Origin of the sequence: Mycolicibacterium elephantis DSM 44368, from assembly GCF_004014805.1 — a bacterium.
Taxonomy (GTDB): Bacteria; Actinomycetota; Actinomycetes; order Mycobacteriales; family Mycobacteriaceae; genus Mycobacterium; species Mycobacterium elephantis.
Map to the genome: position 1 here is coordinate 1 of NZ_ATDN01000015.1, position 57671 is coordinate 57671.

Sequence of the window (57671 nt, forward strand, 5' to 3'; positions counted from 1 at the left end):
GTCAGGGACCGACACGCCGCCATCACTTACACCACTCCCCGGGACGTTCCCTCGGTCGCCTCCGCCTCTACTTACCGGCGCTCGAGGAGCGGGTCGGCAAAATTGCGGATTCAGATGAGCGCGCCGCTGCACGCGAGTGGCTTGACTGGTGTAGTCGACAAATCGAAATGCGGGATCCACTAGCACGTCCGATCACAATGCCGCCAATCGAGGCACCGGGGTTCACCGAATTGCAAGCCTTCCGTAAGCGTTTGGGCTTTGCCCATTGGTGAAGTCGCTCTCAACCTTGAGGCTCGATCGACTCTCGCCAGCGCTACCGCACGAGGTCTTGATCGATGGGATGAAACAGTGCGGCGACCGCCGACGCTCATCGACGCAGATCAAACACATCTGACGCGGCCGAGCCATGAGCAGGTCACTACTTCGACTTGGCGTCCCCGGACGGCGAAGCGTCCAGTTGTTGGACGAGTTCCCGCAGTCGCACCATGAGCTCGTCCTGCGACAGAGCGTGAGCGGACGGACTGGGCTGCGTCTGCTTTTTCTTACCCTTGGCTGGATCGGATTGCTCGACCGCCGGCTCTAGCAGAGCTGCACCCGTGACGCGGTAGGTGCTGCGGACGCGGTCTACCGAGAAGGTCTTGCCCGGAGCTGGTGGGATCAACTTTCGCTCCACCGCCAATAGGCCAGCTTCCTGCAATTCCCGTGTACCTCGTGCCCGAGTGGCGGATGACACGCCGTATCGGCCTGGGAACCTTTCCGTTGACCACCACACTGGGCCGCCTGGGTATTTCTGTTCGGCGAGAACCGCGATAAGCATGGCGAGTCCTGGCGCCGAAAGCTGTTGCATCGTGCCCGACGTCCACATCTGAGCGGGAATCTGGAAGTAGAAGTCGCCGTTGGTGCCACGCGGCACGGAATACGGTTGATCGCTTCCGTCCTCGCGCAGCAGAGTAACTCGCGGACATTCGCCGCGGCGTGGCTCGACGGTGATGAGCCGGAATTCGGCAAGAGTCTTCAGCGCGTCGCTGACTCGGCGTGCGCCATTCTTCGACGGATCTGGAAGCGCAAGCAGTTGTGCCCATTTGCGCGCGGAGACCTCAGTGGCAAACGGCTTGGCCGAGCTGCGCCAGATGAGCGCCAGGTAGAGCTTCAGCAGAACCTCGCCGCCGCGCCCACCTATCGCAATCAGCTTGCCCATCGGAGCGCTTTTTCTTTCGTTCATGTCGCGGGCGAACACTGCGCGCACAGGCACGCTACGCCGCCTGCCCGACGACTGGTCGATTTCCACGGCCAGTTCGCAAGCCCGTTCAAAGTCCCTGGTCAATGCCATTTCCACCTTCGCCGATAGCGGCTATCCTGACTATGTGTACGAGCAATAAGTTAGTCATAACTAGTTCGATGCTCAGAGGTCAGAGCGCCTGATCTACAAGCGTACCTCCAAACTATCTACAGACGCCACAGGAAGCTGGTGTCCCGCACTAACACACAGCTCAGCATAGCTATAGCCACCACGATCGTGTAGCGTCTCAATGTGTCCAAGGTCGCTGGGAAGGTATCTGAGGGATTTTGGTACAGCTGGCCAGAAAAGCATTCGCCACGTTGGCCAGGTTGGCGTCCAACTCGCGGGGACAGACATCCCCGGGGGGCCGGACCTGCAAAAAGAATCAGGGAAGCCGCTGTAACGACTTCCCTGACCAGTTCGTCACCGTCCCTGGGACAGCCACGACCTGCACCTCAAGGCTACTGCGGACGGCGGCACTTCACCAAGGAAGGAGTACCGCGGATGTCCGCAGTACCCAACGCCACGGAGTGGCTTCAAGTTGTCCTGGTCGGTGACCACCAGACCGCGGAGCGGACGGAGATGCTGGAGGAGATGGCGGCGCGACATGACGCCGCGATAGCCGCCGTCTTCTCCTACGCGCCCGGAGAGGCTGCTGGCTGCCAGGAGCTTGCCGACATCGATCAACTTGTGTCGGCAATTGGCCATGCGATCAGGAGAAGGCTGCCCATCTGGATGCCGTACCCAATCGAGGACCTCGGACGCGAGCAACACTTCCGCCGTCTCGCCCTGGTGCTCCAGCGTCACGGCCTGAACATGCTTGCCGGCCCCGAGCTGATGCCGTGCCCCATTGACGGGGGCATGTCGGAGATCGACTTCGCCCTGCGGAGCGAGGTTCGAGCTGTCGACACCCTCGACCGCGCAGCGCTCGCTGCTGCGGCGGCTAGACCGCTCTTGCGTGAGATCGAAGCGACCCTGACTGCTACGGCGCTATCCGACCGCCAGGACGATCGCGTCGCGGTACCGATCGGACCAGAACGGCAGCCGGTCGAGCGCGGCGAGGAAGGATCGGCGGCGGTCGACAAGGCTGATTTGGACACCGAGGTCAGTCCCCCGCCCACTCTTCCGCCGCCGCACGCGCCGTGGGTACTGCGGGAGCCATTGCTGCGGCGCTTCGCCACATGGTTGACCCGCAATTGCGGCCTAACCCAGGCCGCTGCAGCGCGGTGCCTCAGCGCTACGGGGCACCGAACGCCGCACGGTCGCTTGTGGCAACAGGCGACCGTCTCCGCATTGGTCAAGGGCCGATACGCCCGTTCATGCGGAGGCGCGCGGCGGCGGGCTAGACGGATCCACTGACCGACCGGGGTGGCGCGTCGGCCCGATGGGCACGATGTCCGTCGAGCCTGCGCGCCCTCGAACTGGATGCCATTCAAGTCACTCGACAGCCGGCGCTTTGCCGTGGCCGGCTACGAGAGCTCAGCTTGGGCAATAGCACTGATCACGTGATGGTCGTGCATATTCGCTGCCCAAGGGGCCGCGGTGCTCCGAATCGGACTTGAAAACCCGTACATGAATAGGCAGCCGCATAACCGACCGGTCAAACGCTCCGGGGGCGGGGGTAACCCCCCTGGGGTGCTGGGTCGGCGGCGTGCGGTAGCCCCGCACAGGCGGGGGTGCGCTCACTCAACTCGGCCTAGTGGCTGAAGCGGGGTCTGCTCTCACGACCGCATCCCGGTTCCGGTGCCGCACCCCGTGTCTGATACCGACTCGCTAAAGAACGCGCTAGGGACCTGGAGAAGTACGACACGCGAATCAACCACCTAGCCCAAACCCCATCGCGAAGCGCGGGCACGTAGCCGTCCTCTACGGTTCAGCGGTCCTTGCGTCGGGGCCGAACTGTCCACGCGCTGGGTTTCCGCGACCGGAAAGTCTCACCGGCGAGGATCCGGGAAGAGTCCGGGATTGCAGGACCGTTAGAGGCCGGCTTGTACTCCTTTTTGGGCGGAGCCTGAATGTTCCTCCCGGACGGCTTTGACCCCAAGCCGTCCTTCCCAGCCGCCCGCGACTTCTGAGTCTCAGACTTCGGGGTTTTCTCGCCTCTGCTCATGCCGTTCAACGTAACTGTCATCGCCGCCAGCTCGGAGGGTTCGCTTATGAGCTAGAGCCTTGTACGGCAGATCGGCGGAGTTGAACGGTTCGGTGGGGCGCTGTGCACTGTGCCGTACTGGCGTCTCGCGGCCACGCTGAGGATCGAATGCCCATCTGGGGTACACCCGTGCTGGACAGCCTCCACAACTGTCTACAGCGTCAAACTAGAGTCCGTAAACCATTATTTGACATACTGTCCAATGGGGTCTAAAAGTCCATATAGACAGACGGTCAGGCGAGGAAGCGGGAGGCATGGGACATCGCGTCGGGTATCAGCGAGTCAGCACGGTCGATCAGAACACCGCTCGCCAGCTCGACGGCGTGCAACTGGACAAGGTGTTCACCGATAAGGCCAGTGGCATGGACACCAAGCGCCCAGAACTGGCACGGGCGCTGGAGTACGTCCGCGAAGGAGACACGCTCGTCGTCCACAGCATGGACCGCCTCGCTCGCAACCTTGAAGACCTCCGCCGGATTGTCCGTGAACTGACCGGCAAGGGTGTCCGTGTTGAGTTCGTCAAGGAGTCTCTCGCCTTCACGGGCGAGGACTCGGCCATGAACACCCTGCTTCTGTCGATGCTTGGTGCCGTCGCAGAGTTCGAACGGTCGATGATTCTTGAGCGTCAACGCGAGGGGATCGCCCTCGCCAAGGCTGCAGGGAAGTACACGGGCCGTAAAGCGGCCCTGACACGTGCCCAGGCCGCCAAACTGCGTGAGCGATTGGCGGGCGGCGAGTCGGTCACGGCTCTGGCTCGGGATTACGGCATCAGCAGGCAAACCGTCTACAACTACGCCGGGTGAGCTACAGGATTCCCAACTGCCTCATCAGTTCGTCTTCTTCCTCTCGCCGTCGACGTTCGTCGTCTTCGTAGATCGCCGGTCCCTCATCCGGCGGTGCGTCTCCTCGTGGCCGGGACCGTTCTTCCTCTATCCGCGCGGCGAGGCGGGCCTTCCTCACCACCGCTCCCCGGCTGACCGCAAGCGGGTCGGCTATGTCGTCGATCTCAGACGGCAGGTTGTAGACCCTGCCGTCACGTTCCAACAATCCGGTATCAACTAGGACTGTCAGCGCCTCACGCGTTGCATCGAGACTCATCCCACCCGCCTTTGCGATCGCACTCGCACGGCGGACACCAACGCTCACCAAATCGAACACTTGAGAGTGACGGCCCGTTAAGCCGTCACCCAACCAAACAAGATGAAGGGGGTCTACTGATGACTCCCTGGGGGGAGTCATCTCCTTACTTAGAACTGTGGTCATTTCCCCCACCACTGGGGCGTACTCCTGGCTCCCGTCGTCTGCAGCCCCAACGACACACAACCGGCCAGACTTCACCAGTCTCTCCAGGGCGGCGGATACCGTCTTCGGCTCCAAACCTGTCAAGAGTGCCAGCGTTCGCACGCTGGCCGCTGTGGTCATGGTATGGCCATCCCTGCACCGCTGCACAACGGCGAGAAACACCTTCCGGTCCGTGGTGCCGGACCGACCCCTCCAAGTCCCGAACCGGGCTGACTGCCACGCCGTCAGCAGAGCTTCCCGGACGTACTTGGATCTCCTGATCAGTGAGCCAGGCGCAGCAGAATCGCCGTACTTCTCCAATGCGCTCTTGACCGCACTCTGGATCCAGCTCTCATCGTCGCCGAGGTAGGCAGCCATGAGCATGTCGGCACCCTTAGCTCCCTTCAACCGGATCACAATTGGAGCAACCTCAGTGAATACATCGTTCCGGCTGCCACCGGGAGCGTCGCCGAAACGCTCCACAAGCCTCGTAACCAAATCATCGTCGTTCCGGCCTTCGTCACGGTCGTCCGCGTCTCCGGTCACTACTTCGGAGGCCAGGCCGACGATCTCGCCTTTGTCAACAGCGGCCAGAAGGCCCAGGGGCGCCGGGGCCGGCTCACGATCGTCGGTCAGTTCGTACTTGCGATCCACGCCGTCAGCGCCGGTGACGACGCTGCCGGGGAGCAGTACCGAATGCGGTATGTCAATGCCCGGGCCAAGCCCTCGCCCGCTCAGGCGAACGTCGCTTGGAATCGTGAACAACAGATGCGTGCCGAACCCAGCGGGATGCGGTGTCGATGTGCGAACGGTCCTGGTTTCGGGCAGGTCCGGGAAGCGTCTACGCAAAGCCTCCACGGACCCGCCGTTCTTCGGATCAACGTCCACGATTAGCAACCGGCCAGAACCGTTGATTACTTTGGCGTTTCGCAACAGCATTGAGACATTCCGACGAGTGGCTTCGACCGTCCAACCGCCGCACCCTTTGCGGGTGCTTTTAGTCTTCCCGTAGCCGGGAACAACGACACAACCTCGGTCCAAGTAGAACCGCAAGTACTTCATCGCGGGCACAGGGCGTCCACCCAACTAGTATCCGCACTGACGTGCGCCGGAGGGCCCAGCCAGGGGTACGAGCGGCCGCAAGATGGCGTGCACAGCGAACTGGAACTATTCACCGCTGAGCTTCGGCGACCGGGACATCTGACGCTAGGCCGAAAGTTTGTGACCTCTGCCCATCGGGGCTGACCAACACCACGCCGTCGCCGCTCAGCTCCATACCCGCTACGCCGTTCTTCCCCATGGCTTCGAAAACTTCCTGCCATTGAGCCGCCGCTCCGCTGGCGTTCAGCTGCTGCGTAAGTGTGCCGAGGTCTCCGAGGTCTACATTGATTCCCTGACGGCCGAACTCGGCTCTCACGTTCATCGTTCGGAGCCAGACATTCCTCGCGGTCACGTCCTGGCGCTCCCACCAGTCGCCGAATCTCTCGCCGGTCGGCCTCCACGTCCAGCCAGCAGGCGTTACTTCATCGGCGGATAGTTTCTCCTGGCGAGCTACGAGGCCTTCGATCCGGGCCATTAGAGCGTCGTATTGCGGTGTTCCGGCGCGAAAGGCCGGGGTACCGATAAAGCTGGTTACCTCCACCAGTTCGGCGTTGATCTCTTCCAGCTCTGCTGAGTTGTCAGACCCGGAATCCCACACCCGCTCAAGGCGTTCCGAGTCACCGAGCAACGCGAGTATCGCGCCCTCTACGAGCAGATCGAGTTCGTCTGCGCGGGTGGTTCTATTGCCGCATTTGACGGCTTGAGTCATCGACTTGCATCTGTACCGGGGGAACTGGCTATGGCTGCCGCCGTTGAACTTGTAGGCGGGCTTCCCGCAGATCCCGCAGTGGAGCACACGCAAGAGCAGCGACGACGAGCGCTCGGTCGGCTCACCGCGCGTGGACCTGCTGTCCAGTTCCACCCGTAGCCGCTCGAATACCTCGCGGGTCAAGATCGGCTCAGCACGGACGATCGGGGAGCCGTCATCACCGCGGATCGACTTGCCGTGGGCGTCGGTTACACGTCCGAGCATCGCCTCACTAAGTAGTGACCGTTTCAGCGGAGTCACGCTCCACGCCCTTCCCTTCGTCGGCTTGCCTTGCCGTTTCAAGGTGTGATCCTTCGGGGTGGGAACGCCCCGACGGGTCAAGTCGTGGGCGATCCGCTGTAGCGGCTCTCCGTCGACCACGCGACCTGCAACCTCGTGAATCACCTGGACCTGTTCGGCATCCTGGACCAAACGCCAAGTCCCATCGATCTTTTCGGGTCGGTATCCCCATGGTGGTTGTGATCCCCGATACCTGCCCGCCCTGATGCTGTGGCGGGCAGTCGAGGCATTGCGCTCCGAGATGGCCTCCAGCTCCATCTGCGCGACCGTGCCCATCAGCGCGATGACGACACCAGCGAACGGTGTAGTGGTGTCGAAGTGCTGCTCTGTAGCCGACACGAGCGTCTTCCCGTGGTCGTCACACCAATACACAAGCTCTTGCAGGTGGCGCAGCGACCGGGTGAACCTGTCAACTCGGTACGAGATCAGCACGTCGAACTTATCGGTGTGTTCATGCAGCCAGCTCGACAGTTGGGGCCTCTTCTTACGGTCGAACGGATCGACCGCACCGGACACGTCTAGATCTTCGGCAACGCCGATCTCGTCGTAGCCGCGTTGCGCGATCAGCTCCCGACAGACCGCAAGCTGGCGTTCGGGGGAGGTAGTAGTGTCGGTGACTCGCGAGAGTCGAGTAACGATGAGTGCCCGTTTGACCAGCTCAACCATGGCTTAAATATAAACCACCGAGGCCTATGTCGTCGGCAAGCTGCCGAGCCGGAGGAGGGCAGTCATGGTCACGGACATCACCACTGCGAGGTACTGAGGCGAAACGCCCCGATCCTGTTGGTCCGGGGGCGTCTCGGCGCGATGTCTCTCCCGCGGATCGGTGAGCTGGTTCGTCAGCTCCGCTGAGTACGAAGCTTTGAATCGGCTCCACGAGCGACATCCATTGCTCGGTCGGGTCCAGTGTTTGCGCCACTCTGAAGCTTCTGGATCACTCCTCCATTGATATACGCCCGTCGCGACATATCGTGTAGTCCACGAAACGCGTTCGACTGTCGAGCGGAGTTCGTCGAAGGGGGAGCACTTGAAGTTTGAGTCGGCGCGCGATCTCAAAGAAGAGGCGCTCGAACGGTTCATCAACCGCCCAACCATCCTCGGTACGAAGGTTGACGCCCGAATTCGCGCCTCGCAGGCCCGGCTGTCGGCCTTGGCTGACGACCTCCTACCCGAGCAGTTAGGAATCCCATTCATCCGTCCGGAGCCCACAGTTGGTCTCGGAGTAGCAGTGTTCCCAGACGGCGACTGCAAACTAGCGGTCCGATACCCCTGGCTCGATAGATCGCGTGCCCCGTTCCATGACGAGTTGACCGAGTTGGCCATGAAAGAGATCCAGTTCGATTGGACGGGTCCTATCCGGGCGTCGACTGCGCCAGGTGTGCGCCGTTTTCAAGAGCGTCGGAGGCCGATATCAATTGGATGCTCGGTAGCGCATGATCGTGGAACTGCCGGAACGATAACCGCTTTCGTTCAACGGGGTGGTGGGGCGCCTGAGTTGCTCAGCTGCAATCACGTACTGGCAGACTGCGGTCGGGCTCAACCCAATGCCGCTATCTTGCAGCCTGGGCCGCTTGACCATGGTGTCGCCAGAGATGTGATTGGGCGTTTGGCTTACGTCGTTCCGATTGAAGGTGGGACGTCGGAGAATGTCGTCGATTGTGCGCTTGCCACGTTGGACACTGGCGTCGACGTTGACCTTCGCTCGATCGACAATCAGGGCGAACTGTCCGGCACGGTTGAGCCGGACTGGTTCGATGAAACTGCGGTCGGTCAGAAGGTGGCGAAGGTTGGGAGAAGCACTGGGCTGACCATGGGTACTGTCACAGTTCTCTCATTCATTGGAGACATCGACTACTCGGTAGGACTGCGGTCCTTTACGGACATGCTTGAGATCGAGGGCGACGGCGGACTGTTCGCGAGTGACGGCGATAGTGGGTCGCTGGTCTACACGGTTGCTGACCGACGTGCAATCGGGATGATCATCGCGGTCGCCGATGATGGAAAAACTTACATGACCCGCCTGGACACAGTCCTGTCACGCCTGGGGGCGCAACTTGCAATCTAGTCGGCACGAACCTGCAGCGTAGGGCTATCCTGGCGAGATGGCCACGTACGAGGACGCACGGCGAACGCAGCGAGATGCGCTACGAAAGCTGCGGTCCAGGTACCCCGAGGTTTCCGGATTGGGGATCGCCCGTATCGCAGACGGCTGGGGCTACAAAGTCAACTTGCGCCGTCGGCCGCGGCGCAAATTGCCAGCTCAAGTGGATGGGGTCCCCGTTATTTCCGAGGTCGTTGGGAATGTAGTTGCCGTAGGAGCAGCCCACCACTAGGCACCTCTCGAGGCCTTCTAGTGCCAAACGGACTGGCTCCGCTGACGCCGGCGCACCTTATTCGCTCAAGTAGCGCCTAGCGTCTTCGTACCGCTTCTTGGCCTCATTTGCTTGCTTCTGCAAGAAGCCAGCCGCGGCGCCGGTTGCAATGTCGCCGACTATGACCACTCCGGACAGGATCGCCTCAGCCGTGTCCGGGTTCGTGGAAAGGCGCCATATCGCGATAATCAGCGACGTTGTCACTGCAATCGCTAGGGCAAGAACCAGCACTTGGAACGCGACGTAGAGCGCGTACTGCGTTACTTGAACAATCTTGACTTGACTGTCGCGGGCGGGTTTTGCCGAGGCTGCTCGCAAGCCACCGGCAGCGTCGCTGGGATATGCGTGCTGCAGGAGTTCGTAAAACGATTCCGCCACTTGAGTCCTGTCTGTCCGCCACTGAGTCCTGTCTGTTCCGCTCAGTCAGTCCAGTATGGGACCGGCACGTCGGGTGACGTGTTCGCCCCGCCGATGATGCCTCGATTGCGGCGGACGAGCCCCGCATGGACCGGTGTAGCTGGTGCCGCGCCAACCGGCTGTAAGTGCGCGACGGTCGCCGGTGCCCCGGCCCGCGGAGCGCGAATCGAAGGGCTTAACTTTCGACCACCGAGACCGCGGTCGTCGACAAGCCCGAGGAGCCGGAAGAGGACGGCCACGGCCACGGCCATCACGGCCACGCGCACTAGTTCGTAGTTCGGCAAAACACCCCCGGTCGTCGCGGCCGGGGGTGTTTTGTTTCGGCCGCTCGCGAGATTGCACTGAGGGTTGTGGTCTGGTCTCTTTCCACAACCCTCAGTGATCCTCAGTGCTATCCCCTGATGGGATCTTGGCCGAAACACGCCCGGTCACCAGCCCGGGGGTGTTTTGATTCGGCATGGACCGCTTTTTTCAGTGGATGTGGGTTCGATACGGACCAAGGTATTCGTGGGCGATCTGTGCTCTCGCATACTGTTCCGGGCTGGTCGCGTACCTCGGCTACACGTGGATCGTTGTCGCGTTCGAAAGATCCGATCGCTACGTCACGGCGACGGTCGCCATGGCTGCCGCCATGCTGGTGCGGATTTACCTGATGGTCCTGCCTGGCTCGAAGAACGTGCGCCTGATTGAAAGCTGGGCAGCGGGCCACGGGCCCGATTCGATGCAGGCGCTGAGCGCCACCTATGACTATGCGCGCACGACGCGGATCCGAATGCTTGTGACCGATGTGATCTGGGGCGCACTCATCGCAATCATCGTTGGCACGATCGCTGGGGCGCCCGGGTGGCGGCTGGTCCAGTATGTGACCGTCGGTGCGACGTACGGAATGGCTATCGGGGTGATGGCCATGCACAGTTTCGTGGAAGGCGCATTGCGGCCGGCGAGAACAGCTATGGCCGGTGACACGGGAATTGGCGACTCCCTACCACGCTCTCGGCCGACCTTCGCCGCGTGGTCCGCGTTGAGCATTCTCGCTGTGGGGTTCTCATTCGGCACCGGGGGCGCCTTCGTGGCGCCCGTGCTCGGTCCGGCTCGCGAGTATCCCATTGTCGCCGTTGTCATCGGGGTTGTGTTCACCCTCATCTGTGGGCCGCTCGCACTCATGAGCGTCTCACCGTTCATGCGGCCGATCCGTGACCTCGCCGAGGGTACCGAACGCGTAGCCGCCGGGTATTACAGCCAACGGCTACCAGTGGTGCAGGATGATGACCTGGGCGCGCTTGCCGCCTCCTTCAACCGTATGCAGGCGGGATTGGCTGAGCGGCAAAGACTTCAGGCGGCGTTTGGAACATACGTCGACCCGGTGCTTGCGGGTCGGCTGCTCGAGCAGGGCGACTATGTGTTCAGCGCTGAGCGCCGCGAGGTAACGGTGATGTTCGTAGACGTCCGCGACTTCACCCCGTTCGCCGAAGCGAACACCGCCGAGGACACCGTTGCCCGACTCAACGCTCTGTTCGAAATCATGGTGCCCGCCGTCGTCAACGCTGGTGGGCACATCAACAGGTTCCTCGGCGACGGGGCGATGGTCGTCTTCGGCGCTCCCAACGATCTTGCGGAGCATGCCGACGCCGCAGTGAACGCCGCCGTGCGGATCCACCGCCTGGTCGCAGCGCAATTCGGCGCGGGGCTTCGGATCGGCATCGGCATCAACACCGGCGTGGTGATCGCCGGCACCATCGGCGCCGGGCCCCATCTCGAGTTCAGCCTCATAGGCGACACGACGAACGTGGCCGCCCGCGTCGAGCAACTCACCAAGGTCACGGGCGACACCATCCTCCTGACCGACCAAACCGTCGACGCCATGGTTTCTCGACCACCCGGACTCGTCTACCGGGGAGCGCATGTCCTGAAGGGAAAGTCTGCCCCGACCGCGGTTTTCAGCGTTAACCCAGCGCTGCCGCATTCACGCCTGGCGTCCACGACTACCCAGACCGCGGTCGTCGACAAGCCCGAGGAGCCGGAAGAGGACGGCCACGGCCACTCGCGGCCGGGGGTGTTTTGTTACTGGCATGGACCGGGTCTGGCAGTGGGTATGGGATCGGTTTGCGGCGAGATACTCCTGGGCGAGCTACGCCACCGTGGTCGTATTGAGCCTGCCGGTTTACCTGCTCTGGTCGTTCCTCATTGTCGCCGTCGAAGACTCTGCTGCCTTCGTCGAGTCGGCTGCCGTCACCGCCGTCGCCGTGCCGGTGCTCGGGTACGTGAACACGCTGCCCGGAATGGGGCCGAGCCGGGTGGTGGAACGGTGGGCGGCCGGCGCCGAGGTTGATCGGGCGAACGCGCTCGTCGCCACCTACTCGTGGGCCCGCACGGCCGTGCCGAGAATGGTGGTCGGCAACTCCGTCGGCGTCGGCCTGCTGTCGGTCACCGTCGCTGCGGTCGCGGGTGCGACCGCGGACCGGCTGATCGGGTATGCCGTCCTGGGCGTCTTTGCGGGGACGGCCTTCGCGTTGTCCTCCGCGCACGGCTTGGTGGAAGCGGCGATCCGACCGGCCAGAGTGGCGATAGCCGGTGATACGGCGATTGGCGATGCGCTCCCTCGCTCGCGCCCGAGCTTCGCCGCCTGGTCGAACGTCATGGTGCTCGCGGGTGTGTACGCGTTCGCGGTCTACGGCGCGATGGTGGCGGCGGTGATCGCCCGGGCGCCTATGCAGCCAGCCCTTTTCGTCGTCATCGGATGTGTGCTGACACTGATTTTCGGCGTGCCCTACACCCTCGGCACCAATTTCTCGCCGGCCGTGCGACCCATCCGCGATCTCGCCGAAGGAACCGAACGGGTTGCGGCCGGCGACTACAGCCAACGCCTGCCGGTCGTCCACGACGATGACCTCGGCACGCTGACGGCGTCGTTCAACCGCATGCAAGCGGGATTGGCTGAGCGGCAACGACTTCAGACCGCATTCGGAACCTACGTCGACCCCGCTCTGGCGGCGCGGCTGCTGGAGCAGGGTGACGACGTCTTCACCGGGGAACGTCGCGAGGTGACGGTGATGTTCATCGACGTCCGCGATTTCACTTCGTTCGCCGAAGCGAATCCCGCCGAAGACGTCGTCGCTCGTCTCAACACGCTCTTCGAGATCGTCGTGCCCGCCGTGGTGGAGGCCGGTGGGCACGTGAACAAGTTCCTCGGTGACGGTGCTCTCGCCGTCTTCGGCGCGCCCAATGACCTGACCGATCACGCCGATGCCGCATTGACCGCCGCGGAGCTCATTCATCGCCGGCTCGCCGAGCGATTCGGGGAAGAGCTGCGCATCGGGATCGGGATCAACACCGGTCCGGTGATCGCCGGCACCAGCGGTGCGGCGGGCAAGCTGGAGTTCACGCTGATCGGCGACACCGTCAATGTCGCGGCCCGCGTCGAACAACTCACCAAGACCACCGGCGACACGATCCTTCTCACCGACCAGACCGTCGACGCCTTGGCTCAGCGACCGCCCGGACTCGTTGACCGGGGAATGCACGCCCTGAAGGGAAAGTCAGCCGAGCTGAGGGTCTTCACCACTCCGGCGGGCGCTTCTCGATGAAGGCTTGCACGCCTTCCAGGGCGCTCGGGTCCATCATGTTGCAGGCCATGGTCGCGCCGGCGTCCTCGTAGGCGGCCTCCATGCCCTGCTCGAGCTGGCGGTAGAACACGGCCTTGCCCAACGCAATCGCGGCGCGCGGCTTCGCGACGATGCGCGCCACCACGGCTTCGATCTCCTCGTCGAGCGCGTCCGCCGGAACGACACCGTTGACGAGGCCCATAGCGTGTGCCTCCTCGGCGGAGATGAAATCGCCGGTGACGAGCATCTCGAAGGCCGCCTTGCGCGGCACATTCCGCGACAGTGCCACGGCCGGCGTCGAACAGAACAACCCGACGTCGACGCCGTTGACCCCGAAACGCGCATCGCTGCCGGCGATCGCCAGGTCGCACATCGCGACAAGCTGGCATCCTGCCGCGGTCGCGATGCCCTGCACGCGCGCGATCACCGGCACGGGTAAGCGCTGGATCGCCATCATCACGGCGGTGCACTGTGCGAACAGCCGCTGGTAATACTCGAGCGATGGTTCGGCCCGCATCTCCTTGAGGTCGTGGCCCGCGCAGAAGGCCTTGCCTGACGCCCCGATCACCACAACGCGCACAGAATCGTCGGTCGCGATCTTCTCGAACGCCTCACCGAGCGCCGCGAGCATTCCCTCCGAGAGCGCGTTGAAGGACTGCGGGCGGTTCAGTGTGAGGGTGACGACCCCGCGCTCGTCGCGGTCGCGCAACAGCATGGGTTCCATCCGATCACCTCACTCGGTGTGAATTCTGCACCACCGGGCAGCCCCAGGGCATACCTTGAGACGATGTCCTCGAGGCGGTGGTCTCAGGCGGCGGCCGGGCTGTTGGTCTCAGCGGCCGCGATCGCGTGTGCGCCGCCGGCGGCGGCCGCACCGCTGGATCCCATCCCGGGAAACGGGTTCTTTCTGGTCGGCCCCGACATCGCACCGGGCCTCTACCACTCGGACGGGACCGCGTCCGCGTTCGGCGTCTGGATCAACGACATACCGACACAGGATTCGATGTGCGTGTGGTTCACCTACAGCACGCCCGATGCGAACAAGGACAACGTCGTCGCGACCAACATCTCCATGGGCCCGATGTATGCGAACATCAACTCGACGGTCAAGGCGTTCGAGTCGCGCAACTGTCAACCCTGGACCCGGGTCAACTGAGCGAAGCCTCGGCGAGGATGAGATCGGCTGCCCGCCAAGCCATTGCCATCACCGGACCGTTGAGGTTGCCCGACACCATCGTCGGCATGACCGAGGCATCCATCACCCGTAGATTGCGGACACCCCGTACGCGTAGGGACGAATCCACGACGTCATCGTCGTTCGGGCCCATGGCACACGTGCCGACGGCGTGGTAGCCGCAGTAGCCCTCGTCGAGGCCGGCGTCGATGATCGCTTGGTCCGTAACGACTTCCGGACCCGGGCGGGTCTCACCGATCAGCAAGTGCGCGATCGGCGGCTGGCTGAACAGCCGGCGCATGCTGTGAAACAGCGCGACGCTCTTCTCGCGATCGTGCGCGGTGGTCAGGAAGCCGGCGTCGATGTCCAGCGGAGCGTCCGGATCAGACGACGTGATGGTGACCGAGCCTTCACTGTCGGGACGCAGCACGTAGCCGATGGCCTGAACCCCCGGAGCGCGCTCGACGGCTGCCGCTTCACCCTGCTCGTACGGCGCCAACGAGAACGGCGCCATGAGGAGCTGGGCATCCGGTTGGTCGAGTTCAGGTTTCGTCTTGAAGAACCCGATGACGTCGAACGCCGCACCGGCGAGCGGACCCCGCCTGGTCGCCAAATACCGTGCGGTCGTGGCGGCCTGGCGCAGCGGAGTGCTCAGCAGCCGGTTGTAGCCGATGTCGCAGTTGAGCCTGAATTGGACGACGAGGCAGCGGTGTTCGCGCATGCGGCGGCCGACGTTGGGGCTGTCCGCGATGGTGTCGATCCCCAGGCTGCGCAGCAACGACCGATCTCCGATACCGGACAGCTGTAGCAGTTTCGGGGTGGAAATGCTGCCCGCAGAAAGGATCACCTCACGCCGGGCGGTGTAGTCGGCCGGGGCACCGCGTATGGTCGCTTCGACGCCGACCGCCTTGTCGTTCTCGACGAGCACCCGCTTGACGTTGGTGTCGGTGGCGACGGTGAGGTTCGCGCGGTGGGAAACCGGATGAAGGAACGCGTGCGCAGCGCTGACCCGCTTGCCGTTCTTGATGGTTCGGGGCGCTGGACCGATCCGTTCGCCGTTGCCGGCGTTGACGTCGTCGGTGGCCGACCAGCCCAGGCTGTCGCCGGCGGCGATGACGTCATCGCAGATGCGCGGGCGGTCGGTGTCGACCGAGATCGCCAGTGCGTGGTTCTCGATCGCGCGGAAGGCGGGGAGCATATGGCGCCAGTCCCAGCCCGGGTTTCCCAGCGCCGCCATGGCGTCGTAGTCGGCGGCGCTGCCGCGGTTGTAGACCATTCCGTTGACCGAGCTGGACCCGCCGAGGGTCTTGCCGCGCACCCATTGTTCGACCACCTCGGACGGCCCGACGGGGCGCACCGGGAAGTGCCAGGTGAGCTTGGGGTTGCCCAGGATCTTTCCGACGCCCTTGGGAATGCGGATCATCGGGCTCCGGTCTTTGCCGCCGGCCTCGATGAGCAAGACGCTGGTGCTGGGATTTTCCGACAGCCGGTTGGCCAGGACGCAGCCCGCCGATCCGGCGCCGACGATGACGTAATCGAAAACGCTCGAGTTTCTCGAAGGCATCTCCGCCAGGGTTGGCTCAGCGATGCGCGATTGTCAAGACCCGATGCGGCGACGGCGGTTGAGACGAAGCACCCCCGGTCCGATCGGAAGCCGGGGGTGTTTTCGTCGTGATCGGGCTCGAATCTAGTTGCCGCCCTTGAGCAATCCCTGAACCGCGAACTTCACCAGCCCGTTGGCCGCAGTCAGCGTGGACTGCGCGGCGGGCACCGTGGCCTGCGCGGCATCGTTCAGTGACGCGACGCCGGACTGCAGGCCCTTGTTGTTGAGGTCGGTGACGTTCTGCAGGCCCTCGTTGTTGATCGCCGTGATGCCCTGCAGACCCTTGTTGTTCTGGTTGACGACGTTCTGCACCGCGCCGTTCGCGCCGTCGACCACCGAGCTGAGGAGGCCCCCGAGGCCACCGTCGGCGAACGCCATCCCAGCCGGCCCGCCGACCAGCATCCCCCCAGTCATCAGCCCCACCGCAAGCGCTTTGACCGCCATGTTCTTAGCCATGTTCCTCCCTGCCCTCCTGTGTGATGGCTGACTCTGGAGCGAGTCAGCCATTTGCCAATGATAACGCTTAGCAATCCAGAATCAATAGACTTCATAGGCGTTGGTCCATTATTGACCCAGGCAGAAGAATCTTTTAGTCGTGTCCATCGCCTAAGGAGCAAATTGAATATGCAAGTTAGATATTTACTGTGGTGTAAGTCGGTGTGGCGTGTGCGGGCCGGGCGAAGCAGGTCGCGTGGACTTCGCTGGACAGTGATCGACCGAGGGGGATTTGGCGGCTTTCGGGACGGCGGTATAGCCTGTTGCCCGTGACCAGCGGTGTGCGTGCCAGCTATTGGCGCTTTATCAAGGCTCCGGGTGGAGCCGATAGAGCGCAGCACTAAGCACGCGTCCGCCCGGAGCCCAGGCAGTGACCACCAGGTCGCTGCCTTTCGTCATTAAGAGGGCGCCGGACAATCACTCAGGTGCCCAGTCCAGAAAGGCACTCAACCACATGAACCCGGCACAGACCGTCATCCCGCCCGCCACGTCTGACCGGCGCGTCCGCAGCTTCAGCGAGATCCCCAGCCCGCACGACGTGGTCACCGAGTTCCCGCTGGGCGCCCGGCGCGCGGAGCGGGTGGCGCGGGACCGTGACGAGATCGCCGACATCGTGGCCGGCCGCGACGACCGGCTGCTGGTCGTCGTGGGCCCGTGCTCGGTGCACGATCCCGTCGCGGCGCTCGACTACGCCAGCCGGCTGGCCAAGGTGGCCGGGGAACTCAGCGAACAGCTCAAGATCGTGATGCGGGTGTACTTCGAGAAGCCGCGCACCACGATCGGCTGGAAGGGGCTGATCAACGATCCGGGCATGGACGGCACCTTCGACGTCGCCCGCGGATTGCGCATCGCCCGACAACTACTGCTGGACATCATCGACATCGGCCTTCCGGTGGGATGTGAGTTCCTCGAGCCGACCAGCCCGCAGTACATCGCCGACGCGGTCGCGTGGGGCGCGATCGGCGCCCGTACCACCGAATCGCAGGTGCACCGACAGCTGGCGTCGGGTCTGTCGATGCCCGTCGGCTTCAAGAACGGCACCGACGGCAACATCCAGGTCGCGGTCGACGGCGTGAAAGCCGCTGCGGCCCAACATGTCTTCTTCGGTATGGACGACACGGGCCGCGGCGCGCTGGTGAGCACCGCCGGCAACGAGGACTGCCACGTGATCCTGCGCGGCGGCACCGGGGGACCGAACTACGACGCCGAGTCGGTGCACGCGACAACGGCGAAGCTCACCGCCGCCGGGCTACCCGGGCGGGTGGTGATCGACTGCAGCCACGCCAATTCCGGAAAGGACCACGTCCGCCAGGCCGCCGTCGCCGCCGAGGTCGCGCAGCTGGTCCGCGACGGGGTGCCGATCAGCGGAGTGATGCTGGAGAGCTTCCTCGTCGCCGGCGCCCAGGCTTGTGACGCCCACCCGTTGACCTACGGGCAGTCGGTCACCGACAAGTGCATGGATTGGCCGACGACCGATCTGGTGCTGCGCGAGCTGGCCAAGCGGAGCTAGGCACACCCGGCGGACAGCGAGCCGGCTATGACGCGCGGCGGATGCCCCGCTTGAGCAGCAGTTCGCGTTCGGATTCCGTGAGACCGCCCCAGATGCCGTAGGTCTCGCCGACGGCCAGCGCGTGCGAACGGCACTGCGCGATGACCGGGCACTGATTGCACATCTCCTTGGCGCGCCGCTCGCGCTGGGCGCGGGCACGGCCGCGCTCGCCGTCGGGATGAAAGAACATGGAGGAATCGAGCCCCCGGCACAGTCCGGCCATCTGCCAATCCCAAACGTCAGCGTTGGGCCCGGGTAGTTGCTGCGGCAAAGGCATTCGAGGAACCCCTCTCTACGTGTTTCCGGCAAACGAATGAACACGTGAGTTCTGGAACTGGTCCGAGCGCAAGTCGCCGATGACTACTCGTGCCCACAAAGTAGGTGGGCTCATCAAAATCCGTCAATAGTTCCGATGCGTGCGGAAGGCCATAACCGCAGGCCAAGAATTTACCTCACGTTCATCCTTGGGTCTTTTACGCGGCGCCGTTCGTGCTAAGCGAACCGGCCGCGAGCCACCGCGGCGCCCGTTTCTCCTGACCGCGTCATCGTGAGGTAATCCAGCAAACGTCAACAATCGAGAATCGGGTTACTTGGAATTAACATCCACAGCACCAACTGTTAACCGAAGTCGTGGGGTTTGGCGTGTCGTTGATAGCGTCTGCGATCCGATGACTACATCTGCCTCCGCGGTGTTGGCCGACGCCGCGTTCGGCGAGGATCCTGGCCGCTGGCCGCTGCCGGTCGCCGCGACGCCGGACGAACTGTGGCTTCGCGCCGTCGCTTCGGGCGGTCAGGGGCGCTACGCCAGCGCCCGCGCCGACCTCGAACGACTGTGCCGAGCCCGGCCCGCCGGGCCGCTGACCTCGTTGGCGCACAGTACTCATGCGTCGTTCCTACGTCAGCTCGGCTGGCACGCCGACGCGCGCGGCTGGGACGGCCGAGCGCTGGCCCTTGCCGGATCCGACCCTGAGGCCGCGGCCGACGCCCTGATCGGGTTGGCCGCCGACGCGCTGGGGGTGGGCCGATTCACCGCGGCGCGACGGGCACTGGACCGGGCGGCCGAGCGGCTGCCGGGCGCGGCTGCCGGCCGGCTCGCGGTTCGGCTGGCGTGGGTGAGCGCGGAGTTGGCGATGGCCCGCGGGGAGGGCGCGCAGGCGGTGCGCCATGCCGAGGAGGCCGTCTTGGCCGCCGCGGCGTTCGGCTCGGCGCGACACGCCGTGAAGTCCGACGTCGTGCGCGCCGCCGCGTTGTGCAGCGCCGGTGACCTCGACGGTGCCCGGTTGGTCGCGGACGCCGCGCTCGCCGAAACCGGGCGCCTCGGAATGATCCCGCTGCGCTGGGCGTTGGCCTGCTTGCTGGCCGACATCGGCAGCGCGACGTGTTCTTCTGACCAGGTGATCGTCATCCGCGACGAATCCGCCGACACAGTCCGGTCACGGGGCGGCGTGTGGCCCGTCCGCGTGGACAAGGGCACGTCATCCTGAAAGTTATTGTTTAGCTGAGCCACCCCCGCCGGACTGCCGCCGGTTCGTAACGCTGGAGAGATCGCCCACGATGACAATTTCGAGAGAACGTCTCGATGCTGTCGTTGCTGAGGCGGTGGCAGGTAACCGAGACGCACTCCGACAGGTGCTGGAAACCATCCGTCCCATCGTTGTCAGGTATTGCCGGGCAAGGGTGGGGGCAGCGGAGCGCAGTGGGCTTTCAGCAGACGATATTGCTCAGGAGGTGTGCTTGGCCGCCATCACGGCGCTGCCGCGCTACAAGGATCAGGGACGACCGTTCCTGGCCTTCGTGTACGGCATAGCTGCACACAAGCTCGCTGACGCACACCGCGCAGCGGCCAGGAATCGTTCCGACCCGACGGATGTCGTGCCGGAGCGGTACTCGCTGGACGCCGGGCCCGAGCAGATGGCCCTCGACGCCGAGTCGTCGGAGCGGATGAACAAGCTCCTCGCCGTGCTGCCCGAGAAGCAGCGCGAAATCCTGATCCTGCGTGTGGTCGTCGGCATGAGCGCCGAGGAGACCGCCGAGGCGGTCGGAAGCACTGCGGGCGCCGTGCGGGTGGCCCAGCATCGCGCACTGGCGCGGCTGAAGCAGGAGATCATCTCGACAGGGCGGCACGACCATGCCTGACTTCGGACGCTGGAATGCAAACGGGGGGGACCCGTCCCTCAACGAGATCAACCGCACCGACCGGTTCCTGGACGCGTTGGCGTTCGAACAGCCGGTGTATGCCACCGACCCGGGCGAGGCCGAACTGGCGCAGCTGCTGGCCGGGTGGCGCGACGAGGTTCGCGACGCCCCGCTCACCGCGACCGTCACCCCGCGCGACGCGGTGTTGGCGTTGGATCGTGCGACCGCGGCGCGTCGGCGCACCCGCACGTCGCTGGCGGTCCTGGGATCGGTCGCGGCGGCGGTGTTGTGTATCGGTGGCTTCGGCGCGGTGGTTGCCGGCACCGGACCGGGCGACGCGCTGTACGGGCTGCGCACGATGTTGTTCGGTGAGCAGCAGGCCACCCGCGACGATCCGGTGATGCTGGCCTCGCAGCAGCTGGCCGAGGTGCAGCAGCTGATCGAACAGGGTGAGTGGCAGGCCGCTCAGGACAAGCTGCAGACGCTGACCACCACCGTGGCGACCGTCGACGACGTCCAGCGCAAACAGGAGTTCGTCAGCGAGTGGCAAGAGCTGACCGTGAAGGTTCAGGCTCAGGACCCGGCCGCGACCATTCCGCCGGACGTGCCGCCGCCGGTGTTCCCGGAGGTGCCCGTCGCGGTGCTCGACACCACGACGCCGACGTCGACGTCGCCGTCGGACACGACGAGCCCGCTGCCGTCGGACACCACCACTCCGTCGCCGTCGGATGTCACGAGCGTGCCGTCGTCGACGTTGCCGAGCCCGTCGCCGACACCGTCGCCAACTGAGACGCCGACGCCGTCACCGACGCCGGAGCCGACGAGTTCGCCCGCACCGCGGCCGACACCGACGACGTCAGCGCAGCAGCCACCGTCGTCCACGGCGACAGTGCTGCCGACGCCGTCACCGTCCACCCCGGTGCCGACGGCTGCCGAGCCGTCGCCGACGGCCACGGAGGAACCGCAGGCGATCGAAGCGCCGACCACGGAGCAGCCCGCGACGCAGCCCCCGGTCACGACGGTGCTACAGACGACTCAGCAGGCGACCACCCAGGCGCCCGTTCAGCAGGCGACCACCCAGGCGCCGCCGCAGGAGGCACCCAAGCAGCAGGCGCCGCCGCGGGAGGCACCCAAGCAGCAGGCACCCAAGCAGCAGGCGCCGAAGCAGGAGGGTCCGAAGCAGCAGGCGCCCAAGCAGGTGATCACCACGACTGTCGCGGTGCCGAAGCCCGGCCACGAGTAGGACGAGCTCAGTGGAGCGGGCTCAGCGGTAGCCGTCGGTGTCCGACGTTGCCTCGTTGAGCGACGCGTCGGCGTAACCACGGCAGTAATCCCAGGTCACGTACGCGTCGGGTTCCGGATCGTAGGCCGGCTCATGCGGCCGCACCGTGCCGTCGACGAGCAGCTGCAGCAGGTTGGCGCGCAGCATGTCCCAGTCGTGGTAGTGATCCTGCTGGCATTCGTCACAGCACACCACCAAACCGCGGATGCCCTTGTGCGCCAACAGCGCCTCGTAAACCGCCAGGTCGGCGAGATCAGCCTCGACCGCCGTCCGCTCCTGCGGGTCCAGCGGCTGGCCGGGCTCGATGGCGTCGAGCGCGGCGGAGGGGTCGCACGGGTCATCGGCAAACGGGTCGGGTGGCAAACCCGGTGGCAGGTGGTCACGCACGACTCCACCCTACGCAGCCGCACTCATTTTTCGCCAGCCGTTGCCCGGCATGGCGTCGTGCGATTCGGAACACCGTGTGGCACCGAACCGCAGGCGTCGATGCCTAGATAGGATGGGTTCTAGCTCGACGACTGTCCTCGTCACTGGAGGCCCATCCATGTCGATCGCTGAAAGCAGCGTTCCGCTCGCCGTGCCGGTGCCGACCGGCGGTGATGACCCGACGAAAGTCGCCATGCTCGGGCTCACCTTCGATGACGTGCTGTTGCTGCCCGCGGCCTCCGACGTGGTTCCCGCCACCGCCGACACCTCCAGCCAGCTCACCAAGAAGGTGCGGCTGAAGGTCCCCTTGGTCAGCTCGGCGATGGACACGGTGACCGAGTCGCGGATGGCGATCGCGATGGCCCGCGCCGGCGGCATGGGGGTGCTGCACCGCAACCTTCCGATCGCCGAGCAGGCCGGCCAGGTCGAGACCGTCAAGCGTTCCGAAGCCGGCATGGTCACCGACCCGGTCACCTGCTCGCCGGACAACACCCTGGCCGAGGTCGACGCGATGTGCGCGCGGTTCCGGATCTCCGGGCTGCCCGTCGTCGACGACACCGGTGCGCTCGTCGGAATCATCACCAACCGCGACATGCGCTTCGAGGTCGACCAGTCCAAGCCGGTCTCGGAGGTGATGACCAAGGCGCCGCTGATCACCGCGCAGGAAGGGGTGTCCGCCGAGGCCGCGCTGGGGCTGCTGCGCCGCCACAAGATCGAGAAGCTGCCCATCGTCGACGGGCACGGCAAGCTGACGGGCCTGATCACGGTCAAGGACTTCGTCAAGACCGAACAATTCCCGTTGGCGACCAAGGACGAAGACGGCCGGTTGCTCGTCGGCGCCGCCGTCGGGGTCGGCGACGACGCTTGGACGCGCGCGATGACGTTGGCCGACGCCGGTGTCGACGTGCTGGTGGTGGACACCGCCCACGCGCACAACCGCGGGGTGCTCGACATGGTGCACCGCATCAAGACGGTGCTGGGTGATCGCGTCGAGGTGGTCGGCGGCAACGTCGCGACCCGCGCCGCCGCGGCCGCGATCGCCGATGCCGGCGCGGACGCGGTGAAGGTCGGCGTCGGTCCCGGCTCCATCTGCACCACCCGGGTGGTCGCCGGCGTCGGCGCGCCCCAGATCACCGCGATCCTGGAGGCCGTAGCGGCGTGTGCGCCCAGGGGAGTGCCGGTGATCGCCGACGGCGGCCTGCAGTACTCGGGCGACATCGCCAAGGCCCTGGCCGCCGGGGCGTCGACGGCGATGCTGGGTTCGCTGCTGGCGGGTACCGCCGAGTCCCCCGGCGAGCTGATCTTCGTCAACGGCAAGCAGTTCAAGAGCTACCGCGGCATGGGCTCGCTGGGCGCCATGCAGGGCCGCGGCGGCGGGAAGTCCTACTCCAAGGACCGCTACTTCCAGGACGACGCCCTGTCCGAGGACAAGCTGGTGCCCGAGGGCATCGAGGGCCGGGTGCCGTTCCGCGGCCCGCTGTCCACGGTCATCCATCAGCTGACCGGCGGGTTGCGGGCGGCCATGGGCTACACCGGGTCGGCCACCATCGAGCAGCTGCAGCAGGCGCAGTTCGTGCAGATCACCGCGGCGGGATTGAAGGAAAGCCATCCGCACGACATCACGATGACCGTCGAAGCGCCGAATTACTACGCCCGCTAAGGGGATTCATTGGTCATGCGTGACATGGTGGAAATCGGCATGGGCAGAACCGCCCGCCGCACATACGAACTCGACGACATCAACATCGTGCCCTCGCGGCGCACGCGGTCGTCGAAGGACGTCTCGACGGCGTGGCAGCTCGACGCCTACCGCTTCGAGGTCCCGGTGATCTCGCATCCGACCGATGCGCTGGTGTCGCCGGAGTTCGCGATCGCGCTCGGCCGCCTCGGCGGGCTGGGCGTGCTCAACGGCGAAGGCCTGATCGGCAGGCACGCCGATGTCGAGGCCAAGATCGCCGAAGTCATCGAGGCCGCCGAGAAGGAGCCCGAACCGTCGGCGTCGATTCGCCTTCTGCAGCAACTGCATTCGGCGCCGTTGGATCCTGATCTGCTCGGCGCGGCGGTCGCCCAGATCCGCGACGCCGGGGTGACGACGGCGGTGCGGGTCAGTCCGCAGAACGCGCGGGCGCTGACCCCGACCCTGGTGGCCGCCGGGATCGACCTGCTGGTCATCCAGGGCACCATCGTGTCGGCCGAACGGGTCGCCTCCGACGGTGAGCCGCTGAACCTCAAGACCTTCATCTCCGAACTCGACGTGCCGGTGGTGGCCGGTGGCGTGCTCGACCACCGCACCGCGTTGCACCTGATGCGGACCGGTGCGGCCGGCGTCATCGTCGGGTACGGCTCCACGCAGGGCGTCACCACCAGCGACGAGGTGCTCGGCATCAGCGTGCCGATGGCCACCGCGATCGCCGACGCCGCCGCGGCGCGGCGCGAGTACCTCGACGAGACCGGCGGCCGGTACGTGCACGTGCTGGCCGACGGCGACATCCACACCTCCGGTGATCTGGCCAAGGCGATCGCGTGCGGCGCCGACGCCGTCGTGCTCGGCACCCCGCTGGCGGTGTCGGCTGAAGCGCTGGGCGGTGGCTGGTTCTGGCCCGCCGCGGCGGCCCACCCGTCGCTGCCGCGCGGTGCGTTGCTGCAGGTGGCGCTCGGGGAGCGGCCGTCGCTGGAGCAGGTGCTCAACGGCCCGTCCGACGACCCGTTCGGCTCGCTGAACCTGGTCGGCGGTCTGCGCCGGTCGATGGCCAAGGCGGGTTACTGCGACCTCAAGGAGTTCCAGAAGGTCGGGCTGACGGTCGGCAGCTGATCTCTTGCGCCGATTTCTGCACCAGGGTCGTGCTCAGCGCCGCGGCACAGTCCTGCTGCAGAAATGGGTGGGAAATGCTCGGACGACGAGCGCGCTTCCGGGTCGGGCCATACTGGTTTGATGAGACCTGACTATGACGTCTTGATCATCGGCTCGGGGTTCGGCGGAAGCGTGACCGCGCTGCGGCTCACCGAGAAGGGCTACCGGGTCGGGGTGCTCGAGGCGGGCAGGCGCTTCGCCGACGAGGACTTCGCCAAGACCTCGTGGAACCTGCGCAAGTTCCTGTGGGCGCCCAAGCTCGGCATGTACGGCATCCAGCGGATCCACCTGCTGCGCAACGTGATGATCCTGGCCGGCGCCGGGGTCGGCGGCGGATCGCTGAACTACGCCAACACGCTGTATGTGCCGCCGGACCCGTTCTTCAACGACCCGCAGTGGAAGAACATCACCGACTGGCGCGCGGAGCTGATGCCGCACTACGACCAGGCGCAGCGCATGCTCGGCGTGGTCACCAACCCGACGTTCACCGACGCCGACCGCATCGTCAAGGAAGTCGCCGACGAGATGGGCGTCGGCCACACCTGGGTGCCCACGCCGGTCGGCGTGTTCTTCGGCCCGGACGGCACCAAGACGCCGGGCAAGACGGTGCCCGACCCGTACTTCGGCGGGGCGGGCCCGGCGCGCACCGGCTGCATCGAGGGCGGCGAGTGCATGACCGGCTGCCGCCACAACGCCAAGAACACGTTGGTGAAGAACTATCTGTACCTGGCCGAAAAGGCTGGGGCAGAAGTGATTCCGATGAGAACCGTCACCGGTTTCCAGCAGCGCGCGGACGGCTTGTGGGAGGTCGACACGGTCCGCACCGGCGCCTGGGTGCGCAGGAAGAAGAGCACGCTCACCGCCACGCACGTGGTGCTGGCCGCGGGCACCTGGGGCACACAGAAGCTGCTGTTCAAGATGCGCGACAACGGCAAGCTGCCCAAGCTGTCCGATCGTCTGGGGGTGCTGACGCGGACCAACTCCGAGTCGATCGTCGGCGCGGGCAAGTACAAGGTGTCGCCTGATCTCGACCTCACGCACGGCGTCGCGATCACGTCGTCCATCCATCCGACTCCGGACACCCACATCGAGCCGGTGCGTTACGGCAAGGGCTCCAACGCCATGGGCCTGCTGCAGACGCTGATGACCGACGGCGACGGGCCGGAAGGCACCGATGTGCCGCGCTGGCGGCAGTTCATCCGCAACGCGGCCGCCAACCCGCGCGGGACGCTGCGCATGCTCAACGTCAGGCGATGGAGCGAGCGCACCGTCATCGCGCTGGTCATGCAGCACCTGGACAACTCGATCACCACGTTCACCGAGCGCACCAAACTCGGGTACCGTCGGATGACCAGCAAGCAGGGCCACGGTGAACCCAACCCGACGTGGATTCCGGTCGGCAACGAGGTCACCCGCCGCATCGCCGAGAAGATCGACGGCGTCGCGGGCGGCACCTGGGGCGAGCTGTTCAACATCCCGTTGACCGCGCACTTCCTCGGCGGCGCGGCGATCGGCGACAGCCCGCGGACCGGCGTCATCGACCCGTATCAGCGGGTCTACGGCTATCCGACGCTGTCGGTGCACGACGGGGCGGCGATTTCGGCGAATCTCGGTGTGAACCCGTCGCTTTCGATAACCGCACAGGCCGAGAGGGCGGCGTCGCTGTGGCCCAACAAGGGCGAGGATGATCTGCGTCCCGCGCAGGGGCAACCGTACAAGCGGCTCGCGCCGATCCCGCCGAAGCATCCGGCGGTGCCCGCCGACGCGCCCGCGGCACTGCGGTTGCCGATCGAACCGGTCAGCTCGACTGGTTGAGCCGCCGCCGATCTGGGTATGCAGTGCCCCATCGGGGGCCACCGGACGCGGTATAGGGAAGGTTCCGGCCATGCGCACCGCATATCACGAGCAGTTGTCGGCACTGTGCGCCCAGTTGGCCGAGATGTGCGGCCTGACCGCCGCGGCGATGGAGCGCGCGACGACGGCCCTGCTCGACGCCGACCTGACCTTGGCAGAGCAGGTCATCGCCGACCACGAGCACATCGCGATGTTGAATCGGCGCGCCGAGGAGACCGCGATCCGGCTGCTCGCGCTGCAGCAACCGGTGGCGGGGGAACTGCGCACCATCGTCGGTTCCATCCGGATCAGCGCCGACATCGAGCGGATGGGCGCGCTCGCGGTGCACGTCGCGAGCATCTCCCGGCTGCGCCACCCCGAGTGCGCGCTGCCCGACGAGGTGCGTGCCAGCTTCGCCGAGATGGGTTCCAGGGCCGTGCGACTGGCCAGAATCGCGCAGGAAGTGCTGATCGCGCCGGATCCCGACAAGGCGGCCCGGTTACACGACGAGGACGACGCGGTCGACGACGAGCACCGTCATCTGTTCACGCTGTTGCTCGACCACAAGTGGCAGGACGGCGTCTGCTCTGCCGTCGACGTGGCGCTGCTCGGCCGCTACTACGAGCGGTTCGCCGACCACGCGGTGGAGATCGGGCGTCGGGTCATCTTCGAGGCCACCGGCGGCCTGCCCGTCGGCAAGCAGATGGCCTAGCCGGAGGTCTTGTGGCGCATCGGCGCGCGGCCGGGGGGCTGTTGCGGCGGTGGCAGCAACGGTTCGATGGGCCTGACGGCGACCGTCGTCGGATGTTGGGTCTTGAGTTCGAGGTCTTCGCCGGCATGGCGGATCGTCAGCGACGTGTCGGGCCCGTCGCGAAGGGTGTAGGTGACGTCTTCGTGGTTGACGTCGACGGTGAGCCGAAAGTTCTTCCAGCGCAACCGGAATTTCAGGCGTTTGAGCGTCGCGGGTAGGCGGGGGTCGAGCGCCAGCACGTCTTCGTCGTCGCGTAGCCCGCCGAAGCCGGCCACCAGCGCCGACCAGGTGCCGGCGAGCGAGGCCATGTGGAGACCGTCGCGGGTGTTGTGGTGCAGATTGCGCAGGTCGATCATCGCGGCCTCGTACGTGTAGTCGTGGGCCAACTCCAGATGCCCGACCGCTGCGCACATCACCGCTTGTGTGCAGGCCGAAAGCGACGAGTCGCGGGCTGTGCGCCGTTCGTAGTAGTCGACGTTGCGCGCCATCTGCTCCGGGGTGAAAGCGTGGCTCTCCCAATGCATCGCGAGCACCAGGTCGGCCTGCTTGACGACCTGCTGCGGGTACAGCCGCACGTACGGTTCGTGCAGCAGCAGGGGATAGGCGGTGTTGCTTGTGAAGTCCCACTCCCGCAACGTGGTGAACCCCTCGCACTGCGGGTGTACGCCCAGTTCCTCGTCGAACGGAATGTGAACGGTCTCAGCGGCATGACGCCACGCGGCGATCTCCTCGGCGGTGACGTCCATGTCGTTGGCCGCGTCGGGGTGCCGAAGGCAGGCGTCGGCCGCCGCGCGCAGGTTGCGCGCCGCCATCAGGTTGGTGAACACGTTGTCGCGCACCACCGCGGTGTACTCGTCGGGACCCGTGACGCCGTCGATGTGCCACACCCCGTGCCGGTCGTGCTGACCGAGCGAGAGCCACATCCTGGCCGTCTCCACCAGCACCTTCAGCCCGCACTCGCGCTCCAGCGAATCATCGCCCGTCACAACGCGATACCGCTCGAACGCCATCGCGATATCCGCGTTGACGTGGAAAGCCGCTGTGCCCGCCGGCCAGTATGCCGAGCACTCCTCACCACGGATCGTGCGCCACGGGAACGCGGCCCCCTTGAGGTCGAGCAGCTCGGCGCGCTCTTTGGCCAGATCCAGCGTTGAGGCGCGCCACCGCAGCGCATCGGCGGCGGCATAGGGCGCCGTATAGGTGAGCAGCGGAAGCACGAAACCCTCGGTGTCCCAGAACGCGTGACCGTCATAGCCGGTTCCGGTCAACCCCTTGCTGGGAATCGCGCGCCGCTCGGCGCGCGCGCTTGCCTGCAGCACGTGAAACAACGCGAACCGCACGGCCTGCTGGATGTGGGAATCGCCTTCCACTTCGACGTCGGCGCAGTCCCAGAAGTCGTCGAGATAGGCGCGCTGGGCGTCCAGCAGGCCCTGCCAACCGGTGTATTCGGCACCGCTGAGCGCACCCGCGACCTGGTCGCGCAACGCCGGGCGGGACCGCAGGCTCGACCACGCGTAGCCCAGATACTTGCGGATGCGCAGCCGCTGCCCGGGCCGCAGCCCGCAGATGATCGTGGTGCGGGCCCAGTCCTCTGAGGTGTCGGTGCTCACCTCGACACGGCCGGGCACGTCGATTTCGTGGTCCATCGCGGCGGCCATCATCAACTGGCTCGCGCGTGTGCGGTGGATGAGGACCGCGCCGTTGACGGTGCTTTCCTGGTGCACCGCCTCCAGCGGGCGGTTGAGCACGGCCGCGACCCGCGGGTCGGCGGAGGTGGGTGGCAGGTCCTCGTTGGCCACCAGTTCGGACTGCACGGTGATGCGGGCGAACTGTTCGACGGCCTCGACAATGTACTCGATCGCGGCCACACCGCGCTGGTCAAGCGACACCAGGCGGGTGGAGACGACCTTGACCTCCTTGCCCACCGGTGACCGCCACCGCACGTTTCGGGTCAGCGTGCCGGCGCGCATGTCCAGCACGCGTTCATGCTCGAGCAGGTCGCCGTAGCGGACGTCGAACGGTTCGTCGTCGACCAGCAGGCGCAGCAGCTTGCCGTTGGTGACGTTGACGATCGTCTGGCCGGCTTCCGGATACCCGTAGCCCGCCTCGGCATAGGGCAACGGACGAACCTCGTAGAACGAGTTCAGGTAGGTGCCCGGAATGCTGTGTGGCTCGCCTTCATCGAGGTTGGCGCGTATGCCGATGTGGCCATTGGACAAGGCGAAGATCGACTCCGATTCGTCCAGAATCGATAGATCAAGCGAGGTTTCGCGGATGTGCCACGGCTCTACCGGATAAAGCTCGTCGGTCATCATTGCGTGAGAAGCTCCATCAGGTCGGCCACGACGATATCGGCACCGCTGCGGCGCAGAGCCTCCGCATGCCCGACGCGGTCCACTCCGACCACGTAGCCGAAGTTACCAGCCCGCCCCGCGGCCACTCCGGCGATCGCGTCCTCGAACACCGCGCACTCGCCGGGTTGGACGCCGAGCAGTTGCGCCGCCCGCAGAAACGAGTCCGGGGCGGGCTTACCGGGAATGTTCTCCTCCCGCAGGACCACACCGTCGACCCGGTGCTGGACGAACTTGTCCAGACCGGTCACCTCGAGCACCTCGCGGGTGTTCGCGCTCGAGGACACCACCGCGACGCCGAAGCCCGCGTCGATCACCGCCTCCAGGTAGCGCCGCGAGCCATCGAACACCGTCACACCCTCGGCGCGCAACACCTGGTGAAACATCTCGTTCTTGCGGTTGCCGAGGCCGAACACGGTCTCCGTGTCGGGACCGTCGTCGGGGCTCCCGTCGGGCAGCTCGATGCCGCGGCTGGCAAGGAAGGAGCGCACCCCGTCCTCGCGCTTCTTGCCGTCGACGTAGCGCAGGTAGTCGGCGTCGACGTCGAACGGCACGAACGGCTCGCCGCTGCGTTGCGCACGGGCACGCAGGAAGTCGTCGAACATGGCCTGCCACGCCTTCTTGTGCACGCTGGCCGTGTCGGTCAGCACCCCGTCCAGGTCGAACAGGCAGGCGCGGATGTGTTTCGGCAGACCATGCACGGTGGTCCTCGCTTCGAGCGTCGTGGTCGTCGGACGGGTACGGGCCGTTTACGGGCTATTGTCTGTCACCATTCCCACTTCGTGGCGCAGGTAACGAGGAGCGACGTTTTGTTCGCGCCAACTAGACTGACCGGGTGACATCGTCAGCACCCAGACCCGTGTTGGTGGTCGACTTCGGAGCGCAGTACGCGCAGCTGATCGCGCGCCGGATCCGGGAGGCGCGGGTGTACTCCGAGGTGATCCCGCACACCGCCAGCGTCGAGGAGATCATGGCCCGCGACCCGCAGGCCATCGTGCTGTCGGGCGGGCCCGCCAGCGTCTACGCCGAAGATGCGCCGCAGCTGAACCCGGTGGTGTTCGACCTGGGGGTGCCGGTGTTCGGCATCTGCTACGGCTTCCAGGCGATGGCCCAGGCGCTCGGCGGCACGGTGGCCAAGACCGGCACCCGCGAGTACGGCCGAACAGAGCTGAAAGTCACCGGGGGACAGCTTCATTCCGATCTGCCCGACACTCAGCCGGTGTGGATGAGCCACGGCGACGCGGTCACCGAGGCCCCCGACGGGTTCGACGTGGTGGCGGTCAGCCCCGGCTCGCCCGTCGCGGCCTTCGAGAACCGCGAGCGCCGGTTGGCCGGCGTGCAGTACCACCCCGAGGTGATGCACACGCCGCACGGCCAGCAGGTGCTCAGCCGGTTTCTCTACGAGTTCGCGGGCATCAGCGCGACATGGACCGCGGCTAGCATCGCCGACGCGCTCGTCAACGAGGTGCGCAACCAGATCGGCAACGGACGCGCGATCTGCGGGCTGTCCGGCGGCGTGGATTCGGCGGTGGCCGCCGCGCTGGTGCAGCGCGCCATCGGGGACCGGCTGACGTGTGTGTTCGTCGACCACGGTTTGTTGCGGGCCGGCGAACGGGCCCAGGTGCAACGGGATTTCGTCGCCGCGACCGGCGCCAAGCTCGTCACCGTCGACGCCGAGAAGCGGTTTCTGGAGGCGTTGTCCGGGGTGACCAACCCTGAGGGCAAGCGCAAGATCATCGGCCGCGAGTTCATCCGCGCCTTCGAGGGTGCGGTGCGAGACACGTTGGGCGCCAACGACGGTGATGTGGAGTTCCTGGTTCAGGGCACGCTTTATCCCGATGTGGTGGAGTCCGGCGGAGGATCCGGCACCGCCAACATCAAGAGCCACCACAACGTCGGTGGTCTGCCCGCCGACCTGAAGTTCAAGCTCGTCGAACCGCTGCGGCTGCTGTTCAAGGACGAGGTTCGCGCGGTGGGCCGCGAACTCGGATTGCCCGAAGAAATCGTTGCGCGCCAACCGTTTCCGGGGCCGGGGTTGGCCATCCGGATCGTCGGCGAGGTCACCGCGGACCGGCTGGCCACGCTGCGGCGCGCCGACGCGATCGCCCGCGAGGAGCTGACCGCGGCCGGTCTGGACCACCAGATCTGGCAGTGCCCGGTGGTGTTGTTGGCCGACATCCGGTCGGTGGGCGTGCAGGGCGACAGCCGCACGTATGGCCATCCGATCGTGCTGCGCCCGGTATCCAGCGAGGACGCCATGACCGCGGACTGGACCCGGGTGCCCTACGAGGTGCTCGAACGCATCTCCACCCGCATCACCAACGAGGTGTCCGAGGTCAACCGCGTGGTGCTCGACATCACCAGCAAGCCGCCCGGCACCATCGAGTGGGAGTGATTTAGCCCCCTCGCGCACTGAAAAAGCGCCTTGACGCTGTCGGTGGGGGAGTGTTTACTGACGGTATCGAACATACATTCGAACAACCGGTGAATCAGATGATACAGGAGGTGCTGCTGTGACAGCGGCAATGGACCTGGATCGGCGCCAGCTTACCCGCGCTGAACAGGTGGAACACCTGCGTCGCAAGATCGCGGCGGTCTCCGGCAAGGTGGGGCTCGGACGCAGCGGCGCCGCGCCGTCGACGGACCCGTTGCCGGCCTCGGAAGCTTTGCTGCCGATACCCGAATCCCATGCAGAACTCCTATCGGAGCCGTTGCCGCGCGGAACGGTGGCAGTGGTGTCGGGGGCGCGGTCGCTGCCGCTGAGCATGGTGGCGGCGGTGACGGCCGACGGCGGACACGCCGCGATCGTCGGTCAACCCGATGTCGGCCTGCTGGCGGCCGTGGAGATGGGAGCCGATCTGAGCAGGATCGCCGTCATCCCCGAAGCCGGAGCCGACCCGGTCGAGGTGGCCGCGGTCCTGATGGACGGGATGGACCTGGTGGTGCTCGGCCTGGGCGGGCGCACGGTGCCGGCCACCCGGGCGCGGGCGGTGGTGGCCCGGGCTCGGCAGAAGGGCTGCACGCTGCTGGTCACCGACGGCGACTGGCAGGGCGCATCCGCCAGGCTGGAGGCCCGGGTCTGCGGTTATGAGATCACCGGCCCCGCCCGCCCGGGGTTCGGCCGCATCGGCAAGGTGCGGCTGGCCATGCGGGCGATGGGCCGGGCCGGGCTGGCCACGGTCGCACAGTGAGTGTGCGATGCAGTCCCGCGTTCTGGCCATCTGGTGCATGGACTGGCCCGCGGTCGCCGCGGCCGCCGCGGCGGGCCTACCGCCGACGGCTCCGATCGCGGTGACGTTGGCCAACCGCGTCATCGCGTGTTCGGCGTCGGCCCGGTCGGCCGGTGTGCGACGCGGACTGCGCCGCCGGGAGTCGCAGGCGCGCTGCCCGGAACTGCATGTGGTCACCGCCGACCCGGCACGCGACGCCCGCCATTTCGAGGCCGTCACGGCCGCGGTGGACGATCTGGTGCCGCGGGCCGAGGTGCTGCGTCCCGGCCTGCTGGTGCTGCCGATCCGCGGGGCGGCCCGCTACTTCGGTTCCGAAGAGGCCGCCGCGCAGCGACTGATCGACGCGGTGGCCGCGGCCGGAGCCGAATGCCAGGTCGGCATCGCCGATCAGCTGCCCACCGCGGTGTTCGCCGCCCGGGCGGGCCGGATCGTCGAACCAGGGGAGGACGCGGCGTTTCTGTCGCCTCTGTCGATCAGGCAGCTGGCCGCCGAGCCAAGCCTGGCCGACCCCGGACGTCAGGAGCTGGTAGACCTGCTGTGGCGCATGGGGATCCGCAGCATCGGGCAGTTCGCGGCGCTGTCGCGCAGCGATGTCGCCTCCCGGTTCGGCGCCGACGGGGTGGTGGCGCACCGGTTCGCGTGCGGCGAGCCTGCCCGTGGCCCGTCGGGCGCAGAGCCCGCCGCCGAACTCGACGCGGTCATGAACTGCGACCCGCCCATCGACCGGGTGGACGCTGCGGCGTTCGCCGGGCGATCGCTGGCCAGCAGCCTGCATCGAAGCCTCGAGTCGTCCGGGGTGGGATGCACCCGGCTGGCCATCCACGCGGTCTCCGCCAACGGTGAAGAGCTCGAACGGGTTTGGCGCTGCGCCGAGCCGCTGACCGAGGACGCCACCGCCGACCGGGTGCGCTGGCAGCTCGACGGCTGGCTGAACAGACGCCGTCCCGACGAGCGGCCCACCGCGCCCATCACGATGATCCGGTTGCGGCCGGTCGAGGTGGTCTCGGCCGAGGCGCTGCAGCTGCCGCTGTGGGGACCCCCAGCGAAGATGACCGACAGTGCCTATCGCGCGCTCGTGCGGGTCCAGGGGCTGCTCGGCCCCGAGGCGGTGCAGATGCCCGTGTTGTCCGGCGGTCGGGGGCCCGCCGAGCGCATCACGTTCACACCGTTGGGCGACGAGCAGGTGCCGCGGGCCGATCCCCGCCAGCCGTGGCCCGGTCAGCTGCCCGAACCGTCACCGACCGTGCTGCTCGACGACCCGGTCGAGTTGGTCGACGCCGACGGCAATCCGGTGCGGGTGACCGCCCGCGGACTGTTCTCCACCGACCCGTGGCAGCTGGTGGCGCCCGGTAAAGGTGGTCGGAACGGCCGGCTGGCCTGGTGGGCGGGGCCGTGGCCCGTCGACGAGCGGTGGTGGGATCCCCAGCGGGCCAAGGTGGGGAGGACGGCACGCGCGCAGGTGCTGCTCGATACCGAGCCGGCGCAGGCCCTGCTGCTGTGTTACCGGCAGCGGCGCTGGTATCTCGAAGGCATCTACGAGTAGCCCTCTTTTTGCGCGAGCAGACGTGAAAACCCCCACAATGGGGTGTTTTCAGGGGTTTTCACGTCTGCTCACCGAAAGGAAGTCAGCGCAGGCGCTTGGCGAAGGCGCCGACGCGCGCGATGAACCGCTCGAAGAACGCCGCCGGATCGACGTCGACACCGACCAGCGCGTTGGGTTCCCGGCCCCAGCGGTGGCTCCAGTCCGCGATCGTCATCCCCCGGGTCAGCGTGCCCGTCAACTCGACGTCGACCGTGGTCGGCCGGCACCGGACCAGATCGGGGTCCAACGCCACCGCCGCCGCCAACGGGTCGTGCAGGTGTGCCAGATAACCCTCGCTCTGGGAATAGTGGAACTCGAAGTAGAACCGCATCGCGTCCTCGAGCACCGCGATCAACGGGTTGTCCGCCGCCGAGCGCGTGCCCGGGTCGTCGCGCGGGCTCATCGGCGCCGACGACGACTCCGCGGCCGCCGCCAACCTGCCCAGCAGCTCGGGTGTCAGCACGATGTGCTCGGTCAAGTTGAGCCCCAACACAATCGGCAGATGTGCGGGCGGTTCGCCGCCCCATGACCCACCCCACTCCGCGAACACCTCGGCCGCGGCTTCGGGGTCCACGCTGACGTTCCACTCGGCCACCGGCGTGGTGTTGCCGCGGTAGTCGAACGCACCGCCCATGATCACCAGCCGGCGCAGCAGTCGCGGCAGGGCCGGCTCGCTGCGCAGCGCCAGCGCCAGGTTCGTCAACGGACCGGTGGCCACGCCGATCAGCTCACCGGGATGCTCCCGGGCCGCCCGCACCCACGCCTGCGCGGCGTCGTACTCGGTGAGCCTGCGATCGGGCGCGGGCAGTTGCGCATAGCCCATGCCCTCGGGGCCGTGGGTGTCCTCGGCGGTGCGCAGCGGTGCGGTGAGCGGCTTCGCCGAGCCCCTCGACACCGGGACGTCGACGCCGCACAAGTCCAGCAGCGCAAGGTTGTTCGTGCAGACCTGTTCCACCCCGACGTTTCCGGCGGTCGAAGCGATGCCGACAACCTCGGCGTCATCGCTTGCGAACAGGTACACCAGCGCCATCGCGTCGTCGACTCCGGTGTCCACGTCGACGAAGACCGGCAGCGCGCTCACGCCGCCAACGATAGGCCGGGGCACTTACCAGTGCACACCGGGTACCAGGCGCACCGCGCGCTTGATCGGCCTGGGCACCCGCACCGACACCGGCGGGCTCGCCGGGCGTTTCGGGCGCCGCGTCGGCGTCTGCGTCGACGTCTGCGTCGACGACGACTCCTGCGCCAGGCCGCGGGCCGCCGCGGAGTCCGGATAGCCGAGATAGAGCTGGTGCAGGATGCGTCGTGAGAGTTTCGGGGTCAGGTAGTTGCCGAAATCGGCGAGCGTGCCCAGCGGCGTGTCGATGCGGGCCGGCTTCTCCACCAGTCCCCGCACCACCATGGCCGCCGCGTGTTCCGGGCTGATCGCCGGCACCGGGTTCAGCCGGTGCGACGGCGCGATCATCGGCGTGCGGACCAGCGGCATGTGGATGTTGGTGAATGTGATGTGGTCAGAGAGCGTCTCGGTGGCCACCACGTCGGCGAAGGCGTCCAGCGCGGCCTTGGTCGGCAGGTACGAGCTGTACTTCGGATTGCGTGCCTGCACACCGGCACTCGACACGTTCACCACGTGACCGAAGCGGCGCTCACGCCAATGCGGCAGCAGCGCCAACACCATCCGGACCGCACCGAAGTAGTTGACGGCCATCACCCGCTCGTAGTCGTGCAGCCGGTCGGTGGAGGCGACGACCGAGCGCCGGATCGACCGGCCCGCGTTGTTGACCAGATAGTCGACGTGGCCGAACCGGCCGAGGATGTCTTTGACCGTGTGCTCCACCGAGGTGGAATCGGTGACGTCGCACGTGAATGCGTGTGCCTGCCCACCCGCGGAGCGGATCTCGGCCACCAGCTCGTCGAGCGCATCGGCGTTGCGCGCCAACGCGAATACCGTCGCACCTCGTTCGGCGACCGCGATCGCCGATGCCCGCCCGATCCCGCTGGAGGCGCCCGTGATGATCACATGCCTGCCGACCAGCGGCCCGGCCGGGTCGGCGCGGCGGGCACGGTCGGGATCGAGGTGCTCGGCCCAGTAGCGCCACAGCCTCGGCGCGTACGACGCGAACTCCGGCGGTGCGATCCCGGTGCCGCGCAACGCCTCTGCGGTGTGGTGCGCGGTGAACGTCGGCGCCAGATCGACCACGTCGAGGATCTCACCGGGAATACCCAGCTGGGTGACCGCCATGTTGCGCAACACCCTGGCGCGCCCGGTGGCGCGCAGAAACGGCGTCGCCGTCGCCGACGGCAGCGATCCCCGCAACGGCGGCAGACCGGCCTCTTGCGCGACAGCACGGTAAATGCCCCTGAGCCCAACGGTTTTAGGTGCGGTCAGGTGAAATGTCTGCCCGTCGCGGCCGTCGGCGTGCATCAGCGCGACCAACGCATCCACCACGAAGTCCACGGGCACGATGTTGTTGCGGCCGGCGTCGGGCAGCACCACCGGTGTCAACGACGGCAGACGGGCCAGCTTGGCCAGCAGGCTGAAGAAGTAGTAGGGCCCGTCGACCTTGTCCATCTCGCCGGTGCGCGAATCACCGACCACCACCCCCGGCCGGTACACCCGGTACCGCAACCCGGGCGCCGAGCGGACCAACAGCTCCGCCTCGAACTTGGTCTGGTGATACGGGGTGGGCAGCTCCTGGCCGAGGTCGAAGTCGTGCTCGGTGAACTCGCCGCGGTGGCGCCCCGCGACGGCGATCGAGGACACGTGATGCAGCGTGGCGTCCAGCCGGCTCGCCAACTCGATGACTGCGCGGGTGCCCTCCACGTTGGCCGCACGCTGGACGGCGTCGGGCGCGGTGATGTCGTAGACCGCACCGCAGTGCACGATGTGGTCGACGGCGCCGAGTTCGCCGATCGTGCGGTCGGTGAGCCCCAGCGCGGGCGCCGTCAAGTCGCCGACCAGCGGTTTGGCCCGGTCATCCCAGCCGTCGGCGAGCCGTTCGAACCGGGAAAGCGATCCTCTCCGGACCAGCACCCACACCTCGGCGTTCTCGTCGCGGGCCAGCAGCTGCGACACCACGCGGCGACCGATGAACCCAGTACCGCCGGTAACGACATAACTCATCCGAGCATCGTCGCCCCTGCTGGGGGAAACGTCAATGCGCGCGGGACAGCACGCTATCGTCCGTCTATGCCCCTCGATCCCAACTCCATCGGCGCCAAGACCGACCCGCAACTGTTCGAATGGACGGACCGCGACACGCTGCTCTACGCGCTGGGTGTCGGGGCGGGAACCGCGGACCTGCAGTTCACGACCGAAAACAGCCACGGCATCGAGCAGCAGGTGCTGCCCACCTATGCCGTCATCGCCTGCCTGCCGTTCGCCGCCGCCGGCCTGATCGGATCGTTCAACTTCGCCATGCTGCTTCACGGTTCGCAGGCCATCCGGCTGCATGAGCCGCTGCCGCCGGCGGGCAAGCTCAGCGTCGTCGCCGAAGTCGCCGACATCCAGGACAAGGGCGAGGGCAAGAACGCCATCGTCATGCTCAAGGCCACCGGCACTGACCCCGACACCTCCAAGGTGGTCGCCGAGACGTTGACCACGGCCGTCATCCGCGGCGAAGGCGGATTCGGCGGGCAGCCCGGCCAGCGCCCGGCGGCACCGGAAATCCCTGACCGCGAACCGGATTCGAAGATCGCCCTGCCCACGCGTGAGGATCAGGCGCTGATCTATCGGCTTTCCGGTGACCGCAACCCGCTGCACAGCGACCCGTGGTTCGCGCGCGAGCTGGCCGGCTTCCCCAAGCCGATCCTGCACGGGCTGTGCACCTACGGTGTGGCCGGGCGCGCGCTGGTGGCCGAACTCGGCGGCAACGACGCGAGAAAGGTCAACGCGATCGCCGCCCGGTTCACCTCTCCGGTGTTTCCCGGCGACACGCTGACCACCTCGATCTGGCGCACCGAACCGGGTCACGCGGTGTTCCGCACCGAGGCGTCCAACCCCGACGGCTCGGACGCGCGGTTGGTGCTCGAGGACGGCACCGCCGAATACAGCGACTGACGCGCTGTGCCCGTTCGACCCAATCGGGTCGATCCACCGATATCACCGGCCGCCGGTTGACAGGATGATCGCGGCGACGTCTTCGTTCCGCGTCGCCAGAGGGCGGTGGTTGTTTCGATGAGGATCGTCGTTGGGTACCTGGCCACTCCCGGGGGCGCCGACGCCGTGGCGCTCGGGGTTCGGCTGGCCCGCACGCTCGGCGGTGAACTCGATCTGTGCCTGGTGCTGCCGGCCGACCGGGTACCGCCGTCGCTGGCGCCGATCGGCCGCTACCGCGAGCACCTGACCGAACAAGCCGAGGAATGGCTGGCCGCCGCGCGCGCAATGGTGCCCGACGACGTGGTGGTGCGCAGCCATATCGCGTTCGACGATTCGGCGGCCGACGCGCTGATCAAGGAGGCGGCCCGGGTGGAGGCGGAGCTCATCGTCGTGGGCGGCTCGGGCGGCGGGCTGGCGGCGAGCTTCTCGCTGGGGTCGGTGGTCAACGAACTTCTGCACTCGGCGCCGCTGCCGGTGGCCGTCGCGCCGCGCGGCACCCGGCACTCGTCGGCCGAGCGGGTACGTGAGGTGACGTGCGCGATCGGTCAGCGTGAAGGAGCAGATCTGTTGCTGGACACCGCAGTTCGGTTCAGCCGGGCGGCAGGAACGCCGTTGCGGTTGGTCTCGCTGGTGGCGCTCGACCCGGTCTTCGGGGTGTTGCGCGGTGACGACGAGGCCGTTCGCGAGCGGGCGCTCGCACATGCGCGGCATACCCATGAGGCAGCGAAACTGCGCCTGCCCGAAGGCTTTCCGGTGACATCGATGGTCGTGGAAGGGCGTTCCATCGAGGACGCGGTGGGCAAGCTCGACTGGCAGGCCGGCGATCTGATCATGGTGGGGTCGAGCCGGCTCAGCGCGCCCAAGCGCCTGTTCCTGGGTTCGACGGCGGCCAAGATGCTGCGGGTGCTGGACGTGCCGATGGTGGTGGTGCCGCGGGATCAGTTCGGCGTCGAGGATTTGCCGTGAGCGGCTGCTTCTAGCATGCGGTACTGACATTTCTCGGGTCTGTGCTTGAGCTATCCCCAATGGGGAGTTGATCCACAGATTGTGTCTTGGAACCGCTGAGCCCTCTGAATTGGTGCGGTTGCTGTATAGCGTTGGGGTATGGGTGGTTTCGTATCAGGTGAGGTGGCGCGTGAGCGGGTGGGCGTGTTGCTGGACCAGGTCGATGCCGCCTATGACGAGTTGAGGCAGTTGTCCTGTGACGAGGTGGGCAGTGATTTTCGGTTGGTGATCGCTGAGCGGTTGGAGAACCAGCAGCGGGCCAATCGGGGGTTGATGTATCTGGTGTTCTCCCAGATCGCCGACCCGCCCGATGGGACCGGTATGGCCGTGGGGATTATGGATCGATTGTGGGCGCGGCTGCGCATCCCTCCGCGTGAGATCAAACGCCGGTTCAAACTCGCCAAGCGGATATGTCCGCGCCGGCAACTGGCCGGCCCGCCGCTGCCCGCCGATTTGGCCGAGGTTGGCGCCGCGGTCGAGCGAGGCCTGCTGGGAGAGGATCACCTCAAGGCGATCTGCACCGCGCTGGATCGGTTACCGGCCAATGTGTCGGTGACCGACCGTGACGATGTGCAGGCCAGCCTGGTGCGCCAGGCGGTCAAGGGCGATGCCGATATCGTCACCGCGGTTGGGCGGCGTATCGATGAGATCTTCAACCCCGACGGGCACTTCAGCGAAGAGGACCGAGCACGGCGGCGCGGCCTGAGGTTGGGGCCGCAGGATTGTGATGGGATGTCGCGGCTGAGCGGCTGGATTGATCCAGAGACCCGTTGCTATGTGGAAGCGATCAGCGCGGCGGTGCGCCCGAACTGTCTGGCCCCCGGCTATCACAGCGAAGTGCACCACAGCACCGACTGGGCCGCCGGCGGTACCACCGATGCCGACACTTTGTTCTTTGCCTGCGGACCCGACCACAAACAAGTCACCGAAGGCCGGCTGCACACCGTCGTCACCCCCACCGGGCGCCTGGCATGGACCGACGGCACGACCGCACCAGCCATCAACCACGCCCATCACCCGGACGAGCTCCTCCACAACAACACCGACCCTCCCGATCGTGAGCAGAGTGAAAAGTATGACCACGCAAGCTGATTCGATGACTGCACTACACGGGGATGGATTGTTGGCTGGTGGATTCGGGCGGGGAGCGGTATGCATGACGAGTGCATGAGCGAGGAGCCGAGCCCTTGGGTGCCTGGTCGGTCGGGCCGAGCCCAAGACAGTCGCCGCGGTGACGGGCTGGCTCTTCGCGCTGGGGTCGGCGCTGTTCTACGGCACCTCAGATTTCGTCGGCGGCTTGGCGTCTCGGCGGGCCCACTATGTCGTTGTCGCTTTGCTCGGTCAGCTCGCGGGTTGGTGGTCGCGGTGGTCGCGGCCCTGGTGGCGATCGCGCCGTCACCGTCGGCGGTCGATCTGTGGTGGGGAGCGTTGTCGGGGATCGGCACCGCCGCCGGGATGGTCTTTCTGTTCCGCGGCATGAGCCACGGCGCGATGTCGGTGGTCGTCCCGACCAGCGCGGTCACGGGTATCGCGTTGTCGGCTCTGGTCAGCGTGGGTCTCGAGCGGTCGCCGGACAGATGCGGGCGCTCACCCCGGCGGGGCGGGTGACGGGCTGTTGGCGGGGGTGGGCATCGCCGTGCAATATCTCGCGCTCGCGCAGGCCTCGCCGGCGTCGGGCTTCTGGCCCGTAGCCACCGGACGCGCCGGAGCACTGGGTGTGCTCGTCTCGGCGCTGGTGGTCGCCGGTCGGCAGGCGCTTCGCGTGTCGCAGGGCCCGCTTGTCCTCGCGTTGGCCTCGGGAGCGCTGGCCGCCGCGGCGCTGATCTCGTACTTCCTGGCGACCCAGCACCAGATCGTGGCCGTCGCCGTGGCGCTGGCGTCGCTGTATCCGGTGATCCCGGTGCTGCTCGGCATCCTGGTGCTGCACGAGCGCCTCACGGGCGACAGACGGCGGGGCTGTTGGCCGCCGGAGCGGCGACCGTGCTGATGGCCGGCTAGCAGTGTATCGAACATCAGTTCGATACACTGGCCCTCGTGGGTTGGCACACCGGTCCGCCGAGCTGGACCGAAATGCAGCGGGTGCTGAACGGCAAGCCGCGCCGATCCGGCTGGCCTTCCCCCGCGAGCGGGGGGTATCACCACGACGAGCAGCAGGTCGGCGATGGCGGTGACAGCCCCGCCTGGTCCCGCAAGCGCGCGGCATACCAGGCGGCCGACATCGACCGGCCCGGCTCCTCGACCCCGTATGCCGAGCTGCACGCGCATTCGGCGTACAGCTTTCTCGACGGCGCCAGCACACCGGAGGAACTCGTCGAGGAGGCCGTCCGCCTGGATCTGCGCGCGATCGCGCTGACCGACCACGACGGGCTCTACGGCGTGGTGCGCTTCGCCGAGGCGGCCAAGGAACTGGACATGTCTACGGTGTTCGGCGCCGAGCTCTCGCTGGGGGGAGGGGACCGCACCGAGGACCCAGATCCGCCCGGCCCGCACCTGCTGGTGCTGGCCCGCGGCCCGGAAGGCTACCGGCGGCTGTCCCGCGAGCTCGCCAAGGCGCACCTGGCCGGTGGCGAGAAGGGCAAGCTGCGCTACGACTACGACGCGCTGACCGAAGCGGCGGGCGGGCACTGGCACATCCTCACCGGCTGTCGTAAAGGACATGTGCGCCAAGCGCTTTACACGGGCGGGCCGGAGGCGGCGGCCGATGCGCTCGCCGATCTGGTGGACCGGTTCGGCGCCGAGCGGGTCAGCGTCGAACTCACCCACCACGGAAGCCCCGTCGACGACGAACGCAACGCGATGCTGGCCGAGCTGGCACCCCGCTTCGGTGTCGGCGTTGTCGCCACCACCGGTGCGCATTTCGCCGAACCGTCGCGCGGCCGGCTGGCCATGGCGATGGGGGCGATCCGGGCCCGCCACTCGATGGAGGAGGCCGCGGGTTATCTTGCCCCGCTGGGTGGTTCGCATCTGCGATCGGGCGAGGAGATGGCCCGGCTGTTCGCCCACTGCCCGGAAGTGGTGACCGCGGCGGCCGAGTTGGGCGAGCAGTGCGCATTCGAGCTGGCGCTGATCGCCCCGCAGCTGCCGCCGTACCCGGATGTGCCGCCCGGCGAAACCGAGGACAGCTGGCTGCGGCATCTGGTGATGGCGGGGGCGCGCAACCGGTACGGCCCGCCGGAGCGGGCGCCGCGGGCATACGCCCAGATCGAGCACGAACTGAAGACCATCGAACAGCTGAAGTTCCCCGGCTATTTCCTGGTGGTGCACGACATCACCCAGTTCTGCCGCCAGAACAATATCCTGGCTCAGGGCCGGGGTTCGGCGGCCAACTCGGCTGTCTGCTACGCACTAGGAGTCACCAACGTCGACCCCATCGCCAACGAGCTGTTGTTCGAACGGTTCCTGTCCCCGGCGCGCGACGGTCCGCCCGACATCGATATCGACATCGAATCGGACTTGCGGGAGAAGGCGATCCAATACGTCTACGACCGCTACGGTCGCGACTACGCCGCGCAGGTGGCCAACGTCATCACCTATCGTGGCCGCAGCGCGGTGCGCGACATGGCACGTGCGCTGGGATTCTCGCAAGGGCAGCAGGACGCCTGGAGCAAGCAGATCAGCCAGTGGAACGGGCTGGCCGACTCACCCGACGTCGAGGGCATCCCGGAACCGGTGGTCGACCTGGCGACGCAGATCCACAACCTGCCCCGGCACATGGGGATCCACTCCGGCGGCATGGTGATCTGCGATCGGCCGATCGCCGACGTGTGCCCGGTCGAGTGGGCGCGCATGGAAAACCGCAGCGTCCTGCAATGGGATAAAGACGACTGCGCGGCAATCGGTTTGGTGAAGTTCGATCTGCTCGGGCTCGGCATGCTCTCGGCGCTGCACTACTGCATCGACCTGGTACGCGAACACAAGGGCATCGAGGTGGACCTGGCGCGGTTGGATCTGTCCGAACCGGCGGTGTACGAGATGCTGCAACGGGCGGACTCCGTGGGGGTGTTCCAGGTGGAGTCGCGCGCGCAGATGGCTACGCTGCCCCGGCTGAAACCCCGGGTGTTCTACGACCTGGCGGTCGAGGTGGCGCTGATCCGCCCGGGCCCGATCCAGGGCGGCTCGGTTCATCCGTACATCAAGCGACGCAACGGTGTCGAACCGGTCACCTACGACCATCCGTCGATGGAACCCGCACTGCGAAAGACGTTGGGTATTCCGCTGTTCCAGGAGCAGCTCATGCAGCTGGCAGTGGACTGCGCGGGCTTCTCGGCCGGTGAGGCCGATCAGCTGCGCCGTGCGATGGGGTCCAAACGCTCGACGGAGCGGATGCGCCGGCTGCGGGACAGGTTCTACGACGGGATGCGCCAACGGCACGGCATCACCGGCGATGTCGCCGACCGGATCTACGAGAAGCTGGAGGCCTTCGCCAATTTCGGCTTCCCGGAGAGCCATTCACTGTCGTTCGCCTCGCTGGTGTTCTACTCGTCGTGGTTCAAGCTGCACCATCCGGCAGCATTCTGCGCGGCCTTGCTGCGGGCGCAGCCGATGGGTTTCTACTCACCACAGTCGCTGGTCGCCGACGCCCGCAGGCACGGAGTCACCGTGCACGGCCCCGATGTCAACGCCAGCCTCGCGCACGCCACGCTGGAGAACCACGGCACCGAGGTGCGGCTCGGCCTTGCCGGCATCCGCCACATCGGTGACGAGCTTGCCGAGCGGATGGTCGACGAGCGAAATGCCAACGGGGCGTATGCCTCCCTGCTTGACCTGACCCAGCGGGTGCAGCTGTCCGTTCCCCAGACCGAGGCGCTGGCCACCGCGGGTGCACTGGGTTGCTTCGGTATCACGCGGCGTGAAGGGCTGTGGGCGGCGGGTGCCGCCGCCAGAGAGCGTCACGACCGGTTGCCCGGAGTGGGGTCGTCGTTGACGACCCCCGCGTTGCCCGGCATGACCGAACTGGAATTGGCCGCCGCCGATGTGTGGGCCACCGGTATCTCACCGGACAGCTTTCCCACACAGTTTCTGCGTGCGGATCTCGATGCGCTCGGCGTGGTACCGGCGGACAAGCTGCTGGAGGTTCCCGACGGAACCCGGGTGCTGGTGGCCGGGGCGGTGACCCATCGCCAGCGGCCCGCGACGGCGCAGGGGGTCACCTTCATCAACATCGAGGACGAGACCGGGATGGTCAACATCCTGTGCTCGCAAGGGGTTTGGACACGCCATCGCAAGCTGGCCCAGACGGCGGGCGCCCTGCTGATCCGGGGGCAGGTGCAGAACGCCACCGGCGCAGTCACCGTCGTCGCCGACCGAATGGGCCAGCTCACGATGGCTATCGGCTTGCGAAGCCGCGACTTTCGCTAGCTCGCCTCCGATCCCGACTTCGGCCCACCCCTCGAAGAGCCGTCGTCACCTGCGTCGTCAGCTTCCCCCGCATCGTCCGAGTCGTCGGAATCCGTGTCGTCGGAGTCCGTGTCGTCAGAGCCGTCCGACCCCACCTGCCCGGGCCGGGCCACCAGACCGGTGCGTACCGGTTCGCGTGAGTCGTCCTCGGCGGCCTCCTCGCCGGCGAGGTCGTCGGCCTCCGCTTGAGCGTCGGTCTCGGTCTCGGTCTCCTCGGTCTCGGCGTCGGCGTCGACGTCGACGTCGACGCCGCCGTCCTCCGGCTCCGCGGCGGGAACCTGCTCCTCGACCGCGTCCGCCTCCTCGGTGACCGTCTCCTCGGCGGCCGCCTCCTCGGTGACCGACTCGTCCACCGCCGTCGGCTCTTCGGTCTCGGTCACCGCGGCCTCGGCGACATCCGTGTCCGAAACCTGTTGTGCCGCCGAATCTTCCGAGTCCTCGGCATCATCTTGTGCCGCAGATACCGTCCGCCATGACATGGCCGCCATGTCGGCGCCCGCAGCGACCTCGCTTTGCACATCTGCCGGCAGCGCGCCGGCCGCGGCGCCTAACGGCCGGAAGATGTTGGCTATCGCCTGCGCGATCGAGTTGACGAACGCGGTGATCGCACTGATGAAACCCTGCACCGCATTGGCGATCAGCTGGAAGAACGCCTGCAGGGCTTGAGCGATCTGCTCGCCCAGGTTCGGAAGGCCCGGCTCCACAGGCTCCTCCGGCTCCTCGGGCTCCTGCGGGACCTGGTTCTCCTCGATGAAGTCCTTGATCACCTTGGCCGCCAGCTTCGCGGTCCAGTCGACGTTGAAGATGCCCAGCGACGTGCCCGCCGTCAGAACACCGTCGACCAGGCGATCACGCAACGTGTAGATGAACGACGGACCCGTATACGAGGTGCCGTCCGCATCCTTGAGGTCCTTCCACGTGTTGAGGAAGTCCTCGATGAACGCGGCCTGGTGCTCTTCGGAGACCGCGTCGGCGCCGAAGGTGGGCAGCCCGTACTCGGTGGCCCAGATCTTCAGTGCCTGATCGCCGTTGTCGAGCATCAGCTGCCTGATCTCGATCAACTGCTCGAGGGGCGAGCGCCAGATGTCGTTCGTGATGCCCTCCGAGAACTTCAGCGTGTAGTGGTACGGATGAAACGACAGGGCGTCGAAGTAACCCTTGGCCCCGCTCGCGTACATCCCTTCGACGAACCGCACCGGATCCAGGGTCACGGGGCTGCTGATCACGGCGCCGAGCACGCCGGCCACCACGAGCGGATCGTTGGGGTCGTCGCCGTTGGCGTCCTTGATCGCGGTGTAGGCGGCCTTCAACATCTCCGTGTAGGCGGCGGCATCGATCGTCGGCGCCCAGGCCCGCACGTAGTTCGGTTCGTTCCAGATCTCGTATGCGGCGATCTTGTCGCCGTACCGGGCGGCCACGCGCCCGGCGTACTCGCCGAACAGATGCGGCTGCGGGGGCTCTTCGAACCCGATCAACGACCAGTCCATGTTCGGGTCCACACCGGCCCAGTCCGGTCCGTGGGCGAGCACCGCGACGATCGCCATTCCTCGGTCGGCCGCGGCGTTGACGATGTAGTCGCTTCTCGCCCAGGCGGCCTCCTCCACCGCCGGCGGGAAGGTGCCCGGCCGGAACGGCTCGTTACCCCGCCACGGCAGGACGACGCGGACCGTGTTCACACCGAGGGCCTGCATCTCGTCCAGGTGCCGGTCGACCGCCGCGGTGTCGAGCTTGCGGTCCGGTGTCGACAAGGCCCACAGGTCGGAGTCGGCGATACCGACCGTCGTCCCGGACTCGACGATGCCCGCAGTCAGGACGTACTCCAGCGCGACCCGGTCGATGCGCGGTTTCTGCTGGGCCGTCGTCGCGGTGAGCATGAGCGACATCGGCGCCATCGTGATGACGGTCGCAACAGCAAACGCTCGAAGGCGAGTGTGCAGACGCTTCATCGGTTTCCCCTCAGTCGCGGATCAATGAGCCACGGACGTGTATCGACAAATTAACGTATTAGCTAGCTAGTTTGCATGCAAATTCAAAAAACAATTCTTATCAGCCACAGTTACCCCCATTGCCGGTCAGGGAATCCGCCGAGAAATTTGCTGCGGGATGCAAATCGGCGCAAAATTGACGCTTTAGCAAAGGGTGGGGTGCGGGTGCCGCGCTGGGGCATCGCCACTGGTCGCAGCCGGATCTGCAGGTTAACGGCCTTTCTGCCGAATAACTTTGCCGAATGCTGCGGCGGAATTATCCGAAAGCCGTCGATGCTGGCGAACTCGGCGACGGTAAACGGCGATTCGATGCCGGCGTGTGCGTACGATTACCGGCGGTCTGGCGCCGGTCGTAGCGAACCTATTTCAAGATCATTCGGCGGTCGGGGTTGTCCATACTTTGTCGATGTTGATCCTCAGTCGGGTGCTGTAGGCGGCGAGGAACTCGTCGGTGAAACCGAGGCTGGCGGCGTGCTCGCGGTACTTCTTCTGGTACCGCTCGTCCTGCAACGGGTTCGCATTCTCCGCGTCGACGGTCGCGGTGCCGCCGACGGCGATGATTCCGCCTCCCTGTCCGTCGGAGTCCAGGTGCAGGCTGACCCGAGGATGGTTCCTGATGTGGCGGACCTTGGCCGCGCCCGGTTCGGAGTAGACCGTGATGTCGGCGCCGTCGAAGTAGAACCACACCAGCCGCGGGACGGGCTGGCCCGATTTCGCGACGGTGGTCAGCCAACCGTAATTGTCCGACTCCAGCCTGCGGGACACCTCTTGCGCGAATTCGACTGTCATGAAGCGAATGTAGTCTCAGCGGAATGACGGCCCAGCAGAGTTTGAACATGTCCTTCGACGAAGTCGTGACGACGACGCGGTCGGTGCGCAAGCGGCTCGACTTCGACAAGCCGGTGCCCAAGGACGTGCTGCTGGAGTGCCTCGAACTGGCCGTGCAGGCGCCGACGGGGTCCAATGCGCAGGGCTGGCAGTGGGTTTTCGTCCAGGACGAGCACAAGAAGAAGGCACTGGCCGAGATCTACCGGAACAACTTCACGTGGTATCGCAGCCAGACCCCGCCGGAGTATCCCGACGGTGACAGCCGTGCGGCCCAGAGGGAGCGGGTGGTGTCCTCGGCGAGCTACCTGGCCGAGCAGATGCACCGGGCGCCGTGGCTGCTGGTGCCGTGCCTGGAGGGTCGCCCGGACGGCGCGCCCGCGGGCGTCAGCGCGGGGTTCTGGGGTTCGCTGCTGCCTGCGGTCTGGAGTTACATGCTGGCGTTGCGGTCGCGAGGGTTGGGCTCGGCGTACACCACGCTGCACCTCGTCGGGGAGGGGGAGAAACAGGCCGCCGAACTGCTCGGCATCCCGTTCGACAAGTACAGCCAGGGCGGGCTGTTCCCGATCGCCTACACCAAGGGCACCGATTTCCGTCCGGCCAAGCGGCTTCCGGTCGAGCAGATCGTCCATTTCGACGGTTGGTGAGGCGCGCCGGCGCGAGCGCTCAGTCCGCGCCCGCGAACCCGTGCTGGCGCCATGCCTCGTAGGCGGCGACGGCGGCGGCGTTCGACAGGTTCAGCGAGCGTCGCCCGGCCAGCATCGGGATGCGAACCTGGGCGGTGATGTGCGGATCGGCCAGCGTCGCGCTGTCCAACCCACTGGGTTCCGGCCCGAACATCAACACGTCCGCCGGCTGGTAGGCGATGTCGGTGAACGACGTCGCGGCGTGCGCGGTGAAGGCGAACACGCGCGCAGGCATCAGCGCCTGCCACGCCGCGGCCAGGTCACGGTGCACGGTGACCGACGCCAGGTCGTGGTAGTCCAAGCCCGCGCGCCGCAGTTTGGGTTCGGACAGGTCGAACCCCAGCGGCTCGACCAGATGCAGTTCGCATCCGGTGGCGGCCACCATTCGGATCGCGTTGCCGGTGTTCGGCGCGATGCGAGGCGTCACGAACAGCAGCCGAAACATTGGGCCATGATCCATCACGGCGCCGCGAAACTGAGCGTGCGGGGTGAACGCGGCGAAAAGCCCTGCCCACCTTCGCTTTCCAATCGAGCGTCGGCCGCCTTTGCTCCAACATCACGGTCGGCGGCCGACGGACGATCATGAAGTCTGTCTGTTCAGTAAGAATTGTGGAATCCGCAGCACATCGCTGTCATACTCGACCAGTTGCCAGGCGTAGCACACGCCCGCCCCTACATGGGCGAAGTCAACAGGAAGCCATATGAACCACGCGCCATTACTGACTTGCGGACACCCGGCCGATAACGCAGGCCAGCCTCGATGAGCGCCTTCTCACAGCTCAAGCAATCCGACGGCACGCTCGTCGACTTCGAACGCACGGCAGAGCCGCCGATCAAGCGGCCGTCGCGATGGTCGCTGACCAACTGGCCGGTCCGGTGGAAGGTGCTCGCGATCGTCTTGGTGCCGCTTGTGGTGGCAGCCACCTTCGGCGGCCTCCGCATCTACAGCAGTGCCACTGAGGCGTCGGAGATGCGCCTGGCAGCCGACCGCGTCGACCTGCTGCCCACCGTCGAGAACTACATGGCCACCCTCGAGGCGGCGATGCTCGCGCGGGCCACCGGCGGCGACGCCCAGGCGGCGTTGACCGCGTTCGACGCCAGTCGCCAGCGACTGCAGGACCAGCTGTCCACCGTCGACGTCGCGCCCGACGTCCGCGACGGCGTGCAGACCCTGGTCGACGGCGGTCAGGCGCTGATGGACAAGGTCACCGCCAACAGCATCGGGCTGCGCGAGGTCATCCAGTCCTACGCGTTGCTGCTGTTGCCCGCCGAGGATGCCATCAACGGGTCGGTCCGCGTGGACGACGAACGGATCCGCGCCGAGACCGCCGGGTTGTCCAGGGCGATCGGGGCGCGGGGCCAGATGATGATGCAGACGCTCATCATCACCCGCGGTGGCGAGCTGCCGGAGCCGGAGCTGCGCACCTCGATGATCGCGCTCGCGGGCACCGAGCCGTCGACGTTGTTCGGGATGAGCCAGGTGCTCGGTGTGGCGTCACCGGACGCCCAGAAGTTGCAGGCCGAGTTCGTCAAGCGGATGGCCGCGATGACGGATCCGGCTGTTCCGCTGGTCAACAACCCCGAACTGCTGGCCTCGGTGAACGCCACCGACGACATCGCCCGTCAGATCATCGAGCGCACCACCGCCTCGGTGACCTCGGCCGTGAGCGAGAAGGCCCCGACGGCGCGCACCGCGCTCATCCGCGATTCCGTGATCGTCGCGGTGGTGATACTTCTGGCACTTGTCGTGGTCGCGCTCGTGGCCCGGTCGCTGGTGCGGCCGCTGCGCCGGCTGCGCGACAGCGCGCTCAAGGTGGCCCACGAGGACCTCACCCGCGAGATCGACCACGTCCGCGCCGGCGGCGAGTCCCCTCCGGTCGAGCCGATCCCCGTGTATACCTCCGAGGAAGTCGGGCAGGTCGCCCACGCCGTGGACGAGCTGCACGAGCAGGCGCTCCTGCTGGCCACCGAACAGTCCCGGCTCCAGCTGCAGGTCGGCGACATGTTCGAGACGCTGTCGCGGCGCAGCCGCTCACTCGTCGACCAGCAGCTGGCGCTGATCGACCGGCTGGAATTTAACGAGGAAGACCCCGACCGGCTGGAAAGCCTCTTCCGGCTGGATCACCTCGCCGCGCGCATGCGCCGCAACGGCGCCAACCTGCTGGTGCTCGCGGGCGCCAAGGTGCCGCGGGAGCAGGCCGAGCCGGTGCCGGTCTCGGCGGTGATCAACGCCGCCGCCTCGGAGGTGGAGGACTACACCCGGGTGGTCACCGCCACCGTGCCCGACAGCGAGATCGTGGGCGAGGTCGCAGGCGACATCGTGCACCTGCTCGCCGAACTGCTCGACAACGCGCTGCGCTACTCGCCGCCGGTCTCGCAGGTGCGCGTCTCGGCGGTGCACACCGGCAACGGCGGCCTCGTCATCGAGGTCAGCGACATCGGGTTGGGGATGACCGAATCGGATCTGCGGGTCGCCAACGCCCGGCTGCAGTCGGGCGGTGAGGTCACCGCGTACACCGCGCGGCACATGGGCCTGTTCGTGGTCGGCCGCCTCGCCGCCCAACACGGTCTCGTGGTGCGGCTGCGCAGTACCGTTGCGGGCGAACCGAATTCGGGTACGACGGCCGGTGTCTACATTCCGGCCGAGCTGCTGGCCGACGCCGAGGCGACCGACCAGTTCAGCACCCCCGAGTACGCCAGGCCCGCCGACGCGCATGCCGGCATCGCGACCGCGCTCGCGCTCGACGAGGACCACTACGACGACTCCTACGACGACTCCTTCGACGACGAGGCCGCCGCGCTCGGCGACGCCGACTCCAACGGCCATGCCGAAACACCGCTGACACTGCTACCGCAACGCGACCCGGGGGCCAGCGGCATCTCCGGCACACCGTCGCCGCAGCCGACGAGCACCGCTCGCCCGACCGACACCTCGAGCTTCTTCGCGGCGCGGGCGCAGGCGGCCCAGCCGCCGCCCGCCGAACCCGAGCCCGAACCCGCGGCCCCGGGCGCCGCCGAGCCGTCGGACACCGCGGGTTCGGACGACGCGATCTATCAGAAGATGCTCTCCGAGTGGCTGATCGACCCGACCGAGTTGGCCAACAGCACGGACCTGGACTGGGAATCGGTATGGGACCACGGCTGGTCGGCGGCGGCCGCCGCCGAGGAGGCGCCGGTGCTGCGCCACACCGAGGAGGGCCTGCCGGTACGCGAGCCCGGCGCCCGGCTGGTACCGGGCGGTGCCGACGCCGCCGACGCCGACGAGCCCGTCGAGCACGCACGGCACCGCATCGACGCCGCACAGCCGGGCACCGGCCACGAGGTAGCATCGGCGCCGCACCTCGACCCCGAGGCTGTCCGCGCGAGCATCAGCAGCCACTTCGGCGGGGTGCACGCCGGGCGGTCACATGCGCGAGAGACCAGAGGAACAGAAGACGAATGACCGATCTGCCGCCGCGTCCGACGCAGCGCGCCTCGCTTGATTGGCTGGTCTCCAAATTCGCCAGGGAAGTGTCGGGGGTCTCGCACGCCGTGCTGGTGTCCGCGGACGGCCTGTTGATGGCGGCCAGCGAGCACATCCCGACCGAACGCGCGGATCAGCTCGCCGCGGTGGCGTCGGGGCTGGCCAGCCTCTCGACCGGCGCCGCGCAGCTGTTCGAGGGCGGCCACGTGTTGCAGTCGGTCGTCGAGATGGAGAACGGCTACCTGCTGCTGATGCGGGTGGGCGACGGCTCCAACCTGGCGACGCTGGCGACGCGCAATTGTGACATCGGCCAAATCGGTTACGAGATGGCGATATTGGTGGAACGGGTGGGTTCCGTGGTTCAGTCGGGACGGCGGCGCGCACCGTCGCACTCGTGAGCGGCACATGGACCATTGGGAGCGGGATGTCGCAGACGAGCCAAGCCTCGTGCGGCCCTATATCCTGACGGCCGGGCGCACCGATCCGACCGTCTATCTGCCGCTGGAGGCGCCGATCGAGACCTTGCCCGACGACAAGCCGGTGCAGTGGCCGGGAAACGATGTGCGGGGGCAGATCCTGCGGCTGTGCGACGACCACCCGTCGGTCGCCGAGATCGCCGCGCAGCTATCCTTGCCGCTTGGTGTGGCACGGGTGCTGGTCGGTGACCTCGTGACGCAGGGGTATCTGCGGGTGCACACCACCCTCGAGGATGCGGCGACCCTGGACGAACGGCGCGAACTGATAGGAAGGACGCTGCGTGGCCTTAGGGCACTCTGAGGGGCGCCACGCCGCCACCCGCGGCGAAAAGACCGCCGCCTCAACATGGTCTTCGCGCGAGCGCTCATCCGCGACCAAGATCGTCATCTCCGGCGGGTTCGGCGCGGGCAAGACCACGTTCGTGAGCGCGGTCTCCGAGATCATGCCGCTGCGAACCGAAGCGCTGGTCACCAACGCGTCGGCAGGCGTCGACGGGCTCGACGCCACCCCGGACAAGAACACCACCACCGTGGCAATGGACTTCGGCCGCATCACGCTGGCCGAAGATCTGGTGCTGTACCTGTTCGGCACCCCGGGGCAGCGCCGGTTCTGGTTCATGTGGGACGACCTGGTGCGCGGCGCCATCGGCGCCATCATCCTGGTCGACGTCCGCCGTCTTGCCGACAGCTTCGCCGCGGTCGACTTCTTCGAGGCGCGCAGGCTGCCGTTCGTCATCGCGATCAACCAATTCGACGGGGCGCCACGACATCCCGTCGGCGCGGTGCGCAAGGCACTGGCGTTGTCCGAACGGGTGCCGGTGATCACCATCGACGCCCGCGATCGCCAGTCCGCCCGATCGGCGCTGATCACGGTCACCGAGTACGCCCTCGACAGCCTCACGGCTTCACCCGGCTGAGTGGACGCCTCCGAAACGGTCTGGGCCGAAAGGGAATTCAGCGGACACGACTTCCGCGACGAAGACCTGAGCCGGCTGCGCACCCAGCGCGTGGTGTTCGATGAGTGCGACTTCCGCGGTTGCGACCTCACCGAGTCCGTGCACGTCGGTTCGGCTTTCCGCAACTGCACCTTCGAGCGGGCCACCCTGCATCACAGCAGTTTTCAGCAGTGCAGCATGCTGGGATCGGTGTTCACCCAGGCCCGGCTGCGACCGTTGACGCTGGACGACGTCGACTTCACGCTGGCCGTTCTGGGCGGATGCGACATGCGCGGCGTCGACCTCTCCGGCTGCCGGCTGCGGGAAACCGGCCTGGTGGACGCTGACCTGCGGAAGGCGGTGCTGCGTGGGGCCGACCTGACCGGGGCGCGGGTGCAGAACACCCGGTTCGACGAGGCCGATCTGCGGGGCGCGCGCGTCGACCCGACGCTGTGGACCACCGCCACCGTGCGCGGCGCGAAAATCGACGTCGACCAGGCACTGGCTTACGCGGCCGCGCACGGGCTGCACATCCACGGCGCCTGAGGTCGCGGCCGTTGGCCTATAACCGCTGATCAAAAAACCGCACGTGGCGAGGTGTTCAAGCACACACCCGCAACAGTCGCATCGGCTATGCCGAATTACTACGGTCCGTAGTATGCAACTCACGCGGTTCACCGACCTCGGTCTACGCGCCATGATGCTGCTGGCCGCGGGCGAGGCCGGGGACAAGCGGATCACCACCCGCTCCATCGCCGTCGGCGCCAACGCCTCCGAGCACCACATCGCCAAGGCAGTCGCCCGACTGACGGAACTGGGCATGGTGCAGGCGCGGCGCGGTCGGATCGGCGGGCTGACCCTCACCGACGCGGGACGACAGGCGTCGGTGGGCTGGCTCGTGCGGCGTCTGGAGGGCGACAGGGAAGTCATCGAATGCGATGGCGCCGATCCGTGCCCGCTTGTGCCCGCATGCCGGTTGCGGCACGCCCTGGTCGCGGCCAAGGAGGCGTTCTACCGCGAGCTCGACGAGTACACGATCAGTGATTTGACCAGGGACGCAGGACTTCTCGTGATCTCTGGGCCACAGTCTCGGCTCGGGCACCAGCCCGACCGTCAACTCAGCGAAAGGACCGCCCGATGACCGCCATTGCCGCCGCCCCACTCGAACTGGAACCGCAGCACGCCGACATCGTGACCGCAACGCTTCCGCTCATCGGCGCACACATCGACGAGATCACCGCGGAGTTCTACCGATTGATGTTCGAGAACCACCCGGCGCTGCTGCGCAACCTGTTCAACCGCGGCAACCAGGCCCAGGGCGCACAGCAGAGGGCGCTGGCAGCATCGATCGCGACCTTCGCCGCCCACCTCGTCGACCCCGACCTTCCGCACCCTGCCGAACTGTTGTCGCGGATCGGGCACAAGCACGCGTCGTTGGGCGTCACCGCCGACCAGTACCCGATCGTGCACGACAACCTGTTCGCCGCGATCGTCGCGGTGCTGGGCGCCGAAACCGTGACCGAGGAGGTGGCCGCCGCTTGGGACCGGGTGTACTGGATCATGGCGCAGACGCTGATCGATCTGGAGCGCGAACTCTACGCGGCGGCGGGGGTGTGCGACGGAGATGTCTACCGGCGCGCACGGGTCGTCTCCAGGGTCGACGATTCGTCCGGCGCGGTGCTGCTGACTGTCCGGCCCGAAGGTGAGCCGCTCACCAAATTCTCGCCGGGACAGTATGTCTCGGTGGGCGTCACTATGCCCGACGGTGCCCGGCAGCTGCGCCAGTACAGCCTCGTCAACGCGCCGGGAGCAACGGATCTGACGTTCGCGGTCAAACCCGTCGGCGCCACAGCCGACCAGCCCGCGGGCGAGGTCTCCACCTGGATCGCCGCCAACGTGTGCGTCGGCGACATCCTCGACGTGACGGTGCCGTTCGGAGACTTGCCCACCCCGACGGGGGATCGGCCCGTGGTCCTCATCTCCGCGGGAATCGGGATCACCCCGATGATCGGGATACTGGAATTTCTCGCCGCCGACGCACCTGACACCGTGGTGCAGGCGCTGCACGCCGACAGCTCCGATCAGAGCCATCCGCTGCGGGAGCGGCAGCGTGAACTGCTGGCCGCCCTGCCCAACGCTGCGCTGGACGTCTGGTACGAGGACGGCCTGACCGGCGGGCAACCCGGCGCGCATCCCGGGCTGCTGACACTGGACGGCGTGACACTGCCCGTCGGGGCCGATGTCTACCTGTGCGGCAACAACGGTTTCGTGCAGGCGGTGCGTACTCAGCTGATGGCGCGCGGGATACCGGCCGCGCAGATCCACAGCGAGTTGTTCTCACCCAACGACTGGCTGTTGTCCTGAGGCGCGTGGACCCCGACGGCTTTCGAGGCTGAGCTCAGAAATTGCTGCAGGTATTGGCCACCCGCACGACGATCGGGGTGAACTGCTCCGCCCCGGGGGTGGCCTGAGCCTGCGCGATCATGTCGCGACGAACCTCAGGTGATGCAGCGATCAGGGTCTGCAGCCAGCCGGTTGCCGCGGGGGCCGACACCAACTGGTTGGCGAGTTCCGGCGATTCGGCGTTGAGCGCCGCAACGACCTGTGGGTAGGTGCATTTCGAGTAGACGATCGTGTCAACGTCGGGCTGCGCGGCCGCGATGCCTGCCCCCACGCCGGCACCGGCCAGCATCAAAGCCACACCGCCAGAGGCGAAAGCCAATTTCATGGTCGAGCGCATTCGATACACCTTCCGCCGCACACCGGGCTGTTCGTGAAGGTTTCACGCTAACACCGTCCGCCGGTTTCGTGCGATTTTCGGTGATCAGGCGGCTTTCAGCCGGATCTTCCAGCGCACGAACGACACGTAGCCCACGGAGATCAGGGCGAGCATCGCCATGTCGAACAGCCAGGTGCCCGACGAGTGGTCCCAGTGCCGGTCGTTGGGAGTCAGCGGGCCCGGCACGAGCCGGATCAGGTCGATCGTCGAGGCCGATGCCGCGAAACCCCAGCGCGCCGGGGTGAACCACGACATCTGGTCGAGCACGATGCGATCGGTCACCGGGATCATGCCGCCGGAGAACACCAGCTGCGACATGATCGCCACCACCAGCAGGGGCATGATCTGCTCGTTGGACTTCGCCAACGCCGACAACGCCAGTCCCACCATCGCCGCGGCCACTGTGGTCACCGCGATGTCGAGGAACAACTCCACGCTGCGATTGCCGAGCAGCGCGCCCCGCTCGACCGCGCCTGCGCCCCAACCCTTACCGATGATCGCGATGACGGTGACGATCGCCGACTGGATGACCGCGAAAACCGTGAACACGAACATCTTCGCCAAAAGGTATGCCGTCGTTGACAATCCGACCGCCTGCTCGCGGCGGAAGATGGCGCGCTCACCGATCAGCGCGCGGATCGTCAACGCGGTGCCCATGAAGATGGCGCCGACGTTGAGCATCACCAGGATCTGGCCGGGCTCGTTGGGTGCGGCGCCGCCCTCGATCGCGGGCACGGGCACCCCGAAGCCGACGTCGCCGGGCACCGACAGCGACAGCACGCCCATGATGAACGGCAACAGCATCAGGAAGGCGAAGTAGCCGCGGTCGGAGACCACCAGGCGCACCTGGCGCCGCGCGATCGTCGAGAACTGGCGGGTCACGCTGGTGCGCGTCGGGTTGCCGAGGTCGGACGGCTGCTCGCTCGGCGGCGGTGGCGGCGGCGGGCCGTGCTGGGCCAGGAACCGCTGGTTGGCCGCGTTTGGGTCGTTGGCGACCGCGCTGAAGATGTCGGCCCAGTTGGTGGTGCCCATGGCCGGACCGATCTGGCTCGGCGGCCCGTAGAACGCCGTCTTTCCGCCGGGCGCCAACAGCAGCACCTGATCGCAGACGTCGAGGTAGGTCAGCGAGTGCGTGACGACCAGCACCACACGGCCGGCGTCGGCGAGTTGGCGCAGCATGGTCATGACCTGCCGGTCCAGCGCGGGATCCAGGCCCGATGTCGGCTCGTCGAGGATCAGCAGCGACGGGCCGGTGAGCAGTTCCAGCGCCACCGACGCCCGCTTGCGCTGCCCACCGGAGAGCTTGTCGACGCGGGTGTCGGCGTGCCGGGTCATCTCCAGTTCCTCGAGCACCTGCGCGACGACCTGTTCGCGGTCCTCCTTGGTGGTGTCGGGCGGCAGCCGCAACTCGGCCGCGTACATCAGCGCCTGGTTGACGGTCAGCTGGCCGTGCACCACGTCGTCCTGCGGCACCATCCCGATCCGGGAGCGCAGCGAGGCGTACTCGGC

General features: G+C 66.8%; 48 protein-coding genes and 1 pseudogene (1 of these 49 running past the window's edge). 31 read left to right on the forward strand and 18 right to left on the reverse strand.

Annotated elements, in window-relative coordinates; translation table 11 throughout:
• Positions 1-418: 418 nt before the first annotated feature.
• Entirely contained in the window at positions 419-1330 is a 912-nt protein-coding gene (locus tag MELE44368_RS12015; RefSeq protein ID WP_128108697.1) for a hypothetical protein, read from the reverse strand.
• A 453-nt stretch (positions 1331-1783) separates the two neighbouring features.
• On the opposite strand from MELE44368_RS12015, the gene MELE44368_RS12020 reads away from it, so the two are divergent.
• Together MELE44368_RS12020 and MELE44368_RS12025 are read left to right on the forward strand one after the other, a co-directional pair.
• Complete coding sequence (locus MELE44368_RS12020; protein WP_128108698.1) at positions 1784-2638, forward strand: hypothetical protein; 855 nt, start codon at positions 1784-1786, stop codon at positions 2636-2638.
• A 1044-nt stretch (positions 2639-3682) separates the two neighbouring features.
• The gene (locus MELE44368_RS12025) at positions 3683-4231 is read left to right on the forward strand and encodes a recombinase family protein (RefSeq protein ID WP_128108699.1); all 549 of its coding nucleotides are present in this window, start codon (positions 3683-3685) and stop codon (positions 4229-4231) included.
• 1 nt (position 4232) lies between these two features.
• Here MELE44368_RS12025 and MELE44368_RS12030 read toward each other — a convergent pair whose 3' ends face one another.
• Positions 4233-5771 carry a bifunctional DNA primase/polymerase gene (locus MELE44368_RS12030; RefSeq protein ID WP_241566591.1) on the reverse strand — a complete coding sequence of 513 codons (1539 nt, stop codon included), beginning with the start codon at positions 5769-5771 and terminating at the stop codon, positions 4233-4235.
• 109 nt (positions 5772-5880) lie between these two features.
• Positions 5881-7524 (reverse strand): recombinase family protein, encoded by a 1644-nt coding sequence (locus MELE44368_RS12035; RefSeq protein WP_128108701.1) that lies wholly within the window; start codon positions 7522-7524, stop codon positions 5881-5883.
• 361 nt (positions 7525-7885) lie between these two features.
• Between MELE44368_RS12035 and MELE44368_RS12040 the strand changes: the two genes are divergently transcribed.
• The gene (locus MELE44368_RS12040) at positions 7886-8923 is read left to right on the forward strand and encodes a Nal1-like putative serine protease (protein WP_128108702.1); all 1038 of its coding nucleotides are present in this window, start codon (positions 7886-7888) and stop codon (positions 8921-8923) included.
• A gap of 325 nt (positions 8924-9248) precedes the next feature.
• Here the strand turns inward: MELE44368_RS12040 and MELE44368_RS12045 are convergent, their stop codons facing one another.
• A complete protein-coding gene (locus MELE44368_RS12045; RefSeq protein ID WP_128108703.1) occupies positions 9249-9608 on the reverse strand; it encodes a hypothetical protein in 360 nt (119 codons plus the stop codon).
• Positions 9609-10104: 496 nt separating this feature from the next.
• On the opposite strand from MELE44368_RS12045, the pseudogene MELE44368_RS12050 reads away from it, so the two are divergent.
• Together MELE44368_RS12050 and MELE44368_RS12055 are read left to right on the forward strand one after the other, a co-directional pair.
• A pseudogene (locus tag MELE44368_RS12050) lies at positions 10105-11619 on the forward strand (adenylate/guanylate cyclase domain-containing protein); the annotation flags it as partial.
• A 97-nt stretch (positions 11620-11716) separates the two neighbouring features.
• On the forward strand, positions 11717-13231 hold the full coding sequence (locus tag MELE44368_RS12055; RefSeq protein WP_128108704.1) for an adenylate/guanylate cyclase domain-containing protein: 1515 nt from the start codon (positions 11717-11719) through the stop codon (positions 13229-13231).
• Here MELE44368_RS12055 and MELE44368_RS12060 read toward each other — a convergent pair.
• On the reverse strand, positions 13203-13964 hold the full coding sequence (locus tag MELE44368_RS12060; protein WP_241566583.1) for an enoyl-CoA hydratase: 762 nt from the start codon (positions 13962-13964) through the stop codon (positions 13203-13205). The two genes, MELE44368_RS12055 and MELE44368_RS12060, sit on opposite strands and share 29 nt — an antisense overlap.
• A 72-nt stretch (positions 13965-14036) precedes the next feature.
• Here MELE44368_RS12060 and MELE44368_RS12065 point away from each other — a divergent pair, with 72 nt between their 5' ends.
• On the forward strand, positions 14037-14405 hold the full coding sequence (locus MELE44368_RS12065; RefSeq protein ID WP_046754125.1) for an Rv1352/Rv1906c domain-containing protein: 369 nt from the start codon (positions 14037-14039) through the stop codon (positions 14403-14405).
• Here MELE44368_RS12065 and MELE44368_RS12070 read toward each other — a convergent pair.
• Both MELE44368_RS12070 and MELE44368_RS12075 read right to left on the reverse strand, forming a co-directional pair.
• Entirely contained in the window at positions 14398-15987 is a 1590-nt protein-coding gene (locus MELE44368_RS12070; protein WP_128108706.1) for a GMC family oxidoreductase, read from the reverse strand. The genes MELE44368_RS12065 and MELE44368_RS12070 overlap by 8 nt on opposite strands.
• Positions 15988-16110: 123 nt before the next feature.
• Positions 16111-16482: a hypothetical protein gene (locus MELE44368_RS12075; protein ID WP_128108707.1), complete on the reverse strand. Its 372-nt coding sequence runs from the start codon at positions 16480-16482 to the stop codon at positions 16111-16113.
• 493 nt (positions 16483-16975) lie between these two features.
• Here MELE44368_RS12075 and MELE44368_RS12080 point away from each other — a divergent pair, with 493 nt between their 5' ends.
• On the forward strand, positions 16976-18031 hold the full coding sequence (locus tag MELE44368_RS12080) for a 3-deoxy-7-phosphoheptulonate synthase (RefSeq protein WP_128108708.1): 1056 nt from the start codon (positions 16976-16978) through the stop codon (positions 18029-18031).
• 25 nt (positions 18032-18056) lie between these two features.
• Here MELE44368_RS12080 and MELE44368_RS12085 read toward each other — a convergent pair whose 3' ends face one another.
• Positions 18057-18347, reverse strand: coding sequence for a WhiB family transcriptional regulator (locus MELE44368_RS12085; RefSeq protein WP_128108709.1), 291 nt, complete (start codon positions 18345-18347; stop codon positions 18057-18059).
• 391 nt (positions 18348-18738) lie between these two features.
• On the opposite strand from MELE44368_RS12085, the gene MELE44368_RS12090 reads away from it, so the two are divergent.
• The 3 genes from MELE44368_RS12090 (at position 18739) to MELE44368_RS12100 (ending at position 21449) form a co-directional block, all read left to right on the forward strand.
• Complete coding sequence (locus MELE44368_RS12090) at positions 18739-19554, forward strand: hypothetical protein (protein ID WP_128108710.1); 816 nt, start codon at positions 18739-18741, stop codon at positions 19552-19554.
• A 70-nt stretch (positions 19555-19624) separates the two neighbouring features.
• Positions 19625-20206, forward strand: a complete 582-nt coding sequence (locus MELE44368_RS12095) for a sigma-70 family RNA polymerase sigma factor (RefSeq protein ID WP_128108711.1) — start codon at positions 19625-19627, stop codon at positions 20204-20206.
• The gene (locus MELE44368_RS12100) at positions 20199-21449 is read left to right on the forward strand and encodes an anti-sigma-D factor RsdA (RefSeq protein ID WP_128108712.1); all 1251 of its coding nucleotides are present in this window, start codon (positions 20199-20201) and stop codon (positions 21447-21449) included. Before MELE44368_RS12095 ends, MELE44368_RS12100 begins: the two co-directional genes overlap by 8 nt.
• Before the next feature lie 21 nt (positions 21450-21470).
• Here MELE44368_RS12100 and MELE44368_RS12105 read toward each other — a convergent pair whose 3' ends face one another.
• Positions 21471-21875, reverse strand: a complete 405-nt coding sequence (locus tag MELE44368_RS12105) for a DUF5319 domain-containing protein (protein ID WP_003882245.1) — start codon at positions 21873-21875, stop codon at positions 21471-21473.
• A gap of 157 nt (positions 21876-22032) precedes the next feature.
• On the opposite strand from MELE44368_RS12105, the gene guaB reads away from it, so the two are divergent.
• The 4 genes from guaB to phoU all read left to right on the forward strand — a co-directional run bounded on the left by guaB (position 22033) and on the right by phoU (position 27310).
• The gene (gene guaB, locus MELE44368_RS12110; RefSeq protein ID WP_128108713.1) at positions 22033-23574 is read left to right on the forward strand and encodes an IMP dehydrogenase; all 1542 of its coding nucleotides are present in this window, start codon (positions 22033-22035) and stop codon (positions 23572-23574) included.
• Positions 23575-23598: 24 nt separating this feature from the next.
• A complete protein-coding gene (locus tag MELE44368_RS12115; RefSeq protein ID WP_206613757.1) occupies positions 23599-24726 on the forward strand; it encodes a GuaB3 family IMP dehydrogenase-related protein in 1128 nt (375 codons plus the stop codon).
• 120 nt (positions 24727-24846) lie between these two features.
• Positions 24847-26580: a GMC oxidoreductase gene (locus tag MELE44368_RS12120; protein ID WP_128108715.1), complete on the forward strand. Its 1734-nt coding sequence runs from the start codon at positions 24847-24849 to the stop codon at positions 26578-26580.
• A gap of 70 nt (positions 26581-26650) precedes the next feature.
• The gene (phoU, locus tag MELE44368_RS12125; RefSeq protein WP_128108716.1) at positions 26651-27310 is read left to right on the forward strand and encodes a phosphate signaling complex protein PhoU; all 660 of its coding nucleotides are present in this window, start codon (positions 26651-26653) and stop codon (positions 27308-27310) included.
• Here the strand turns inward: phoU and MELE44368_RS12130 are convergent.
• Both MELE44368_RS12130 and MELE44368_RS12135 read right to left on the reverse strand, forming a co-directional pair.
• The gene (locus tag MELE44368_RS12130; protein WP_128108717.1) at positions 27307-29664 is read right to left on the reverse strand and encodes a glycoside hydrolase family 65 protein; all 2358 of its coding nucleotides are present in this window, start codon (positions 29662-29664) and stop codon (positions 27307-27309) included. The genes phoU and MELE44368_RS12130 overlap by 4 nt on opposite strands.
• Positions 29661-30401, reverse strand: a complete 741-nt coding sequence (locus MELE44368_RS12135; protein ID WP_128108718.1) for a beta-phosphoglucomutase family hydrolase — start codon at positions 30399-30401, stop codon at positions 29661-29663. The genes MELE44368_RS12130 and MELE44368_RS12135 overlap by 4 nt, the downstream gene beginning before the upstream one ends.
• Before the next feature lie 134 nt (positions 30402-30535).
• Between MELE44368_RS12135 and guaA the strand changes: the two genes are divergently transcribed.
• From guaA to MELE44368_RS12150, 3 genes are all read left to right on the forward strand, one after another.
• Positions 30536-32095 (forward strand): glutamine-hydrolyzing GMP synthase, encoded by a 1560-nt coding sequence (guaA, locus tag MELE44368_RS12140; protein WP_128108719.1) that lies wholly within the window; start codon positions 30536-30538, stop codon positions 32093-32095.
• A gap of 118 nt (positions 32096-32213) precedes the next feature.
• The gene (locus MELE44368_RS12145) at positions 32214-32891 is read left to right on the forward strand and encodes a DnaE2-dependent mutagenesis accessory factor ImuA' (RefSeq protein ID WP_206613755.1); all 678 of its coding nucleotides are present in this window, start codon (positions 32214-32216) and stop codon (positions 32889-32891) included.
• A 7-nt stretch (positions 32892-32898) separates the two neighbouring features.
• Positions 32899-34473 (forward strand): DNA polymerase Y family protein, encoded by a 1575-nt coding sequence (locus tag MELE44368_RS12150; protein ID WP_128108720.1) that lies wholly within the window; start codon positions 32899-32901, stop codon positions 34471-34473.
• An 82-nt stretch (positions 34474-34555) separates the two neighbouring features.
• Here MELE44368_RS12150 and MELE44368_RS12155 read toward each other — a convergent pair whose 3' ends face one another.
• Positions 34556-35584, reverse strand: coding sequence for a nucleoside hydrolase (locus MELE44368_RS12155; protein ID WP_128108788.1), 1029 nt, complete (start codon positions 35582-35584; stop codon positions 34556-34558).
• A gap of 33 nt (positions 35585-35617) precedes the next feature.
• Positions 35618-37636: an SDR family oxidoreductase gene (locus tag MELE44368_RS12160; RefSeq protein ID WP_128108721.1), complete on the reverse strand. Its 2019-nt coding sequence runs from the start codon at positions 37634-37636 to the stop codon at positions 35618-35620.
• A gap of 66 nt (positions 37637-37702) precedes the next feature.
• Here MELE44368_RS12160 and MELE44368_RS12165 point away from each other — a divergent pair, with 66 nt between their 5' ends.
• From MELE44368_RS12165 to MELE44368_RS12185, 6 genes are all read left to right on the forward strand, one after another.
• A complete protein-coding gene (locus MELE44368_RS12165; RefSeq protein WP_128108722.1) occupies positions 37703-38572 on the forward strand; it encodes a MaoC family dehydratase in 870 nt (289 codons plus the stop codon).
• A 117-nt stretch (positions 38573-38689) separates the two neighbouring features.
• A complete protein-coding gene (locus MELE44368_RS12170; protein WP_128108723.1) occupies positions 38690-39577 on the forward strand; it encodes a universal stress protein in 888 nt (295 codons plus the stop codon).
• Between the two features lie 138 nt (positions 39578-39715).
• Positions 39716-40708, forward strand: coding sequence for a DUF222 domain-containing protein (locus MELE44368_RS12175; RefSeq protein ID WP_128108724.1), 993 nt, complete (start codon positions 39716-39718; stop codon positions 40706-40708).
• A gap of 261 nt (positions 40709-40969) precedes the next feature.
• Complete coding sequence (locus MELE44368_RS27070) at positions 40970-41224, forward strand: DMT family transporter (RefSeq protein WP_241566584.1); 255 nt, start codon at positions 40970-40972, stop codon at positions 41222-41224.
• 28 nt (positions 41225-41252) lie between these two features.
• Entirely contained in the window at positions 41253-41603 is a 351-nt protein-coding gene (locus MELE44368_RS27075; RefSeq protein WP_241566585.1) for a DMT family transporter, read from the forward strand.
• Positions 41604-41650: 47 nt separating this feature from the next.
• Positions 41651-44974, forward strand: a complete 3324-nt coding sequence (locus tag MELE44368_RS12185) for an error-prone DNA polymerase (protein ID WP_128108725.1) — start codon at positions 41651-41653, stop codon at positions 44972-44974.
• On the opposite strand, the gene MELE44368_RS12190 is transcribed toward MELE44368_RS12185, so the two are convergent.
• Together MELE44368_RS12190 and MELE44368_RS12195 are read right to left on the reverse strand one after the other, a co-directional pair.
• Positions 44971-46896 carry a cellulase family glycosylhydrolase gene (locus MELE44368_RS12190; protein ID WP_164890098.1) on the reverse strand — a complete coding sequence of 642 codons (1926 nt, stop codon included), beginning with the start codon at positions 46894-46896 and terminating at the stop codon, positions 44971-44973. The two genes, MELE44368_RS12185 and MELE44368_RS12190, sit on opposite strands and share 4 nt — an antisense overlap.
• A gap of 474 nt (positions 46897-47370) precedes the next feature.
• Positions 47371-47787, reverse strand: a complete 417-nt coding sequence (locus MELE44368_RS12195; RefSeq protein WP_128108727.1) for a TIGR03667 family PPOX class F420-dependent oxidoreductase — start codon at positions 47785-47787, stop codon at positions 47371-47373.
• 23 nt (positions 47788-47810) lie between these two features.
• On the opposite strand from MELE44368_RS12195, the gene MELE44368_RS12200 reads away from it, so the two are divergent.
• Positions 47811-48470: a nitroreductase family protein gene (locus MELE44368_RS12200; RefSeq protein ID WP_128108728.1), complete on the forward strand. Its 660-nt coding sequence runs from the start codon at positions 47811-47813 to the stop codon at positions 48468-48470.
• Positions 48471-48489: 19 nt separating this feature from the next.
• Here MELE44368_RS12200 and MELE44368_RS12205 read toward each other — a convergent pair whose 3' ends face one another.
• Positions 48490-48954 (reverse strand): tRNA (cytidine(34)-2'-O)-methyltransferase, encoded by a 465-nt coding sequence (locus tag MELE44368_RS12205; protein ID WP_128108729.1) that lies wholly within the window; start codon positions 48952-48954, stop codon positions 48490-48492.
• Positions 48955-49269: 315 nt separating this feature from the next.
• On the opposite strand from MELE44368_RS12205, the gene MELE44368_RS12210 reads away from it, so the two are divergent.
• From MELE44368_RS12210 to MELE44368_RS12240, 7 genes are all read left to right on the forward strand, one after another.
• Positions 49270-51951, forward strand: coding sequence for a HAMP domain-containing sensor histidine kinase (locus MELE44368_RS12210; protein WP_128108730.1), 2682 nt, complete (start codon positions 49270-49272; stop codon positions 51949-51951).
• Entirely contained in the window at positions 51948-52370 is a 423-nt protein-coding gene (locus tag MELE44368_RS12215; protein ID WP_128108731.1) for a roadblock/LC7 domain-containing protein, read from the forward strand. Before MELE44368_RS12210 ends, MELE44368_RS12215 begins: the two co-directional genes overlap by 4 nt.
• Before the next feature lie 7 nt (positions 52371-52377).
• The gene (locus MELE44368_RS12220) at positions 52378-52749 is read left to right on the forward strand and encodes a DUF742 domain-containing protein (RefSeq protein ID WP_128108732.1); all 372 of its coding nucleotides are present in this window, start codon (positions 52378-52380) and stop codon (positions 52747-52749) included.
• Entirely contained in the window at positions 52730-53365 is a 636-nt protein-coding gene (locus MELE44368_RS12225) for a GTP-binding protein (protein WP_128108733.1), read from the forward strand. Before MELE44368_RS12220 ends, MELE44368_RS12225 begins: the two co-directional genes overlap by 20 nt.
• On the forward strand, positions 53366-53929 hold the full coding sequence (locus MELE44368_RS12230) for a pentapeptide repeat-containing protein (RefSeq protein ID WP_128108734.1): 564 nt from the start codon (positions 53366-53368) through the stop codon (positions 53927-53929). It begins immediately after the preceding gene.
• A 112-nt stretch (positions 53930-54041) separates the two neighbouring features.
• Positions 54042-54524 (forward strand): RrF2 family transcriptional regulator, encoded by a 483-nt coding sequence (locus MELE44368_RS12235; RefSeq protein WP_128108735.1) that lies wholly within the window; start codon positions 54042-54044, stop codon positions 54522-54524.
• Positions 54521-55747: a globin domain-containing protein gene (locus MELE44368_RS12240; RefSeq protein ID WP_128108736.1), complete on the forward strand. Its 1227-nt coding sequence runs from the start codon at positions 54521-54523 to the stop codon at positions 55745-55747. Before MELE44368_RS12235 ends, MELE44368_RS12240 begins: the two co-directional genes overlap by 4 nt.
• Positions 55748-55781: 34 nt before the next feature.
• On the opposite strand, the gene MELE44368_RS12245 is transcribed toward MELE44368_RS12240, so the two are convergent.
• Positions 55782-56123: a hemophore-related protein gene (locus MELE44368_RS12245; protein ID WP_128108737.1), complete on the reverse strand. Its 342-nt coding sequence runs from the start codon at positions 56121-56123 to the stop codon at positions 55782-55784.
• A gap of 84 nt (positions 56124-56207) precedes the next feature.
• On the reverse strand, positions 56208-57671 hold the 3' portion of the coding sequence (locus MELE44368_RS12250) for an FHA domain-containing protein (protein WP_128108738.1). 1203 nt of this gene lie beyond the right edge of the window; only the last 1464 of its 2667 coding nucleotides appear in the window; its start codon lies beyond the right edge, outside the window — the gene reads right to left on this strand; its stop codon occupies positions 56208-56210.

Bases quoted from the DNA above. Each gene is read 5' to 3' on its own strand.
- MELE44368_RS12015 (WP_128108697.1), bottom strand. From the start codon at position 1,330: ATGGCATTGACCAGGGACTTTGAACGGGCTTGCGAACTGGCCGTGGAA.
- MELE44368_RS12020 (WP_128108698.1), top strand. From the start codon at position 1,784: ATGTCCGCAGTACCCAACGCCACGGAGTGGCTTCAAGTTGTCCTGGTC.
- MELE44368_RS12025 (WP_128108699.1), top strand. From the start codon at position 3,683: ATGGGACATCGCGTCGGGTATCAGCGAGTCAGCACGGTCGATCAGAAC.
- MELE44368_RS12030 (WP_241566591.1), bottom strand. From the start codon at position 5,771: ATGAAGTACTTGCGGTTCTACTTGGACCGAGGTTGTGTCGTTGTTCCC.
- MELE44368_RS12035 (WP_128108701.1), bottom strand. From the start codon at position 7,524: ATGGTTGAGCTGGTCAAACGGGCACTCATCGTTACTCGACTCTCGCGA.
- MELE44368_RS12055 (WP_128108704.1), top strand. From the start codon at position 11,717: ATGGACCGGGTCTGGCAGTGGGTATGGGATCGGTTTGCGGCGAGATAC.
- MELE44368_RS12060 (WP_241566583.1), bottom strand. From the start codon at position 13,964: ATGCTGTTGCGCGACCGCGACGAGCGCGGGGTCGTCACCCTCACACTG.
- MELE44368_RS12065 (WP_046754125.1), top strand. From the start codon at position 14,037: ATGTCCTCGAGGCGGTGGTCTCAGGCGGCGGCCGGGCTGTTGGTCTCA.
- MELE44368_RS12070 (WP_128108706.1), bottom strand. From the start codon at position 15,987: ATGCCTTCGAGAAACTCGAGCGTTTTCGATTACGTCATCGTCGGCGCC.
- MELE44368_RS12075 (WP_128108707.1), bottom strand. From the start codon at position 16,482: ATGGCTAAGAACATGGCGGTCAAAGCGCTTGCGGTGGGGCTGATGACT.
- MELE44368_RS12080 (WP_128108708.1), top strand. From the start codon at position 16,976: ATGAACCCGGCACAGACCGTCATCCCGCCCGCCACGTCTGACCGGCGC.
- MELE44368_RS12085 (WP_128108709.1), bottom strand. From the start codon at position 18,347: ATGCCTTTGCCGCAGCAACTACCCGGGCCCAACGCTGACGTTTGGGAT.
- MELE44368_RS12090 (WP_128108710.1), top strand. From the start codon at position 18,739: ATGACTACATCTGCCTCCGCGGTGTTGGCCGACGCCGCGTTCGGCGAG.
- MELE44368_RS12095 (WP_128108711.1), top strand. From the start codon at position 19,625: ATGACAATTTCGAGAGAACGTCTCGATGCTGTCGTTGCTGAGGCGGTG.
- MELE44368_RS12100 (WP_128108712.1), top strand. From the start codon at position 20,199: ATGCCTGACTTCGGACGCTGGAATGCAAACGGGGGGGACCCGTCCCTC.
- guaB (WP_128108713.1), top strand. From the start codon at position 22,033: ATGTCGATCGCTGAAAGCAGCGTTCCGCTCGCCGTGCCGGTGCCGACC.
- MELE44368_RS12115 (WP_206613757.1), top strand. From the start codon at position 23,599: ATGGTGGAAATCGGCATGGGCAGAACCGCCCGCCGCACATACGAACTC.
- MELE44368_RS12120 (WP_128108715.1), top strand. From the start codon at position 24,847: ATGAGACCTGACTATGACGTCTTGATCATCGGCTCGGGGTTCGGCGGA.
- phoU (WP_128108716.1), top strand. From the start codon at position 26,651: ATGCGCACCGCATATCACGAGCAGTTGTCGGCACTGTGCGCCCAGTTG.
- MELE44368_RS12130 (WP_128108717.1), bottom strand. From the start codon at position 29,664: ATGATGACCGACGAGCTTTATCCGGTAGAGCCGTGGCACATCCGCGAA.
- MELE44368_RS12150 (WP_128108720.1), top strand. From the start codon at position 32,899: ATGCAGTCCCGCGTTCTGGCCATCTGGTGCATGGACTGGCCCGCGGTC.
- MELE44368_RS12160 (WP_128108721.1), bottom strand. From the start codon at position 37,636: ATGAGTTATGTCGTTACCGGCGGTACTGGGTTCATCGGTCGCCGCGTG.
- MELE44368_RS12165 (WP_128108722.1), top strand. From the start codon at position 37,703: ATGCCCCTCGATCCCAACTCCATCGGCGCCAAGACCGACCCGCAACTG.
- MELE44368_RS12170 (WP_128108723.1), top strand. From the start codon at position 38,690: ATGAGGATCGTCGTTGGGTACCTGGCCACTCCCGGGGGCGCCGACGCC.
- MELE44368_RS12175 (WP_128108724.1), top strand. From the start codon at position 39,716: ATGGGTGGTTTCGTATCAGGTGAGGTGGCGCGTGAGCGGGTGGGCGTG.
- MELE44368_RS12190 (WP_164890098.1), bottom strand. From the start codon at position 46,896: ATGTCGCTCATGCTCACCGCGACGACGGCCCAGCAGAAACCGCGCATC.
- MELE44368_RS12195 (WP_128108727.1), bottom strand. From the start codon at position 47,787: ATGACAGTCGAATTCGCGCAAGAGGTGTCCCGCAGGCTGGAGTCGGAC.
- MELE44368_RS12200 (WP_128108728.1), top strand. From the start codon at position 47,811: ATGACGGCCCAGCAGAGTTTGAACATGTCCTTCGACGAAGTCGTGACG.
- MELE44368_RS12205 (WP_128108729.1), bottom strand. From the start codon at position 48,954: ATGTTTCGGCTGCTGTTCGTGACGCCTCGCATCGCGCCGAACACCGGC.
- MELE44368_RS12210 (WP_128108730.1), top strand. From the start codon at position 49,270: ATGAGCGCCTTCTCACAGCTCAAGCAATCCGACGGCACGCTCGTCGAC.
- MELE44368_RS12215 (WP_128108731.1), top strand. From the start codon at position 51,948: ATGACCGATCTGCCGCCGCGTCCGACGCAGCGCGCCTCGCTTGATTGG.
- MELE44368_RS12220 (WP_128108732.1), top strand. From the start codon at position 52,378: ATGGACCATTGGGAGCGGGATGTCGCAGACGAGCCAAGCCTCGTGCGG.
- MELE44368_RS12235 (WP_128108735.1), top strand. From the start codon at position 54,042: ATGCAACTCACGCGGTTCACCGACCTCGGTCTACGCGCCATGATGCTG.
- MELE44368_RS12240 (WP_128108736.1), top strand. From the start codon at position 54,521: ATGACCGCCATTGCCGCCGCCCCACTCGAACTGGAACCGCAGCACGCC.
- MELE44368_RS12245 (WP_128108737.1), bottom strand. From the start codon at position 56,123: ATGCGCTCGACCATGAAATTGGCTTTCGCCTCTGGCGGTGTGGCTTTG.